Consider the following 57,671-nt stretch of genomic DNA (forward strand, 5'->3'; position numbering starts at 1 on the left):
TCCAGGCGAAAGAGTACAACTGGATGTAACTAAATTGAGAGATAAAGCTTATCAATTTACTGCTATTGATGATTGTACCCGAATGAAAGTGATTACAAACAATCGGGAATAAATGAAATTATACAAGTCGTTCAGGCTGGCAAACCTATTAAGGATGAAAAATATAAATTTATTTCCAGCCATACAGCCAGAAGGTCATTCGCAACAAATCTTTATGAAGCAACAAAAGATTTGGTTTTGGTCTGCCGATATATGGGGCACTCAAATGTCAAACAAACGCAACGGTATTTATGTGCGTCCGGCGATCATTACATCGCTGCAAAAGCATATCTGAATCAATTTAATATATAAACAAGAAGTAATGACAGGTCTTTAAATTAAATATAATTATGGAAAAAGAAAGTACCTTTTCAACACCCCAACAGGTGCTAAAAAACATTGAGTTCGAACTGCAAACTCTGGCAGAATACATGAAAATGTCACAGGGATAGAATAATAATGCTATTTTTCTCTCAAACGTTGGTAATGAACACCTAAACGCCAAATTAGGTAGCAATCTGGGATTAATGGGATTATTGGTTGATAGTATGTCCGATAATGACAACTTCGCAGACCTTATACTTCATTCTGCTATTTATTACATGAGAACCAACCAAAGAATGAAAGATAAGTGTATAATGCTACCGTCAAAATCGCCTATTGGCTCTGAAATTCTAAAAAGCGTACTTGAAATAATTAAAAATAGCACTAAAGACAACAACGATGGATCAGAAGAATGGTAATAAAAATATATTAAAGTCTGAACTAAGGAAAATGGTTAGTTCCGGTAAAACGTTCGGTGAAAACATTTCAGATATAGGCGATTCCCTTTTGCTTATCGGCTGTATCAATGAAGAAAATAATAACGGTACAAAAGATCGTACTCACGCCGAAATTATAATGTGTGGAGAATCGGCAAATATATCACAGGCAATATTTGCAGCAATGATGAAAGAAACAGGAATAGCAAATATTATTCTTACGTCTCTGCATCTGTATGTAGACAGGGCAATTGAAAAAATGGATAGGTACATTCTGGCAAAAGTTATCGCTGCCCTTAAAGGTAATGCCGATCCCGATTTCCAGAAATTTAAAGAACAGGGTAAAAATAAAAACTGGAACTAAATTCTACATATCCTCTTAAATAAACTGTAATAGTAAAGAGGGATTGTTTTTGCAATCCCTCATATAATTACAATAAATTCTTCATCGCTTCATCAATCTGACTATTTTCAAAGCTATCTAAATATATCTGTGTAACTTTTTCTGAACTATGTCCTAATGATTCAGATATAATAGAGGTATTCACTCCACTACGTTTTAATACAGTTGCGTAGGTATGGCGTGCAACATAGGTAGTAAGATTAGTTTCTATTCCTGCTAATTTCTCAATAGCTTTCAAATTCTTGTTTATATGTCCTGTGTATTTGTGGATGCGATTAAATTTCTGTATTGCAGTAATATGTATCTTCTTTTCTAAAATAGGAAATATATAATCATGCTCTGTTTTGGTAGCATCATAATATTTGTCTATGATATTTTTTGCTTCATCCTGTAAGAGAATATTAAACTCTCTTTTCGTTTTTTGACGAATATAATGTAGCCGTGTATCAATAATATCTTTATATTTCAAATTGGCAATATCTGTAAAATTTATCCCACCTTGCAAATAGTTGAACACAAAAATATCTCTGCTTAATTGCATCAGCTTAGATTCTTTGTTAAGTTCAAGATTTATTATTCTCTTTATATCATCTTTTGTAATTGCTCGTTTTATCGTTTTAGTACTGAATTTCGATATTTTAAAAGAATTGAAAGGATAACTATCTTTCCGAACTATATTTTGCTCAATAGCCTTATTAAACGCACTCCTTAATGTTCTAAATAATAGACTTATGGTTGTTGATGCGCAATTCTTATTTAATAACCACTTTTCATATTTAATAAGCCAATCTGTATTTATATCTGCAAATAGAAAATCAAGTTTATGAGTCTTTGTAAATGACTTTAAAGATAGAAGAGAGTCATTATAAATCTTTGCGTTCCCAATGTTATTAGCTAATTTATAATTAGATATCAATTCTGTATAAAATTCTCCTACAGTCTGTATTTTTATCGTTCTCTCTGTATTCTGGATTAAAGTCGTTGCTGTATAATCTTTCGAAACGACATTCATTTCCAATATTTGTTCAGAATATTCAGCTAATTTATCCGCTATGATTTTTTGAATCTGTTCTTTATTCGGACAGTTTTTTCGTGGTTTATTCTTTTCGAAGTCCCAATATTGGGAATTAAGCGAAATACCAAGACTTTTATATTTCTTTTTGTTGTCTTTGCAGACACGAATCATTAAAGGGTGTTCTCCATTTGAAAGTGTTTTTGACTTGAATAACACTACATTAACTGTTGCGTTCATCGGTTTAACTGGTTTAACGCTTGGTTTAACTCAGTACAAAAAAACATTATAAACCGTATGAAAATAGTCTATATAATTAAAACAAAAAAAGCAGCTACTTTATCGTAACTACTTCATTGTGAAAGTGATCCGAGCGGGATTCGAACCCACGACCCACAGCTTAGAAGGCTGTTGCTCTATCCAGCTGAGCTACCGGACCATCCTTTTTGCTTTTTAGCGAGTGCAAAGATAATGTTTTTTGTAAAAATAAAAAGACTTTGTCTCAAAAGTTTTCTATTCCTGCCTGTTTATATTGTTCTCTAAACCATTCAACCCTTTGTACAGGAAGTTATTGAAATCAAGTTCGAAGTTGGTGGTGAAAATATCTTTTGCCAAAGAAGCTTCTATTTCAGAGAGTTTCCAGAAACGGCCATCGGAAAGTTCTTCCTTATTTAGTTCGAAGTCTCCATTATAAATAGTATAGAAACAATAACTCAGTTCCCGCTCATTATCTGTTTCTATTATATACTTTGTTATAAAATGAGGTCGGATATCAGATAAACCAAGCTCTTCCGAGGCTTCACGTAAAGCTGCCTCAACAGCAGACTCATTCATATCGATATGCCCTGCTACGGATGAGTCCCAGCGATTGGGCTGAACATCTTTCAGTGGAGATCGTTTTTGCAGGAACAATTGTCCTTTACTATTAAAAATATGAAGATGGATGACGGGATGCAGCAATTTTGAACCATTGTGGCAAACACTTCGCGGTGCCTGCCCTGTAATGTTGCCATCTTCATCCACTAATGGAAATATTTCTTCTTGCATCTTTTAAATATCTCTGTACAAAAGACTTTCAGAACGACCTTTACGGAAGATCATAGCATCATTTTTGATGCCTTTTCTTAACACCTCTTGTTGTTCCGGGGATAAAGATACTATTTCCTTGCAATGATCGGAGCAACAACTATTCATTTTCGCAGCACATTCATCACATTGAATAAATAAAAGATGACAACCGTCATTCTTGCAATTGACATGTGTGTCACACGATTTTCCGCACTGATGACAATGGGAAATTATATCATCGGTAATGCGTTCCCCCAGCCGGTTGTCGAAAACAAAGTTCTTACCGACAAATTTTGATTGTAATCCTTCGTCTTTGACCTGTCGGGTGTACTCTATTATACCACCTTCGAGTTGATACACATTCTGAAAACCCTGATGCTTAAAATAAGCGCTGGCTTTTTCGCAGCGTATACCTCCGGTACAATACATCAATAGCTTCTTAGTTTCTTTATAGTTTTTCAGTTGTTCATTGATTATAGGTAAAGATTGCCTGAATGTATCCACATCGGGTGTTATAGCCCCCTCGAAATGACCGATCTCGCTTTCGTAGTGATTGCGCATATCTATCACTATTGTATCAGGATCTTCCATCATTCGGTTAAAGTCTCTCGCTTTTAGATGTATGCCGATATCAGTAACATCGAATGTGTCATCATTCAGCCCATCGGCGACAATTTTATCCCTGACTTTTATCTTCAGTTTCAAAAATGACATGTTATCATGTTCCACTGCTATATTCAGCCTTATCCCATTGAGAGAAGGGTAGGAGTAAAGATGCTCTTTAAATATATCGAAATTACTAGCGGGCAGGGATAACTGCGCATTGATCCCTTCGTTCGCCACATAGATACGCCCAAGTACATCCAGCTCGCTCCACCTGATAAACAATTCATCCCTGAACTGTTGCGGATCGGAGATATGAGCATAGGCATAAAATGATAACGTTAATCGTCGTAATCCGGCTTCTTCTATGAGTTTTGCCCTTTCGTCGGCGCTCATCGTATTATATAATTGCATGTTATATAAATTTAGAATGATTATATATAATGCAAAGGTATTATACAAGTTGGTTTCCGTTTATCCTTTTTCTATCGATAATTTTGATGTATGATAGATTGTTAAAAAGTTGAGCTTCTGAACATCTCATTTTCAGAAATATTGTTACTTTGCCATTCTTTAAATAGATGAAATTATAATGGTAGAACAAATTGAATTTTCATTAAATCCTCATGCCAGAGGTTTTCACCTGATAACAGGGGAGATATTGCAGAATCTGCCATCCTTGCCCGAAAAAGGGCTGCTAAACCTGTTTATAAAACATACTTCTGCCGCATTAACAATAAATGAAAACGCCGATCCTGATGTGAGGGAAGATATGGAAGCAATATTCAACCGTTTGGTGAAAGAGCGTGAGCCCTATTATGTTCATACTTTAGAGGGAGATGACGATATGCCTGCCCATGCCAAAGCAACACTCACGGGAGTAAGTATTACTATCCCGATAACAGGTAAAAGACTGAATATGGGTATATGGCAAGGAATTTATTTATGTGAATTTCGTAACTATGGAGGAAGTCGTAAGATAGTGGCAACAATAATAAGTTAATCTACCCACATCATATCACTCATTATGCCGTCGGAAATAAATATACCGTTGCGTGCCAGCTTCAGAACATTGTCCTGATTAGTGGCAAAGCCTTGATCCACGTACTTCTGTACATTTCTTAGTGCATACTCTTTCATGAATGAACCAAACAGTTTTTCGAGTTTCAGTAAATCCACTCCCCACATTGTTCGCATTCCTGTAAGGATAAAGTCGTTGTAACGGGTGTTTTTATCCAGATATTCGATTTCTGTTTTTGGAACAGACATATTAATACCTTCGATGTATTTAGATATGGAAGCGATATTCCATGCGCGGTTCTGTCCATCATAAGAATGGGCGGCAGGCCCCAAACCGAGATACTTTGCATCCAGCCAGTACGAACTGTTATGTCTCGAATACAATCCGTTACGGGCAAAATTAGATATCTCATAATGTTCGAATCCTGCATCGGATAATTTATCTATCATTACCGAAAACATTTCCACACTCAGGTCTTCATTCACAGGCTTTACATTACCGTGTTTAAACAGGCGGTACAGCCGGGTGCCTTGTTCGTATATTAAATGATAGGAAGAAATATGTTGTATGTTGAGGTTGATGGCCTCATGCAGATTCTTTTGCCATATCTCCATTGTTTGATTTGGCAATCCATACATCAGATCGATACTGATATTTTCGAAGCCGTTATCCTGACTGCGTTTTACGGCTTCTTTCGCCTGAATGGCCGAATGCCTGCGTTTCAGGAATTGAAGTTCTTTATCATCAAAGCTTTGGATACCTATGCTTAACCGGTTGAACGGAAGGTTTTTTATACTTTCCAGATAGCGGATATTCAGATCGTCGGGATTAGCTTCCATGGTGATCTCTGCGTCTCCGGCAATCTCGAAATTATTATTGAGCGTATCGAATATACGGAGGAAATTGTCATAAGATAGTTGCGATGGTGTTCCTCCGCCAAAATATATAGTGTTTACGGTTTCTTTTCCGATATAACTATTGCGTAATTCTATTTCTTTGCACAAAGCATTTACATAATCCTCTTTGGGTGATATATCGGTACGGGTATAGAAATCGCAATAGATACACCTCGTTTTACAAAACGGAACGTGAATATAAATACCTGCCATCGAAAGAATTATTCTTTATACATCATATCAATAAGATCCTTGTACTTTTCTGCCACAAACTTACGCTTAATCTTCAGTGTATTGGTTAGTTCTCCACCTTCCATAGAGAATGGTTCGGGCAATATCGTATATTTTTTAATTTTTTCGTACGGCGCAAAATTGGCCTGCAACAATTCGATGCGCCCATCCAGCATCCGCAGGATATTGACATTCTCATACAAATCCTCAATTTTATCGTAGTCTATATGATGTTCATTCGCATAATCAATGAAAGCCTGAGGGTTCGGTATGATAAGGGCACTCACAAATTTGCGTTCATCGGCTATCACAGCTATCATATCTATAAATTTGTCTTCCGCCACTTTCATCTCGATAGCTTGCGGGGCAATATATTTTCCGTTAGCTGTTTTAAAGAGGTCTTTTATGCGCTCTGTAAGATAGAGTACATTCCCTTCGAGTCGACCGGCATCACCTGTGCGGAAAAAGCCGTCTTCGGTGAATACTTTTGAGGTTTCCTCTGGTTTATTATAATATTCCCTCATCACGGTTTTACCCTTTACCAGTATTTCGTTATTATCCGGATCGATCCTCACATATACTTCCGGCATGATTGTGCCTAAAGATCCGATGATGAATCTTTTTCCGGGATAGAAACTCACTGTTGCCGAGGTTTCTGTTAGTCCATATCCCACTATTATAGGTATATTTACAGACTGTAGGAATTCATCTATCGAAGGGGAGAGCGGAGCGCCGGCACATGGAAATATATTCCCTTTTTCAATTCCCACAACCATTTTCAATACACGGAATATAGTGTTATTGTATAAAAAGAATTTGATACGTGTACCCAGCGGGGCTCTTAGCCCGTTGTTCTTAAAGTCCAGATTATATTTTCTTCCGGTCTTCATCGAATCGGTATACAACCACTTCATAAGCCCTTTCGACTCCGATATCTTTTCCGATACTCCGGCGTATACCTTTTCCCAGAAGCGGGGTACACTACACATGATAGTCGGCCTTATCTGTTTGATGGATTTTTGAATTTCTTTGGCATCCTGATTAATGGCTATTGTCATCCCTTTATGCAGGGCGTAGTATGTCCATGCACGTTCAAAGATATGCGCCAGTGGCAGGAAGTTCATAGACAGGTCTTTGTTTGATGTCATAGTCAGGCGCTCGTCATGGATATGAAAAACCTGAATGAAACAAGAGTGGGGGAGGACTACACCTTTTGGCTCTCCGGTAGTTCCCGATGTATAGATAATGCAAGCTATATCGTCGTCCTGCCGTGATTTCATCCTGACACGAACCATTACTTCCGCATTGGAATTCTCACCGGTGGCAATAAAATCATCAAAATAGATAGAAGTCTTATCTTCAGGGTGGAATTTTACATTCGGATCGAAAACTATAATTCTTTTTAGGGGAGACGATGCTTTTTGCTGTACTTTGAAAGCATTGTTATACTGGAATTGTTCGCCTGCGAAAAGTAGTTCCACATTGGCATCATTAACAATATATTCTACCTGTATGGGCGATGATGTGGCATAAATCGGTATGGAAATACACCGGTTTGCGTAAGAACCAAAATCGGTGTACAGGTACTGTGGCATATTCTGGGAATATACGGCTATCTTGTCACCCTCATTCACACCCATCTCAGCCATTGCCCAGGCAGTCTTCATAATATTGTCGGAAAATTTCCGCCACGATATGCTTTTCCACTTCTTTTCGTACGGGTTCCTATACTTCAAGGCTGTTTTTTTTCCGTACCTGATGGCTTGACGATGCACCAGTATTGATAGATGATAATAGTTCATGGGGGCTATTTTTGGTTTTTAGTATCTGCAAAGTTACTGTTTAATATGGAAAAATGATTATAGAAAGCTGTTTTTTATAGTTGCGCAGGCATTAGTTGTCGTGTGAATAAATGGCTGTTTATCTATTTATTACTGGACTTGCAGGCAAAATCTGCATTTTTCTTTAGGAACTTTATCAATGAAGAAATAGTAGTTAGTAGAGATGATTTTTTTTAATGAAGAATATCGAAAATAAAATATGTAAGAAACAACGTTCATCAGAACGTAGAGTAGCTAATTGGCTCCGCTTTACTCTGCCGAACGTTGTTTGTCAGGTTTTGTTACTTGTCATGCCGGAGCGAAGCGGAGCATCTGACAAAGAAAATCTTTCGTCTCTCAGGATGACAGAAGAAAATAAAAAATGAAAATATGCGTCAACTTTGTCAACTTTTAATAAATTCAGGTATATTATTTCTAATGAATAAAGACTCTGCCAAATCGTCATATTTTATTTTTTCTTCTTTAATTTTCTATTTTGGCACAGCATTTGAACAATAAATAGTGTCGCTGAAAGGCGGGAAAATATAGAATTGAAACAATAACAAATAAATATAAATTACAAAATGGGAAAAATCATAGGAATTGACTTAGGTACCACAAACTCTTGTGTGTCGGTACTTGAAGGTAACGAACCGATCGTTATCGCAAACAATGAAGGTAAAAGAACGACTCCTTCTGTAGTTGCTTTTATCGAGGGAAATGAACGCAAGGTGGGTGATCCTGCAAAACGTCAGGCTATTACTAATCCTGAAAAGACAATATATTCCATAAAGAGATTTATGGGAGAAACATGGGATCAGGCGAAACCTGAAGTTCCACGAGTACCTTATAAAGTGGTAAAAGGTGATAATAACACACCTCGTGTAGACATAGACGGACGTCTTTACACTCCGCAGGAAATCTCTGCTATGATACTCCAGAAAATGAAGAAAACAGCAGAAGATTATCTTGGACAGGAAGTTAGCCGTGCAGTGATCACTGTTCCTGCATACTTTAACGACGCACAGCGTCAGGCAACTAAAGAAGCCGGGGAAATTGCTGGTCTGAAAGTAGAGCGTATCGTTAACGAACCTACAGCCGCTGCTCTTGCTTATGGTCTTGATAAAACAAATAAAGACATGAAGATCGCGGTGTTTGACCTTGGTGGTGGTACATTCGATATCTCCATCCTTGAACTTGGTGATGGTGTATTCGAAGTAAAATCAACAAACGGTGACACGCACCTCGGTGGTGACGACTTTGATAACGTGATCATCAACTGGCTGGCCGAAGAATTCTTAAATGATGAAAGAGTTGACCTGCGTAAAGATCCGATGGCTCTTCAACGTCTGAAAGAAGCTGCGGAAAAAGCTAAAATTGAGCTTTCTAGTACAACTTCCACAGAGATCAACCTGCCATACATTATGCCGGTAGATGGTATTCCAAAACACTTGGTAAAAACCTTGACCCGTGCTAAATTTGAACAATTGGCTGACACTCTTATCCGTAAATGTATCGAACCTTGCCGTCAGGCTTTGAGCGATGCCGGATACAGTGCGAAAGATATAGATGAAGTAATTCTTGTGGGTGGATCGACACGTATACCTGCAGTACAGACTGAAGTAGAGAAATTCTTCGGAAAAGCTCCGTCAAAAGGTGTTAACCCGGATGAAGTGGTTGCTGTAGGTGCTGCTATACAAGGTGGTGTATTAACTGGGGAGGTAAAAGATGTATTGTTGCTTGATGTTACTCCGCTTTCACTTGGTATAGAAACGATGGGTGGTGTAATGACTAAACTGATAGAATCGAATACAACTATCCCTACAAAGAAAAGCGAGACATTCTCTACAGCTGCCGACAATCAGCCGTCTGTACAGATCAATGTGCTACAGGGAGAACGTCCGATGGCAAGAGATAACAAGCAGATCGGAGTATTCAACCTCGATGGTATACCAGCTTCTCCTCGTGGAGTGCCTCAGATCGAAGTTACATTCGACATCGATGCTAACGGTATATTGAGCGTATCGGCAAAAGATAAAGCAACCGGTAAGGAACAGTCGATCCGTATCGAAGCATCTTCTGGTCTTAGCGACGCTGAAATCCAGAAGATGAAAGATGAAGCCGCCGCTAACGCCGAAGCAGACCAGAAAGAAAAAGAAAGAATAGATAAACTGAATCAGGCCGACTCTATGATCTTCCAGACTGAAAAACAATTAAGCGAATTGGGAGACAAAGTTCCCGCCGAACAGAAAGCTCCAATTGAAGCAGCTTTGAATAAACTGAAAGATGCACATAAAGCTCAGGATATTGCAGCCATAGATTCTGCTATGGAAGAAATGAACAAATTGCTGCACGAAATGAGCCAGAATATGTATAATCAACAGCAACAGGCGGGTGCAAATCCGAACCAGCAGGCTGGCGGCAATGCAGGAGGTCAGTCAAACGGAGGAGACAATGACGTGACCGATGTAGATTTTGAAGAAGTGAAATAAAAGTCGATTAAAATCGATTAGTAAAAATAATAAAACCGCAGTAAATGAACTACTTACTGCGGTTTTTACTTTGTATAAAGTTTTCAATATTGCTTGTTTTTAATCAATTTTTATCATATATTTGTACCATACTTGTACCGGAACTTATTTAGTGGCGAAGTGGAACTTATGAGCACTTATGACTACTAATGAGTACTTAAATAGTGATGAAGATACCGATGAATAAGATTCAGAAACAATGTGAAGTGTGTGGACAGTCTTTCGTTCCGAAGACGGTCGATTCTGTTTATTGCTCAAAAAAATGTGGTGCAGCAGCATATAGAAAGAAGAAAGAACAGAAGAAAAAGGAAGAAGAACAGCAAGCTGTAATAGAAAAGATTTCTGCTGACCGCCAATATATTTCTGTTCCTGAAGCAATCGCACTTTTTGGAGTTGCTAAAAGCACACTTTATCGCCTTATTCGCCAAAAACGAATTCCGGCGATCAATTTAGGTGCTCGTTTAGTTAGAATTGATCGCGCAGCCATAGAGGAAATGTTTCCGATTAGACAAACACCCCTTAAAGAAGCAAAACCCACAGCAAAATTATATAGTCTTGAACCACAAGATTGCTATACAATTGGTGAAGTATCCAAGAAATTTGGAATCTCAGACAGTTCCGTTTACAAACATATCCGCAAATATTCCATTCCCACACGGCAGATTGGAAAATATGTTTATGTGCCAAAATCGGAAATCGACAACATATATATATAAAATAAGCCCATGAAAGAACTCACGAACACCAAAGTAACCGTTCGGCTTCGCAAAGCAGAAGACCGAAAGGAGTGGTATGTTTATATCGAAAGTTATCCGGTGTTCGTTCCGGGCAAACAAACACCACAACGTATTCGTGAATACCTCAATCGCAGTGTAACCACAGTAGAATGGGATAAAAAACGAACTGCCCGAACCGAGGCAGATGGAACAAGAACCTATAAACCCAAGCGTGACGATAACGGAATTATTATGTGTCGAAGTGAAAAAGATCAGGAAACTATGCTGTATGCCGATGGTGTTCGTAAGCTTCGACAACGTGAGTACGACAATGCCGATTTATACAGCGATACAGAAAACGCTCAAGCCGAGCAAAAAGAACGTTTGCAACAGGATTTTATAACTTATTTCAATAAAGTGGCAGCCAAACGTCATGCAAACAGTTCAACCTCTATTCAAACCAATTGGCAGCGTACCAACGAATTTCTAAAGCAATCTACAGAAGGTTCTTTGCTGTTTTCTCAAATTGACAACCGCTTTGCCGAAGGGTTTAAACGGTTCCTGTTATCTGCTCCATGTGGGGGTAATCGCAGTGGAACGATTTCGCACAATACGGCTGCTACTTATTTCTCTATTTTCAAGGCTGCACTGAAACAAGCTTTTGTGGATGGCTATCTAACGGTAGATTTATCGGCTAAAATCAAAGGTATTCAGGAACAGGAATCCAGAAGAGAATATTTGACCGTTGAAGAACTCAACACCCTTGCCGCTACTCCTTGCGAACGGGATGTATTGAAACGGGCAGCGCTTTTTTCTGCACTTACAGGCTTGCGACATTGTGATATCCAAAAGCTTCGTTGGAAAGAAATTAGCATAGACGGCAAGCAAGCCAAATTGCATTTTACGCAACAGAAGACGAAAGGCGTTGAGTATACTCCTATTTCAGAGCAAGCCTTATTACTATGTGGTGAACCCCGACAACCCGAACAATTGGTATTTGAAGATCTTCCGGATCCGGCATGGATCTCCAAGCCTTTAAAACGTTGGGTAGAAGCAGCCGGAATTACCAAGAAGATCACATTCCATTGCTTTCGGCATACGTATGCTACTCTTCAACTAAGCAGTGGTACAGACATTTATACCGTTAGTAAAATGTTGGGACATACCAATGTGAAAACGACACAGATTTATGCCAAAGTGGTAGATGAGAAGAAGAGTAAAGCGGCACAAGCTATTCGATTAAAAACAATAAATACCACAAAAGAATGAAAAACAACCTTTTGGAACAGATTATTCTCTATGTATTGGTTGCCTGTGTCGCTATGGCAATCGCAACATTGGCGCGGATATCTGCTGTATCGTTAGGAGCTGACAGTTTCACGGCATTTATTGTGTTTGTGGTAGTAATAGGAATTGAGGTGGTGGTATACCTGAGTATTCATGTGATTTTACAAAGTTTAATGCTGCCTTGGATAGAAAAACTGTTATTGAAAATCCCATATTTCAAAAACAAATCTAGACTGAAACCTACTGTTAAATCCTCATCTGAGACAATCACAGAACAACCCTCTCCGCCTACTTTAGACGAAATTCGGAACGAGCAACAGCAAAACAAAGCGAAACAACAGGAAGAAAAATTGAGGGTAGCTTTAGACTATACCCGAAAAGTTTTTGCGCTGTATGTTTCTGATCAGCATGTCGAATTGCTCTGCAACAATGTAAAAGTATATGCCAATAAATTGGATTTGGAAAACCTGCAAGCAATAAAAACCAATCAAGAATTAGCACAAATTGATATTTTGCATTTCGGGTGGAATATTTGGAATCACTTCAGGGTTGGAAAACAAATTGAAGTTGCCCGTTTCCTGAAAATTGTATTTCCTGATATTCTAAAGGAAGCTGAAGTTGATAGTATTAAAAGTCATTTGAAAGATGATGAGTTAAAAGGGGTGATTAAGATACAAGAGAGTTTTACAAAAAAATAGACAAAAAATGGATCAGAAAACTATCAAATTTCAACAGATAAGTGACACTATTTTTGAAGATGACAATGCTGCATTAAAACTAATCTCATTGTTTGAATCTGGGAAAGTTGATTTTAAACTTGCGACAGCTATAGAAAATATTATAATGGATGCAAATATGCTCCGAGAGGATAATGGGGAGTTTTTAGTCCATTTTAACTTGCTTCCAGAATGGGAAGAAAAATTCAGAATGGATTATTTCTTCGAGAAGCCAGCAATACTCGCAACACATGGAGTCAGAATATTAATAAAAAATACAGATGTTACTGCATTTAAACAATCAATTGGAGAAGGTATAAAACAAGCCTCTATAAAAATTAATGCATTTCGAGGAGATTTAGATGATAACAAATGGGAAAATGCCAAACAATCGGCTTTTTATCGGTATGATTGCGATAAATTTGCTGCTTATTCTTGTGGAATACTTTATGATATTACAACGAGTAAGGATCAAGATTCTTCATGGAAAAATTGTGTAAAAATAGAAATTAACAATCGAACAATATTATTTTATCATGTGAGAATCGAAGATAGTCTTGGATACTTTGTATTCAAAACAAATGATCCAATTAATCATGATGATTTTTTACATATTATTAATGCAATAAGAGCCGCATTTTCTCTAATTTCAGGTTTTTATATCGCAGATAGTGCTTATTTCTTTTCTATGCAAAAGGGAAAGAAAGATACATTAACCTATCGTTATGAAAATTTTAATGAAACAATACATACAGAAAGACCTCTATTAGACAATCATTCATATCAAGATATCTCTCAAAAAGAATTACAGTTAACCTCTGATCAATTCGCATATCTTGTAAAGTTGCTATGTGAAAATGAAGAGTTACTTCGCTCCTGCATATTACTCACGCAAGCTAGTAATATAAACGGTTTGTCTAAGGGATGTCTGGCTGCAGTTGCATTAGAAACTATTACTAATGTAATTGTACCTAAAGATAAAATAATCAAACCACTAATAGAAGATAAAGAAATCAATAGTCAACTGAAATATGAATTAAAAAAGTCACTAAAAAAAATCAAAAATAAAGTAGCAAAATCTATATACGATTCATTAGAGAGTAAATTAGGCAAAATAAATGAACAGTCAAACTCTTCAAAGTTAGGCTCTCCATTTGCAGCTCTAAACATTGATTTAGACGACGAAGATCTATACTGTATATCATGTAGAAATCGTTTTCTGCACGGTTCTTTACCTACACCAACGACAGAACTTTTCAAGTCATTAACGAATGATGAATTATTGAAACTTGTCTGCAATCGTTTGATAATGCTATCCACTATGCTTATCTTAAAAAAGATAGGCTATGAACATGATGTTGTTGATTGGGGATATACTGAAATCGGAATAAGAAGAATGATGATAAAGGGAGAATCTGTTAGTGGTATAGGTCGAGCACATAGAACAATTGGTAATTAAAACCTATAAGCAACTTTTATCTTTTTCATGATTCTCATCCACCAATAACTAAAGAATATCAGCAACTTAAGTGTTTTCTTAGTGTTTGTCTAGTGTTGCGGAACACAGGGGAAACACTTTTTTCATTTGCACCATAACCATTAAAAACAATTGTTATGAGTACGAATGAAATTACTTTTGAAAATCTGCCCAAGGCAGTAGCCCGATTGGCTGACGAAATAGCCGAGATCAAATTTTTAGTCGAGAAAGGACAAACGTCTGTTGTCTCAAAAAAACGAATACCGATAGGTATTGATGAAGCATGCCAAATAATTGGTAAAGCAAAACCCACCGTTTACACACTTGTCCGCAAACGACAACTCCCTTGCTACAAAAACGGTAAAAAACTCTACTTCTTTGAAGATGAATTACTGGATTGGATTGCGAAAGGAAAAAAGAAAACCATGCAGGAGATTGAAGCTGAAGTAGAAGCCAATTTCAAAAAACGTTCAAAAGACTTATCAAAATGAACCTGTTTGAACTGTTAGCCAACTTTTGGCGATTGGACGAGCATCACAATTTCAGCGGTAACGAAACCCGTTTATATTTCTTTCTGATTCATTTGGCAAACCGTTCGTTTTGGCCAGAGTGGATTGAGTTTGCAGATAAACGGATGGTTGCCAACGCCAATTTCTCTTTACAGGTATTGAAGTCTGCCCGCGACCGCTTGAAAGCTGCCGAACTGTTGGACTACCTACCCGGAGGAGGCTTTAGGGTTAAAACTAAGTATCAGATTCTGACACCTAAGTCTAACCTTAAACCCGCACCATACTATATAAATACAAAAGACAAAAAATCAAATATAAAATCAAATGGAAAAAAGAAAGGATTTGTCCATACGGGAAGTGATTTCGACTAATCAGCATTTTTATCAGGCATTGCAGAAAGATGCCCAAGAAATTGTTTCCGGTGAAAAAGAAAAAATACAGAAACGTCGTTTGTGTCTGCCGCTCTCCTATTCCGATTTTCGGGAGCTTTTTCTTTCATTCGGAACAGTATGTTTATGCAGCCGAAATCAAAATAGGGAGTTTATTATTGATGAAAACAACGAACCTTTGATAGAACAGCTTTACTATTATGTTACCAACAACACCTCTTTCGCAGGCGATTTAAACAAAGGAATAATGCTGCAAGGAAAATACGGCAGCGGTAAAACTATTATTATGGAAACTTACGCACTGCTTCACAATCATATTATACGAAAATTTTGCTTGAATCAGCCTTTGTATCTTTTCATTAAGTCCGTTGAATTGCAGGAGCAAATCGTAAAACAATCGGCAAGCACATTTGCTCGGCGACCATTAATCATTGACGAATTTGGGCGGGAATCAAAAACGGTACAAGATTTTGGCAATATCAGCCACCCCATATCAGAATTGTTAAGCCTAAGAAGTGATGTTGGAGTGGTTACGCACGGAACGACCAACTTCACTATGAGTACACTTTCGTCCGATGATTTTTATGGCGGAATGATTGGTGACCGCCTCAAAGCGATGTTCAACTTTATGACATTAAAAGGTGAAAGCCGTCGAGTTTAAGCTTCCACATAATGGCTCTCTATTCGCGAGCAATGTAGCAAGAGGGAACTGGACAAGCCCTGTTCTATCCTCTTGCCCTGCGGGATTACTTGCTGTTAATCAGCAAGATATTAAGAATGAGTTTTATAAAAACTCATATAAGCCTAATCAACAAAATCCTGTTGATTAGGTGATTAACAAAATGAATTCTTATAAAAATGTTATAAATATGGAAGGAAATAAGAATAAATCGGTATTGACTACGATTGGAATTGATAAATCAACCAATCGCTTAATTGATAAATTGAGCAATCGATATAACTTGAAAAAAGGAGAGATTGTTAAGCTTGCATTTGAATACATGGATAAAGCCTGTATCAATCCGTCAGAACCTCCTGAATCAGTAAAGACAGAGATGGCGAAAATAAACAAACGACAAGATGACTTGATACGTTTTATTCGCCACTTTGAAGAGGAACAACTAAATCCAATGATTCGGGCGACACATTCAATAGCTATTCGTTTTGATGGGATAGTGAAAGATTTGGAAACACTTGTTCTTTCACAGTTGGAGAATAATCATGAAAAGTATAACACCGTACTTCAAAAAATCAGCGATACCCTTACTCAACATGCTGATGTAATAAACAATCAGGGAAAACAAATCAACTCACTACATCAACTATTGAAGCAGGATAATAAAAAGTTGTTGGAATTAATCGGACTGTATGCCGAACTTACAGCATGCGGAGTCATGGATGGGAAGCGAAAAGAAAACCTAAAAGCTGAAATCTACCAATTAATCAATGCTGAGTGATGAATATCGACTTTCCACCACCCTCTAACGGAGTCTATAATAATGCAGGCAGTAGCCGACAGTTGGCAAACTACCTCGAACATGAAGATATGGAACGAATGCAAAAAGGCATTTACACTGAAGGTTTTTTCAACCTGTCAGAGGACGATTTGTATAAAAGCCAAGTTGTTAAGGATATTGACAGTAATATTGGTCAGCTACTGAAAACGGATGCCAAGTTTTATGCTATCCATGTCAGCCCATCTGAAAAAGAATTGCAGCGAATGGGCAACACCGAGCAGGAACAAGCCGAAGCCATGAAACGGTATATTCGGGAAGTATTTATTCCCGAATACGCCAAAAACTTCAACAAAGGACTATCCGCAGAAGATATCAAGTTCTACGGAAAAATCCATTTCGACCGTGACCGCTCAAATAACAAACTAAATATGCACTGCCATTTGATTGTAAGCCGCAAAGACCAGTCTAATAAAGTAAAGATAAGTCCGCTCACCAATCACCGAAATACTAAGAAAGGAGCTATCAAAGGAGGATTTGACCGTGTAACACTATTTGAGAATGTAGAGAAAGGTTTTGATAAACTATTCGGCTACGATCGACAACTCTCCGAAACTTTTGAGTATTGTAATACAATGAAAAATGGCTCTCTTACAGACAAACTACGGATGCAGGAAAAAGAAATTGCTGGGATGGACATACCACCAAACGTAAAGCTGTTTAGTCAGCAAAACGACCAATTAGCCAACCAATCAAATATCATTCTTGATACCGCTTCAGCATTATTTTCTATTCTGCCATCAGGAGCAGAAAACAATAATATAGAAGAACCATTAATCAGACCAAAGAAAAAAAAGAAGAAACGAAGACCAAGAATATCCTAATATAGTTATTCCTTTTTCATTCCGAAAACAAAGGTATATTCCAAGAATAAAACTTCAACACCAAGCCGCAAGCGGTTTTACTGGAAATCTCCACACCTTCGCTACGCTTCGGGTAGTATTTCCTGTAAAAGTATTGCCTTATTTATTCTTTCCATAGAAAGGGTGTTTACAGATTGAAAAAGGGAAAGAATATGTAAAATTTGGTGGAAAATACGAGGTTCATTTCGTATATTTGCCAAATAATGTCAAGATAAAATTATTCAATATGCTCTTTTCCGAAAAGATAAAACAGCTACGTGAAGAAAGATCCATGCCGCAAAGATTACCGGCTGCTGAGTTGGAAATAGACACCGCAACCTACTGTAAGATTGAGCGTGGCGACAGACGAGCGAAACGCAATCAAGTTACTACTCTATCTAAAATTTTCAAAGTAAATGAGGAAGAGCTTGTTGTATTATGGCTTGCCGACCAAATAATGACATTGGTAGAAAACGACAAACAGGTAGCTGCAAAAGCACTGGAAATTGTAAAACAAAACGTATGAACGAACTATTAACATATCTCAAAGAAGAGAAACAGGCAAAGCGAAAAGGAGGCTTGTATCATAAAACACAAGTAAACCTTGCCTATAATTCAAACCGGATAGAGGGCAGCAAGTTGACTGAAGAGCAAACTCGCTACATTTTTGAAACCCGTACAATAGGTTTTAAAGATCAGGAAGCTGTACCTGTAGATGATATTATAGAGACATCCAATCACTTTGTAGCATTCGATTATCTGCTTGATACAATAGATCAGCCTCTTTCAAACGAAATTATAAAAGAGTTCCACCGAATATTAAAAACAGGAACCTCGGACGCTACCAAAGAATGGTTTCGTGTGGGTGACTGGAAAAAACTACCCAATGAAGTAGGTGGAACAGAAACTACTTTACCTCAGCATGTAGAAGCTGACATGAACAAACTTAACGATTGGTATCATGCTATCTGTGAAATTTCTTTTGAGCATATTGTTGAATACCATTCCCGTTTTGAAAAAATCCATCCATTTCAGGATGGTAACGGTCGAGTGGGTCGCCTGATTATGTTCCGAGAATGCTTGAAAAATAAGATCGTGCCATTTATCATTGACGATAATCACAAGCAATTCTACTACCGTGGCTTAAAAGAGTTTGCACATATAAGAGGCTATTTAGTAGACACCTGCCTTTCGGCGCAAGATACTTACAAAGAGTGGGTGAAGTATTTTTATCCCAATTTGGAAGATTAAGCATTGCAAAAGGAAAAATAAAAGACAATGACCAGTAAAGAAATAGAAAGCAATGTAAGGCAAATCTTTGAAAATTTCACAAAAGAGGAATTTATCTTTGATCTTTTGATTGCCTATGGTATCTCCAAAACATCTGTTACAAGAATAAAAAATGGAGACTTCAACCTTTCAAAAGTTGAGGGAGAGGTTCTTTATAAAAAGAAAGTTTTTTTTAAAGAAGGAGAATCGGATAAGCTACTTAGTACAATCGAAATACTTTCAAGAGAGGAGCGAATACTTAAGCACAATCCTCGATTTATCATTGTTACCGACTACAAAACGTTAGCCGCAAAAGATTTAAAGACAAAAAAGAATCTGGATGTTGCATTGGATGAATTACCAAAGTATTTCGATTTCTTTCTGCCTTTGGCCGGAAGCGAAGTATACATTACCAAAAATAACAACAAAGCAGACAGAGAAGCGGCATATAAAATGGCCGAACTATATGATAAGCTGATTGAAGGTAATCAGGATACATATAACTCGAAAGAGAGTGTACATGAGCTGAATATATTTTTATCGCGGTTGCTGTTTTGTTTTTTTGCTGAGGATACCGAAATTTTCGAGGAAGAAGGGATGTTCACAAGCACCCTCGTACAGCATACGTTAGAGAATGGAAGCGATACACATCTTTTTTTAAACGATCTATTCAACCGCTTAAACACACAAGACGGAAGCTTGCTACCCTCGTATTTGGCTAAATTTCCTTATGTGAATGGAGGGCTTTTTAGAGACAGTATAAATTCACCTGTATTTACACCTAAAGCCAGAAGAATTTTAATTGAGCTGGGCGAGCTGAACTGGCAGGAAATCAATCCTGATATATTCGGATCGATGATTCAAGCCGTTGTTTTACCCGAATACCGAAGCGATTTGGGTATGCACTATACATCGGTAGAAAATATACTAAAGCTTATAAAGCCGTTATTTTTAGACGAGCTGTACGAAGAGTACGAAAAGTGTACTACCGAGAGTCAGCTAAGAAAGTTGATTCTCAGAATATCGAAAATAAAATTTTTCGACCCTGCCTGCGGAAGTGGTAATTTTCTGATTATCACATATAAAGAGATTAGACTTTTAGAAATACTGATTCTTCAAAAAATAATAGAGTTAAATCCAAATCCCCGTTTTGAATATACGCAAATCAGCCTTTCTCAATTTTACGGTATTGAGATTGATGACTTTGCCCACGAAATGGCTATTCTCTCACTTTGGCTGGCCGAACACCAAATGAACCTCATTTTTGAAGAACGACTTTACGGTTATGGCAAATCAAAACCTATTTTGCCTTTGAAAGAAGCAGGCAAAGTAACACAAGGAAATGCTACCCGTATTGATTGGAAAGCAGTCTGCCCTGTGTCGAAAGATGATGAGGTGTATATTATCGGAAACCCCCCATATTTAGGTGCTAGGCTTCAGGATGATGAGCAGAAAAAAGATATGCGTATTGTTTTTCATGGAGTAAATGGCTATAACAACATGGATTATATTTCATGTTGGGTTTATAAATCAAAAGATTATATATCGGGCAATAACGCTGAGGCTGCTTTTGTTACAACAAACTCTATATGTCAGGGAGAACAGGTTGCTTTACTGTGGCCTCATATACTAAATGGTCAAATAGAAATTGGGTTTGCATACCATTCTTTTAAATGGACAAATAATGCAAAAGGAACAGCCGGAGTTACAGTTATTATTTTAGGGCTACGAAATGTTTCCAATAAAGCAAAATACCTGTTTGACGAAAATATAAAAAGACTGGCAAAAAATATTAACCCCTATCTGCTCGATTCGAATAATATAGTTATTCAAGGAAAAAGTAAACCGATTTCAAAACTCCCGGAAATTAGTTTTGGAAATATGGCTAATGATGATGGGAATTTACTTTTATCAAAAACTGAAAAAGAAGATCTATTGCGAAATGAACCTGAATCTTCTTTATTTATTAAAAACCTTGTAGGAGCATTAGAGTTTATTAGGGGAATTGAGAAATATTGCCTTTGGATAGATGACGAAAATGCTGAATTCGCTTTTTCTTTACCTAAAGTTGCTGAAAGAATTGAAAGGACAAGATTGGCAAGGCAAAATAGTAAAAGAAAGTCAACACAAGAATTGAGTTCAATTCCCTATAAATTTGCAGAAATTAGATATTTACCTACAGAGGTAATAATCATACCAAGTGTATCATCGGAAAAAAGAGAATATATTCCTATAGGTTTTTTAAATTCCAATAGCATTGTCGTAGCTCCTAATTTTGCAGTCTATAACGCCCAGCCGTGGATTTTTGCTGTAATTACTTCACGCATGCACATGGTGTGGGTAAGAGCTGTTGGTGGCAGACTAAAGACTGATTATAGATATTCAGCTAAGCTATGCTACAATACTTTCCCTTTTCCCGATATTAATGTAAAACAAAAGGAGAATTTGAATCTTTACGTTTTTGCTATACTGGAAGAAAGAGAAAAGCACCCCGAAAAAACAATGGCATGGCTATACAACCCCGATACCATGCCGACAGGACTTAGAAAAGCCCACAAGGAGCTGGATGAGGCGGTTGAAAAATGCTATCGCCTCCAGCCTTTCACTACCGATACCGAACGTCTGGAGTACCTGTTTAGGCTATATGAGGAAATGACCCAAAAAGACACCTTGTTTGCCAAACAAAAGAGTAAAAGAAACCCAAAGAGTAAAAAGTAAGCTATGCAAAATTTAGTACAAGTAGAATATAGCCAAACAGGGCAAAGTAAAAAGACGAACGAGCTGGGTATGCGCGAAATGCAGCAGAAAGCCTATGCAGCCAACACAGCACAGTACCTGTTAATAAAAGCGCCTCCAGCTTCGGGCAAATCAAGGGCACTTATGTTTATTGCTTTGGCAAAGCTGCAACATCAAGGAATAAAAAAAGTAATTGTAGCCGTTCCCGAACGAACGATAGGTGCTTCATTTGCACCCACTGAATTAAAAAAACACGGTTTTTTTGCTGACTGGAATCCCAACGACCGATACAATCTTTGTACGCCCGGTTCCGAAAAAAGCAAAGTATCGGCATTTCTCAATTTCCTCGATAGTGATGAGCAGATTTTAATCTGCACACATGCCACATTGCGCTTTGCTTTGGATGGACTGGATGAAAAAAGGTTGAACAACGCACTGATAGCTATTGATGAGTTTCATCATGTTTCGGCTGATGGCGATAATCGGCTGGGAGAAGTAATGAGAAACATCATGGCAAAATCGACTGCGCATATCGTTGCCATGACTGGATCATACTTCAGGGGCGATAATGTACCCGTTTTATTACCCGAGGATGAAGCAAAATTCACCCGTGTAACGTATAACTACTACGAGCAGCTGAACGGATATGAGTACCTGAAATCGTTGGGCATCGGTTATCACTTCTATCAAGGTCGGTATTTCAAAAAGCAACCCGATAAGGAAATGTCGGCCTTAGAAGAAATTTTAGACGAAAACAAAAAGACAATCATACATATCCCGAGTGTCAACTCGGCCGAATCATCTAAAGAAAAATATGAAGAGGTAAGCCATATCATCGATGTACTGGGCGATTTAGAATATCAGGATGAGAAAACGGGTGTATTATTTGTAAAGAGTAAACGAACGGGTAAAACTCTTAAGGTTGCCGATTTGGTAAATGACGACCCTCGCGCAAGAGAAAAAATAACAACTTACTTACGTGAAATAAAATCGCCCGATGATATTGACATTATTATTGCATTAGGCATGGCTAAAGAGGGATTTGACTGGCCTTACTGCGAGCATGCCTTAACCATAGGTTATCGTGGCTCGTTAACAGAGATTATCCAAATCATAGGACGTGCAACCCGGGATAGTAATAATAAAACACATGCCCAATTTACTAACTTGGTTGCTGAACCGGATGCAGAAAATGAAGAAGTAAGAGTTGCCGTAAATAATATGCTTAAAGCAATTACAGCCTCTCTACTGATGGAGCAAGTACTAGCACCCAACTTCAAATTCAAAGCTAAGAAATCGGATGATGACGATGATGATGAATCGGATGAAAACACAATTAAAATACATGGGTTTAAGCTTCCAACTTCGCAAAGAGCAAAAGACATTATCGAAAGCGATTTGAATGATTTGAAAGCTCGCATTTTACAAGATGATCAGATGCTAAAAGCAATGCCCGGAAATATTGAGGCTGAAGTGATAAACACAGTTTTAATTCCCAAAATAATACGGGAAGTTTACCCTGATTTAAGCGAAGAGGAAGTTGAAGCCGTACGTCAGCATTTGGTTGTTGATTCTGTGATTAAGAATAGTACGATAGAAGAGCAAGGAGGTAGAAAATTTATCCGTATGGCAGGTAGCTTTGTGAATATTGACGATATTCACATTGACTTGATTGACCAAATTAATCCATTCCAAAAGGCTTTTGAGATACTTTCCAAATCGGTTACTACCCAAGTCTTGAAATTGATTGACGACCATATTCAAGCTGTTAAAATAGATATGACTGAGGAAGAAGCGATTCTTTTGTGGCCTAAAATAAAAGAGTGGAGAGAAAAAACAGGCGAAGCTCCTAATATCCACTCCTATGACCCTAAAGAAAAGCGAATGGCAGAAGCCTTGGTATTTTTAAGAGAATTGAAAAGACAAAGAGCATTATCAAATGAGTAAGAAAATAACCATAGATGAGATATTTAATGATGATGACTTTGGGTTGTTAGACTCAAAGGCAAAGTCTACTTCCATAAAATCAGCTGATGACAGACTTATTGATTCTTTTGAAGAAATAAATCAGTTTATCGACAATAATAATCGGGAACCAAATAGTACGAGTATGTCTGAGTATAGTTTGATGGCCAGATTAAAGACATTCAGACAAGACGATGTTAAGAAAAAAATATTAAAGCCATTTGATAGGCATAATTTGCTTGGATTTGTTGAAATGGAAAGCCCTTCAATTGACGATATATTATCTGACGATGATTTTGGCTTGTTAGATACAGACAAAGACTTATCCATTTTCAGATACAAAAATATTCCAAAACAGGAAGAGAGAGCCGAAGCCGATTTTATAGCTCAAAGAAAATCGATGAAAGAAGATGAATTTGAACCTTATGAAAAAATGTTTCAACAGGTTCACAAGGAAATCAAAGAAGGAAAGCGAAAGATCAAGCCATTTCAAAATATTGAAAAAAACCTTCATGTTGGCAACTTTTACATAATAGATGGAATCCTTTTATTTCTTGAGTCAGCAGAAATAGAACAAACAAAAAGGTCATTGAAATCGGGTGATAGAGTAAGGAAAGATGGTAGAACTAAAACAATATTTGAAAACGGGACATATAGCAATATGCTTTATAGATCATTAGGAAAACAAATTCAGAAAGATGGAAAACTTATAACCAACACGTATGAGACCATCGAAAATGGATTGTTTGTAAATGCCAACATTGTAAAAGAGGAAGACATTCAAACAGGTTGGGTTTACATATTAAAATCGAAATCCACCAACCCTCAAATATCTGCAATTAAGGATTTGTATAAAATTGGATTTTCTACTACACCTATAGAGGAACGAATCAAGAATGCAAAGAATGAAGCCACTTATTTGTTTGCAGATGTTCAAATAGTTATTTCATATAAATGCTATAATCGGAATGCAGATAAGTTAGAGCAACTATTGCATAGGTTTTTCGCTTCTACCTGCTTGAATGTTGATTTGTTTAATGAAAGAGGACTTAGAATTACACCGCGAGAATGGTTTGTTGTACCATTAAACATAATTGAAGAAGCTATCCAGCTGATTTTGAATGAAAGTATCGTAAACTATAAATACAATGTAGAGACTCAAATAATAGAACTGAAATAACATAGAAATCAATAGGAGTCTGCCAGCATAGTATACACAGAACAGACAATGAAAAATAACATTCGCTTTCAAGATATAGATAATTTACTTTTTTGTGGCGATATCCACGGAGAGTTTGAGACCATTGTCTTTAAGCTTAATCAATACAATAATGCTGTTCTGATTGTTTGTGGTGATATTGGGATGGGATTTTATAAGGATGAATACTATTATACGCTGTTTAAAAAGCTGAATAGCAAGCTGTCAAAACAAAACAATCATTTACTTCTTTTTAGGGGCAATCATGATGATCCGACCTTTTTCAGCGGCTCGTTTAAAAAATATCCACACATACATCTGATACCAGATTACGGCGTGATTTCGGTTAATCAAACCAACGTTTTATGTGTGGGTGGAGCAACTTCCATAGACCGAAAGTATCGAATAGAAACAGAGTGGAGAACCGGGAAGAAATCTTACTGGGGAGAAGCAGAGCTGCCTTACTACGATAGCGAAAAATTGGATATGATTCATCAGCAATTTGCTAATGCGATTCACTTGGTAGCATCTCATACAGCTCCATCATTTGCTTATCCCACTTCAAAAGCAAATATTGCAACTTGGATAGCAGCTGATGAGGGATTAAATGACCTTTTGGATAAAGAAAGAGCGATCATGGATCAACTCTTTGCCAACTTACAAAAGTTGCAACCTAACATAACCGATTGGTACTACGGCCATTTTCATGAACATAAATTGGAGCAACATTACAGCATCGATTTTCATTTGTGTGATTGTTGCGAAATAAATGAGTTTAGAAAGTTTGACAAAATGAATTGAGAAAGGAATTGTATTATGAAAAAAATGAATAATAAAATACAGTTATTTGAAGAACGGAAAGTCCGATCTATATGGGACGAAGAAACCGAGGAATGGTATTTTTCAATTGTAGATGTAGTTGGAGTACTAACAGATAGTCCAAATCCGAATAATTATTGGAAAGTACTGAAAAACAGACTAAAGAAAGAGGGAAGTCAGTTGGTTACAAATTGTAACCAACTGAAAATGCAATCTTCTGATGGCAAATATTACAAAACAGATGTTGCTGATACAGAACAACTTTTTCGATTAATACAATCTATCCCCTCACCCAAGGCTGAACCATTCAAACTATGGTTAGCCGAAGTAGCCAAACAAAGGCTTGACCAACTACAAGACCCTGAACTCTCCATAGAACAGGCAATGACTGACTACAAACGTCTGGGGTATTCCGACAATTGGATAAACCAACGTTTGAAGAGTATTGAGATTCGCAAAGAATTAACCGATGAATGGAAACGACTTGGATTGGAAGAAGGGATCGAATTTGCTGTACTCACTGATATTATTTACCAGACATGGGCAGGTAAAAACGCCAAGGAATACAAGAAGTTTAAGGGCTTGAAGAAAGAGAATCTTCGCGACAATATGACTAATAAAGAATTGGTGTTGAATATGCTTGCCGAATTGTCTACCAAAGAAATTTCAGAAACAACGAATCCTGAATCATTTCCTGAACACGAAGATGTGGCACGTCGTGGAGGGAATATTGCGAAAGAAGCTCGCTTAAAACTGGAAGCAGAAACAGGAAAGAAAGTGGTAAGCCCGCTCAATGCAAAAAGCATTCACTCTATTGAACAAAAAAAAGAAGAAAATGAATGACTTGTTATCCAATATTGACAAAATACATACAACAGAATTAGGCATAGTACGGATAAAGAGAAATCTTTCGATAGAAACCGATGATGTTGTAAGTTGGTGTAAGCAGCAAATTCAGCAAGCAGACAGTATCATCAGAAGAGGTAAGAATTGGTATGCATCTATCAATAATGCGATAATAACTGTAAACGCATACAGCTATACTATAATAACCGCCCACAAAAAACAGAAAGTCAAGCGATAATGTTACCGATGTTACGCATATTATCTGTATCTTATTTGTACCATGGAATTATAACCAATTGATTTACACATATCATTTCTTTTGAAGAAGTGAAGTAATTACTATTTAAATATAAGTAGAAGCCGGTGAATTTCTCATCGGCTTTTTTGTGAACAAAAGTTAAATTATAGAGAGGGTTGCAACTTAACATATGATCTTTCGCATCAAATATTATGAAGGCCGGAATACACATAAACAATTAACACACAGTTCTACACAATATTAACTTAAACCACAAACGTTATGAAGAAATTTTTATTAATGCTGGTATTAGGAGCATTCTTTTATTCGTGTAATGATGATGAAACCAGAATAAACTGGGATGAACCGGACCCCAATTACCATGCTAAGGAATTTTTGCAGGATACAAAAGAATCCCTGAAACAGGAACATAAGATCAATACAGCCGATCTGCCTGTGACCATTACTCTGAAAGAAGGTGTGAAGATTACGATTCCTCAAAATGCATTCACTAAAAACGGGCAGCCAATTACAGGTGAGTTTACCGTTGAGGCATACGAAATGCTCAAGCCAAGCAGCATGATCTTTTCGGGAACGAATACAAACTACTACAATGGCTCATACTTCGAGTCGGATGGTTTCATCTTCATCGATGTAAAACAGAATGGAGTAAGCGTTGATCAGCAGTTGAATGCTCCGGTTACTATCAGCATCCCTACAGATAAAGAAGACGGCACATTTACTCAACTCTGGAAAGGAAATGAAGAAAGCGGAGACAATGACGATCAGTTTGCCTGGGAAGATCCGGAAAAAGATGACTTTGTAGAAGTTGGCCAGGAAGAGAGAGGGGTATTCTCCAATAACAAGCAATTCGAATTCCTTATTGGTAAACTTGGCTGGATCAACTGCGATATATCCTGGAATAGTACCAATGGTATGACAACTATCCGGATCAATTTGTATGGCCAATTTGATAAACTGGCTTCTTATCTAGGTTACGAAGGCGATACATTCGTATTCTTCCGTGCAAAAGGAGTATTGGTTCTGGTGCAGATCTATACTGCTGATGGTACTAATACAGTGAAGAGCTACGACAACGGAATGCCGATTGGTGCTGAAGGTAAGCTTGTAGCTTACTCTGTCAAAGAGGGTAAATTCTCATACGACGAAAAAGAGATTACAATAACAGCTGATATGTCTATTGATCTCGATCTGAAAGATATCAGCAAAGATGATCTGGAGAAGAATATAAAAGCACTGGATACATATGAATAACTAAACAATCACTAGATGAAAAAGGCAGGCCTGTGCTCAGGCCTGCCTTTTTCGTCTATATAAGATATTCTATTTCACTTCCAATTCTTCTATCAACCGCGGGCATTTCATCACCTTGTCGATGATATAAAGGACATAGCGGATATCTACATTGATACACCGTTGCAACTCCGGCTCGAACACAATGTCGCCGCTCAGGGCTTCCCAGTTGCCATCGAAAGCCAGTCCGATCAACTCTGCTTTACCATTGAATACAGGGCTGCCCGAGTTTCCGCCGGTTATGTCATTGTTAGACAAGAAGTTTACATGCATCTTGCCATCCGGAGCGGCATATCTGCCGAAATCACCCTTAGCCAGATCATCGAGGATATACTGCTGCACACCGAATTCAGGATCGCCCGGTTTCTGTTTGTCCAGTACACCCTGAGATGTGGTGTAATAGTCATAGTACACGGCATCGGCCGGTTTATATCCACCGACAGAACCATAACTCAAACGTTGGGTAAAGTTGGCGTCCGGATAGAAAGCCTTTTTTGGTTCCATTTCCATCAATCCTGCCATGAATAAACGGCTTCCTTTGCTGAGGCTTGCGCTATATGGTGCAACTCCTTTTTTCAGCAACTCGAGACAGGGCTCTAATGATTTGGAAAGCTCTATAGCCGGATCGCTCATCATAGCCTCTTTATCGCCTGATGAAGCAAGGGCAATAGCGCCGTCCAGTGACGTGAGCTTGGTATTGTTGTAGAACCATTCAGCATATTTATCGTAATCTCCCCCGAATTCGTTTTCTATCTTACCATAAACAGAAGGAAGATATTCGGCAGGGACACGTTCTGCATATAGTTTTAGCAGAACTGGCATCACTTTACGATCAAGAGATGGCTCGTAGTCTTTATAGATATTTGTCATCCGGCCTTTCAGTTCTTCTGCAACACCTCCTTTATCCATTTTGGTTGCAAACAAAACTGTATTGGCAAAGCGAACGATCTCTATACCATTGTAGAATGTTTCGAACAGGTAGGTCTGTATCTTCGCAGTCTCCATAGTCGCAGTATATCCTTCTTTCAGTGAAGGCAATACATTTCCGTATTGAGCTTCTTTACCGGATGATGTTACCCACAGAGAGAACTTATCTTCCAATTTTTCCTTATCCTTGATAACGCCCAGTTTGGCAATAGCTTCGTTCATACCCATTGCGTTTTTCCAGTAATTGGAACTACCTGCATATTTTGAAGCATATTTGATACGCACAGCATCGCTCGCATTCATAGCCGCACGCCATATATCCTGTTTTGCGCCACGCACTTCGATGCGGGGTTTATGTTCAGATTCTACCATCTGGGTAATTCCCCACGAGGACATATAGCGCTCGGTACTGCCCGGATAGCCGATAGTCATCGCATAATCCTTTTCCTTGAAACCTTTGATAGAAACGGGAACCGAATATTTAGGACGGTAAGGCACATTGTCGGGGCTGTAATTTGCTGCCTGATTGTCTTTATTGGCATATACACGGAAAACGGAGAAGTCTCCCGTATGGCGTGGCCACATCCAGTTGTCGGTCTCACCACCGAATTTACCCACAGATGATGGCGGTGTAAATACAAGCCTTACATCTCTGAATACTTCATATATTACCACATAGTATTTGTTTTCCGCATAAAAAGGGATTACCTGTGCACGGATAAACTCATTTCCTTTATATTGTTTCAGATATTCGTTTGATAATGAATCTATCTTTTGATCACGAACATCTTCCGTATCGTTTGCAGACAGACCTGAGGTCACATATTCTGTTATATCTTCAGTCTTTTGCAGGAATGATACGATCAGTCCCTCTGCAGGCAGTTCTTCGGCAAAAGTCTGGCTGACGAAGCCATCTTTCAGGTAATCGTGCTCTACCGAACTAAGCTTTTGTATATCGCCATATCCGCAATGGTGATTGGTGAATATAAGTCCCTGTTGCGACACAGCCACGCCGGTACATCCCCGGCCAAAGATAACGACAGCATCTTTCAGCGAAGGATTATTTTCATTATACAGGTTATCGATAGGAAACGTAAAGCCCAGTTCTTTCATGCGGGCGGCACTTATCCTGTTCAGCTCTTTCAGGAGCCACATTCCTTCGTCGGCTTTGACCATCAGCACGGAAAGGAACAGCGCAAATAATGTGAATATTTTTCTCATATTTATTTAATTATATTGATAATTTATGTTTATGTCTTCAGTATTTCATTTTAACTAAAAAGTTACAAAGCTGACAGATTTTTAGCTATTAGCTATCAGCCGATAGCTAATAGCTTTTTAACTAAAACCTGACAAACCTTACAGATTTTACTGTTTTTTCAAAGAACTCCTTATCATTGGTATATCGGCATATTAACCTATTAGCATATTAGCATCTTATAGATAAACTTTCTCGATTCCGATCACTACTTCTTCTTAAAGTATCTATTGACAAAAGGTATCTGCGATAACGGCATATCTTTCTTTACAATGATTGCTGCAAAGGCAACAAGGAAAATAGTCCTGTATGCCAGACGCAACACATCGTTCTCTATTTCGGGATACATAGCCACAAGATAGAACGCGATAGCCAGAACGAAATACACGAATATATTTTTCAGATCGTATCTAATAGGGAAATATTTCTGTCCGATGAAGTAAGATATAATAACCAGTATAAGGTTACAGATAAGTGTAGCCCAAGCACTGGCCATATAGCCGTATATAGGTACAAATATTATATTTATAGCCAATTGCAATACACACCCGAATACGGAAAAATAAGCCCCGTATTTAGTTTTGTCTGTCAACTTGTACCAAACCGACAGATTGAAATACACACCGAAAAGTATCTCCCCCATCATGGCTATCGGGATAATTTTCAGTCCCCCGACGTAATTTTTCCCAATCAGCTGCATAATGTATTTTATAATATCTATATAGAATACCACAGCAAGGAATACCAGCAGGGCGAATATGATATAATATTTCATCGCATTGGCATAGGGCTTTGTGTTTCCTTTTTCATTGCTTTTGCCAAAGAAAAACGGCTCATATGCATAACGGAATGCCTGAGTGAACATAGTGATAATAACAGCTATTTTGAGGCTGGCGCTATATACCCCCAACTGATAATCTGCATCTGCCCGTTCATCGAAAAGGAATGGATACAGGACTTGAGCCACCGTTTGGTTTATTACTCCCGCCAAACCTAATATCAATAACGGAAAAGAATACATGAGCATCCTGCGCAACAATTCTTTATCGAACCGGAACTTTACATCCTTCATTGTCGACGGAATCAGTAATAGCAATGTGGACAATGTGGCGATAAGGTTAGCTAAAAACACATATCCGATTCCCATACCAGGATGATAGAACTTAATCAGAGGAAAGTCTGGATGATTATCGTATAACCATGGACACAGAAGCAGGAAAATCAGATTGAAAAGTATATTGATGCCTATAAACGTAAGCCTCAGTGTCATAAATTTGAAGGGTCTTTTCTTGTATCTGAGATAAGCAAACGGAATAGCCATAAAGGCATCGGCCGCTACCACAAAAGCCATTATCATAATGTGTTCTTTATTCGGGTAGCGCATCAATTCCGAAATAGGATTAATGAAACAGATGCAGAGCAAAACAAAGAGAAGAGAAGTTACTCCTAACGAAATGAGTGATGTAGAGTATACATTGCCGGCATCTTCTTCTTTTTTATTCATGAAACGGAAAAAACCAGTCTCCATTCCGTAAGTCAGCAGGACAAAAAGAATTGCTACTATTCCGTAAATATTGCTGATTCTGCCATATTCTTCCGGGTTTGAGAATACATACATATGCAGCGGAACAAGGCAATAGTTAAGTATACGGCCTAATATACTGCTGGTTCCGTAGATCGCAGTATCTTTTGCCAAACTTTTCATTCCGCTTCCAGCCATATATTTCTTCAATTTGGGTACAAAAATAGCAAAATTAGTCATCAGTAGCGAGATATATCAGATAAGATTTTGCACAAATTGTTACATAACAGTAAGTGGAATCATGTAAATAAAGTGGAATAATCGGAGAGGGAATACAGGAAATGAGAACATTAAGCGTTTTAGATTTGTTAAAGGCATAAATAGGTTTTTAATTACACAATATGATTATTCGTCCGCCTACTGTAGATCAGGTATCAAATGAATACGAAAATTCCCTGCAGGATTATATTTTACCTCTCGAAAAAGATGACTCATTTAAAGTACATTACTTAACCGGAGATAAAGAGTTCATGATGGGGATACCTGGCGAAAACAGTATTGTTTTTATAATGAAAGGTAAGATATTGATTCAAAAAGATGATTCGGATTATATGATGTTCAGTACCAACAATATGTTCTTTATATCTAAAGCTTTTGGCCCTTACAAAAGCATTACGAAAGAGAGTTCTATATATATTGAACTGAAATCAGATAATCTTTTACCTTTTATCGATCAGGTATTGCTCAACCGGATTGTATCGCTGTATGCTCCTGATGCAATAGAACTGAACAAACTGCAAATAAAGAAAACATTGCGCTATTTTTTATCAGGGATTATCTATTACAGGCGCAATAAGATATTTTCAAAGTATGTGTATGACATTAAGAAAAAAGAATTTGTCTTCCTGATGAGAACCCTTTACGACAAACAGACCCTGGCCGGTTTCTTTTCTCCGGTATTACTCAGCCAGAACCATTTCAGAATGGATGTGCTGGCCAATTATACTCACGATAGTACTGTAAAAAGTTTATCGAAAAAATGTTTTATGACTACCAAGACTTTTACCCGGAAGTTCAAGGCTGAATTTGGAATGACTCCCCATAAATGGATTGTAAATCAGAAGGTAAAGAGTCTGGAATACTATCTGGTACATAAAACAGTGTCCGTAGATAATATCCTTACCGAATTTCATTTTTCCAGCATGACCGAATTTCTTCATTTTTGCGACAAGTATAATTTAAAGGCTAAATTGTTAGGTAAATAAGCTGGGATTATTTTGTCCCTTTTAAGACTTATTTTGTCCCTTTTTTCTGTTATGGAATATTACAATTCATCTTACTTTTGCGGCGTAAATAAGCATGTGTGATTTTTGTCGGCAAACATCATTATTCTCTTTATAGATATTGACAGGAGAATATTTCCAGACCTGTTTTTACAAGAGAAAAGACAAGGGAGAATCGGGATTCTTCTGTAGGAAACGATTGTCTTATCTGAATTAAAAAGAAAAATGAAATTATAATTTATTAATCTGGTCAAAATGAAATCAAAAAGTATGTTTTTAAGTGCAATTATAATTGCATTTTGTGCTGTGTCGTGCGATAATTCGGAGGAAACTGTAATACCTGAACCCACCGTTATAGAAGGAGAAAAGGCTACTCTAAGCTTACAAATTTCGGGAACACCACAAACCAAAGCCCAGGGTAACCCGGAACAGGAGGATAAGGTGCTGAAACTGGATGCATTTGTTTTTAATATGGATGGAACTATAGAATCTCAAAAAAGCGCAACCAGCCAAAATAACACTATTACCAAGGTAGATAATATTGCTGTGACAAGCGGAACGAAGAAAATATTTGTATTGGCTAACTATACCGGAGATGTATCGTCGGTAAAAACTTATTCGGAACTGCAACAGGTGGTGTCAGACCTGAAGAATGAAAAGGATAACGGACGGTTGACCATGTCTACCGAAGTGGTTGATGTTATAATCATTCCTGGTAAGAACTATTTAGGATACACAACCAACCCTACGGATGGTGTCTCTATAGAGCCTCATACATTCACCCTTACCAGACTGGTTGCAAGAGTGAAAATAGAAGACATGCAATGGCAGGGTGGGGAGTATACATTTGAAGATCCTACTGCTTTCATCTTGAATGCGGCAAAGAGTTCAAATATTGTGAAACTGGCGGCAGCCTCTTTGCCAACCGGTTATTACCAGGGGTTATCGGGAACAGGAGACTTGTATCCTTCATCCAGTACAGTATTGTCGGGAGCCGATAACTTCCTTACATCACCGGCTTCTAACAACAGTACATACTTCTATATCTATGAAAACCAGCCTGTGGAAGATAATATATTTCCTACGATAATTGTGTTGAGAGCAAAAGTCAAACAAAACGGGATATATATAAATAACATTCCCGGTCGTGTAGATACTAACGGATATACTTACTTCCCTGTTATTATAAACAAGGAAAGCGCTAACTCGACTATTTCGGGAGCATCAGACAATCATAAATATGTAAAACGAAACAATACATATAATATAAAAACTGTTGTAAAAGGCTTGGGAACCAGCAATCCTTTCAGCTCCGAGGCTCCTTCATCCTTGAATGTACAGATTTCGGTAGCCCCCTGGGCTTTGAATATTTCTCAGACAGTAGTTTTTGAATAGTCTATCTGTCCTGTATGGATACTTGCTTGATGCAATATTGTGTCAGGCAGGTATTCTTTTTTTTATCTGAAATTGTTTTTTTTTTAGGGAATGAGACCGATTGAGAGTCGATCTTGTATCTGTAAATCCAAAAAATGCCCTTCTGTTAATTTTATATCTATTATAGATGCTCGTATTTTTTTGATACTGTAAATAGAAAATATCAGGGGCGATAATACACTCAAAATAGCTATTTATATTATAAAGTTAGCTATAGTTTTACATTTATAAAAAGAATGTCTTTTTACTGAAGAGATATAAGGAATTCTGTCTGTTTATAATATTGAGATAATAAAAAGAATCTCTTTTCTCCATTTTTTTAATCATTCTTATTTGTCAGGTCTAGTAAACAAAGGGAATTAACATATAATCAATAATTAAGAAATGAGAACAAATGTACATGAAGATCTAATAGAAACAATAAAGACATCATTAAGCGAAAAAGATATAACGTTAACTAAAATAGAAAAAGACAAAATAGTTTCCATACTGGCCGATATTCTTTGCTTGGGCAAAGAGGCAATCTACAGGCGTCTCAGGGGCGAAGTCCGTTTTACATTCGAAGAAGTGGCTAAAATTTCTCTTTCTTTAGGCTTCTCGATAGATAATATAATAGGAGTTAAAAGTAATGAGAGGGCGATCTTTGACCTCAATCTGGTGGAAACAGATGATATTAACCGGAACTATGTGAGGCGGCTCGAAGAATATATTAATCTTTTTAAAAGAGCAAACAGAAGGTCTGGGGCAAAACTAAAGTGTGCTTTCAATAGCCTTCCTTATTTCTTTTATCTGCGATATGAGAACCTGGCGAAGTTTAAACTTTTCAAATGGGCATATCAGGTAAAGAAACTATATTCATTGCCTTTCAGGGAAATGGAAATTTCGAAAGAAGCGGTCGCCGCCCAAAGAACATTTGTACAGGAAGCCCGTAATATCAAGAGTGCCAGTATAATACTGAATCAGGATATTTTCTCATCTTTTATCAGAGAAATAAATTATTTTCATACTCTCAACCTCATAGATGAAGATGATATACAAAATATAAAGAGTGAATTGAATCAGCTATTGACAGAGATGGAATTGCTTACCATATCGGGAACATATAATACCGGAGCAGATATATTGCTGTATCTGTCTAATATCAATATCGATGCTTCATATATATTGCTGAATTATGATGTACATTCTTATGCGCACCTGAATCTGTATGGAATCAGTGGGATAGATTCCCAGAGTAATAAGGTATGCCAGACTCATAATGAATGGATAGACTCGCTGAAGAGATACTCGATACTGATAACGCACGGAGGCGAAATGCAGCGGTATAAATTCTTTCAGGAACAGAGAATGGAGATAAATTCATTGTGCAGCTTTATAAGTGCGTAAGAATTGCATAAAAGCTTTTTTCATCTGTCTGGCAATCTGTGAAGCATAAAAGGAGGAACATATTGTATTCAGATTCGATTTAAGAGTGTAATGTTTCACCGGATGGTAAAAATAGAAAGGGGGCAACAGTCAAATAGACAATATCTGTACCGAAAGCCGATAGTAGTTTTAATAGGTTTGCATCGGAAATAAATAATAATTCCTGATGCAGATTTAATAGAACTATTAAAGTGAAAATGAAAAGGTTTAACATATTACAAAATTGTACAGTAATTTTTTTTGTTGTCTTTGCTTATTTGCCTCTGTGTGCGCAGGTAACTATCGGTTCTGGGATAGAACCGGATATTGATGCAATCCTCGACCTAAAGGAGCAGGAGAGCGGAAGATCGACCAAAGGGCTGTTGTTGCCCAGGGTTTCCCTTAATTCAGTTGCGGGTAGCTACCCGTTAACAAAACATGTGGCCGGGATGATCGTATATAATAAAAATTCTAATACAGAAGTCACTCCCGGCCTATATTTCAATGACGGGTCAAAGTGGGTAAGGATGGATTTGCCTGACGGGACACCGGGACAGGTTCTCTCTTTGTCTGAGAATTTGCAGCCTAAATGGGTAACATTGAATGTTCCCGATATAAAAGATGATAACTTTATCCTGATGAATTCGAGTATATACATATATGAAGGAGGGGCAGACTTCAGCACAAATAATGGTATATCAACAACAACTATCGATTATCCTTTAAATAGTAAATGGGTTAAACTGGGCCCGTCATTTTCCATAACTCCCAAATATAAGAAGAACCGGCTGTTTATAACGGTACAAACCACAGTGCAAAAAAGCGGTACAGCGAACGGGTGGGTGTCGTATGCCGGAGGAATATTTGTAAACAATTTGCTGAAGTCGGTCAATATGGGGCAATTATCTTATTCTAACACGGGATCCAATACTTTCGAAACCATCTTGTTGCATATGGTTGTTGAAAACCTGTCTGCAAATAAACAAGAGATAAGTGTGGCGGTGACAAGGGTTAACAGCAGTGCTGGCCAAACTTATATAAGTATAGGCAAACCTTCGGCTAACGTTACAAACCTGAATAATTTTATGGCGAGACCATCAATATATTACCAATACTACGAAGATCCCACATCCGAAATATTTTAATTACTATAATGACTTTGATAAATTATAAATTAATGGGGCTCATCCTTTCGCTGAGTTTGGCTACCTGTGCGAAAGCTCAGGTAACAATCGGTTCACCGGACGAACCCGACGAGAATGCCCTGCTCGATCTGAAAGAATCGGGAAACTTAGCATCAAAAGGATTATTGTTGCCAAGAGTAGAGTTGAAATCTGTAACCGACCCCCATCCTTTGACGATGCATATAGAGGGCGCTATTGTGTATAATACCGTAACAAATGGGCTGATTCCGACCGGATTATACAGGAATGACGGGAGTAAATGGGCGTTGGTGCAGGTTCCCGAAGGTGGATCGGAAGGACAATTTCTGATGCTGGACAAACAAACGCTGGTGCCAAAATGGACGACCGTTTTTATTCCTGAGGTGCAAACAGAAGAATTTTCATTGATAGAAGTGGGGGCGTACAGCCAGAATACCGGAGCCGAGTTTACTACTAATTCGGGCGCCGGAATGTATACAGAAAACAGCATTATGACAAGCTCATGGAAGACAATTGCCGATCCGTTTCAAATTACGGTAAAGAAGGCGAATAACAGGACCATTCTATTTGTCCAGACCACTATATTACAGTCAGTATACAGTGCTTCGGGCTGGACGTCGTATGCCGGGGGAGTGTTCATAAATAAACTGTTGAAAGGTGTACGTGTGGGCACATTGAGATCATCGGGAAATAATAACGAGTTATCCAAGTCTGAGACATTGTTCTTCATTATCGAGAACCTTCCGATAGGGGTGAATACTATTCAGATCGCTTTTATCCGTCGCAACAGCAATACTACTGTCCCGTCTTTATATATAGGCAAATCTTTGAGCGCAAGCATGCCCGGATCAACATCCTTATCCTATCAGTATTATGAAAAATAAAGGATTTACTATTGTGTTAGGAGTCTTTACCCTGTTTTCAGTGGCCATAAGAGGGCAGGTCACTATAGGTTCGGGATTGGAGCCTGTAGCAGATGCATTACTGGATATGAAAGAATTTGTAGACGGCACTTCTGCAAGAGGTCTGTTGTTACCCAGAATGAGCCTTCCGTCATATACATTGGCCACTCCTTTATCGCGGCATGTAGAAGCTATGCTGGTATACAATCATACAAACGGAGGGGAGACCTGTATCAATAACGGAGTGAGATGGACAAGCCTGACAGTTCCGCAAGGAGATGTTAACGGACAATTTCTGGTGCTGAACGCAGAACTGAAACCCGTGTGGACAGTAATAACCATTCCGTTGGCTATGGAAAACAAGTATTCGCTGATAGAGTCTAGGTCTATACCTATAAACAGTGGTATAGCCTTTTCTTCCGATAATACAGGTTGGATTCAATTGGGCGATTTCTTTAATATAACTCCCGCTCATGTAAAGAACAGGATTGTTATTACTGTCCAAACTATCGCACTGAAAGAATACAGGAACAACTATACTTCGGGCTGGATATCCTATTCAGGAGCTGTCTTTGCCAATGGCCTGATTATGGATTCCCGTATAGGGAGGCTTGTTTATGAAAGTTATAACAATACCGAGGTGTTTCAGGTCGAAACATTACATTTTGTGCTGGAGAATATGCCCCTGTCGGAACAAAAAATACACATTGCCTATAAGCGTCGCAACAGTATGAATTCGGGTGGGCAGGCTCTCTATATCGGAGCTCGCGGAACAAATAACACCCTGAATAATTTTGTTACACGGTCGATAATTTCATATCAGTACTATGAAGACAGGACGTCCCCGGGAGAGTAGTGTTTAATTATTATATTTTTAAAGGAATGACCTCTTGTGAAAATATTTTGCAAGGGGTTTTTCTTATTTTTTCTGTTGAGAATAATATTTTCACCATATAGAGGCCTGTCAGCCACATCTTCTATCATCCATCCCCAATAATTATCGGCTGTTATTTGTTTTTCAACTATCTTTGCAGGATTAAGAGTCTGTTTAAATTTTATAGCAAATCTTTTTTATAGCAACATTTAGATGGATTTTTTATATTTTACTCGCTGGTTTAGCGGGCTAAACCAGCGAGTAAAATATAAAAAAGACGCTAAAAGAGCAGAAAAAAGTTACTAAGAATTCGAAGAATCGACGGAGTCAATTATTTGTATGGACCTATAATAAAAATTTCGCTAAAATTTAAACAGGCTCTAAGATTAATATTATTTATAACTGATAAGCTAAACATTTATCTACACCGTACGTTTAAACTTAAAGCATGAAAAAAATTGTGATCGCGATCGACGGCTTTTCGTCAAATGGTAAGAGTACTATGGCTAAAAGCCTTGCTAAAAAGATAGGTTATATTTATATAGACAGTGGAGCCATGTACAGGGCTGTTACTTTATATTGTATTCAGAATAATTTATTTGAAGGCGGTAAATTGGATAAAGAACGATTACAAAATGAAATAAACGGTATAAAGGTAGAATTTCGTATAAATAAAGAGACAGGATTGCCTGATACCTATTTAAACGGAACGATCGTAGAATCTGCCATTCGTACTATGGAAGTATCGTCGAGAGTGAGCGAAGTAAGCGCTATCCCTTTTGTGCGTCATGCCATGGTCGCCTTACAGCAGGAAATGGGCAAAGCCAAAGGGATAGTAATGGACGGTCGCGATATTGGTACGGTAGTATTTCCCCATGCAGAAATGAAAATATTCGTTACGGCCGATCCCGAAATAAGAGCCAAACGGAGGTTTGACGAATTACGTTCGAAAGGCGATGATAAAACCACTTTCGAAGAAGTACTTGAAAATATAAAGAACAGGGATCATCAGGATCAGACGCGGAAGGAAAGCCCGTTGAAACAGGCCGGTGATGCAATCCTGTTGGACAACACATATATGACCATTGACGAACAACTGAAATGGTTGATAGATAAGTTCAAACAAATAACTACAAACTAATGAGTAATATAGAGATAGACGAAAAGTCAGGCTTCTGTTTCGGAGTCGTAAATGCCATAAAGAAGGCCGAGGAAGAACTGGCCAAGGGAGGAACTCTCTACTGTCTGGGCGATATTGTACACAACAATCTGGAGGTAGACAGGCTGGAAAAGCTGGGATTGAAAACCATCAATCACGAAGAATTCGCCAAACTGAAGAATGCCCGGGTTTTGTTGCGGGCACATGGTGAGCCGCCATCCACATACCAGACAGCAAAGGAAAACAATATCGAGATCATCGATGCCTCGTGTCCGGTGGTACTCCGTCTGCAAAAAAAGATACACAACAAATATAACGACGAAAAGAACAATAATACACAAATTGTAATTTACGGGAAAAACGGCCATGCCGAAGTAAACGGATTGCTGGGACAAACCGATTCGAGTGCTACAGTCATAGAAAAGAAAGAAGACCTCGATAAACTTGATTTTACAAAAAATATCTGCCTGTTCTCTCAGACAACCAAACCCCTTGACGGATTCCAGGAGATAATAGATATTATACAGAGCCGTATGCAGGGCGACGCTAAGTTTGAGTTTTTCGATACCATTTGCCGCCAGGTTTCAAACCGTATTCCTAATATCAAAGAATTTGCATTGAAAAATGATATAATTTTCTTTGTGGCAGGAGAAAAAAGCTCGAACGGAAAAGTTCTTTATGCCGAGTGTAAAAAGTATAATCCGAATTCATATTTTATAACCACCCCGTCCGACATAAACCCCGAAGTAGTAAGTAAAACAGCATCTATTGGTATTTGCGGTGCTACTTCTACACCAAAGTGGCAAATGGAAGAAGTAGAAGCTAAAATAAATGAAATCCGATTAGGGTTAAATTAACCAAAATGCTTTTAAAATTTAACTTTATCAATTATTTTATTCTTACTTTTGCACTGGATTTCACAAAAGGCATAGTTATAGAATAAAATTAGGTAAGTTATGGCTAATATTAAGTGTATTGGAGTTTTAACATCCGGAGGTGATGCCCCGGGGATGAATGCCGCTATCCGTGCTGTTACCCGCGCCGCTATTTTCAACGGAATCGAGGTAAAAGGTATTATGCGCGGTTACAAAGGTCTGATCTTCGATGAGATCGTCCCTTTCAAGACGAATAGCGTCAGCAACATCATCCATCAGGGTGGAACTGTCCTGAAAACAGCGCGCAGTAAAGAATTTCAGACTCCCGAAGGACGGCAGATAGCTTACGAAGCCTTGCAAAGAGAAGGTATAGATGCAATGGTTGTTATCGGAGGGGACGGATCGCTTACTGGTGCGCGTATATTTGCGCAGGAATTCAATTTTCCGATTGTAGGATTGCCGGGTACTATCGATAATGACCTTTTGGGTACCGATCTTACCATTGGTTACGATACAGCACTAAATACGATAATGCAGGCTGTGGATAAAATCCGTGATACTGCCAGTTCCCATGAGCGTCTGTTCTTTATCGAGGTAATGGGACGTGAATGTGGTTTTCTCGCTCTTAACGGAGCTATAGCTTCCGGAGCAGAAGCCGCCATTATCCCTGAAATGATGATGCAGCAGGACCAGTTGGCCGACCTTATATCGAACGGGTTCCGCAAAAGTAAAAATAGTAGCCTTGTGCTAGTTACCGAAGGCGATATAACGGGTGGTGCTATGGCAATGGCCGAGCGTGTGAAGACGGAGTATCCTCAGTACGACGTGCGAGTGACTATTCTCGGGCATGTTCAGCGTGGAGGCTCTCCGACAGCCAACGACCGCATTCTGGCAAGCCGGATGGGTGCTGCGGCAATAGATGCCCTGCTCGACGGCCAGCGCAATGTGATGATTGGTATCCAGAACGATGAAATCGTATATGTGCCATTCTCTAAAGCGATTAAAAAGAACAAGCCTATCCAGCAGAATCTTGTGGATACTTTGAGGATATTGTCGATATAACAGATAAAATAGAATATCGGAAAGGGAAGCCTATATAAGCTTCCCTTTTTTTATTGGAAGAGTATTTTATTATTATCTTTGGAATATCAATTATCGTATAATGCTATGAAAAAACTAATTACCTTATTTTTAATTTTGCCGTTATTGTTAAGTTGTAGTAATGATGATGAAGATCAGGAAGAACCTGTGGAAGATCATGCTATTGTTGGCGTTTGGAAATCATTAAACGGTATGCCTTATTGTATTAGATTTACCAGGGGAGGAAAGGCTTATGCATGCAACGAATATGGGATTGAAGAGAAAGTGTATTATGCTGAGTATACTTTGGAAGGATCAGTATATACTGTAAAGGATGATCGTGTCCATATTGTAAGGACTGTCCGGTTTAAAGAATCAGGTCTGATAGATGATATTTCGCTAGAAAGCAAATATGAAATATTAAACCATCATCCAGATGATGCGTATATAGAAGGGGCATTTCTCATAACAGAATATAATTTAAAAGATGACAAAAAAGAAACCTGTTATTACCAAAAGGTAGAATAATATAAAGATGAACCTGTTTATAAATAAAGAGAGGCTGAATCTGTAAAATTCAGCCTCTCTTTTTATGTGATATGTAACTTATTTTGTTAAATATTATCCATATTCCGTTTGATGAACTTATTCAAAGCCTCACCTTTCAGCATACCATTTGCCAGTAATGCGAGGTCTACCAGCTGGCGAATGTCCTTACTTTCTCCGGCATAGGCAGCCACCGCTTCTTTGTCTTTGCCGTCAACATCAGTCATAATCTTCTTGATCAATGGATGCTCCACATTCAATACAAGATTATAATTGTCCGGCATTTCACCGTAGAATGCCATTCCTGCCTGCATGGCCGACATTTCTTTCATCCGGCGCATGAATTCATTCTGGGTGATCTGTATAGGCTGTGCATTTTCATCCAGAGCTTTATAATCGACAGTAAATTCAGTCTTATCTATTTTAGGTATTTGAGAAGTAAATGCTTCGTTCAGTTCTTCTTTCTGCTTGTCGGTCAGTTTTACTTCTTTCGAGTCTTCTTTTTGTATCAGGTTCTCTACTGTATCACTGTCGACACGGATAAAGCGGCTCTTCTCAAATTTCTGCTCCAGGAAACTGGCCATATGTACATCGAGTTGTCCGTCAAAAAGTAAGACATCATAACCTTTATCCTTAGCTGTGCCAATGTATGAGTACTGCTCGTCTTTATTGTTGGCATACAAATATATAAGGTTGCCATCTTTGTCTGTCTGATCCGGAGATATGAGCGTTTTGTATTCCTCGAAAGTGAAAGCCTTACCATCAGTGTTTTTCAGCAGGCAGAATTTCTGGGCACGCTCATAGAATTTATCATCAGTCAGCATACCGTATTCGATGAATACTTTCAGGCTGTCCCACTTATCTTCAAACTGGCCACGGTCGTTTTTAAATATCTCTTCCAGCCTGTCAGCCACCTTTTTAGTGATGTGGTTCGATATCTTCTTCACATTCTGGTCACTTTGCAGATAAGAGCGCGATACGTTCAGCGGAATATCCGGGGAATCGAGTACACCGTGCATCAATGTTAAAAATTCAGGTACGATTCCTTCCACCGAATCGGTAACGAAAACCTGGTTGCTGTAAAGCTGTATTTTGTTGCGGTTGAGGTCTATATTACTTTTTATCTTAGGGAAGTAAAGTACCCCTGTCAGTTTGAACGGATAATCCACATTCAGGTGTATCCAGAACATAGGCTCGTCTGAAAGCGGATAAAGCTCCTGATAAAATTTCTTATAGTCTTCATCATTCAGATCAGCGGGCTTGCGTGTCCAGAGGGGAGTAGTATCGTTTATTACATTATCTTCGTCGGTGTCGACCGATTTTCCGTCCTTCCATTCGGTCTTTTTCCCGAATACAACAGGGGTAGGGAGGAAGCGGCAATATTTCTTCAGCAGGCGGTCTATCTCTCCTTTTTCGAGGAAATTTTTATTCTCGTCGTCTATATATAATATAATATCGGTTCCTCTGTCTTCTTTTTCTACCGGTTCTATTGTATATTCCGGCGAACCGTCGCAACTCCATTTCACAGCTTCGGCTCCTTCTTTATAAGACTTGGTCACGATTTCTACTTTCTTGGAAACCATAAATGAAGAGTAGAATCCAAGTCCGAAGTGTCCGATTATTGCGTTAGCGTCATTCTTGTATTTATCGAGAAATTCGTTTGCCGACGAAAAGGCGATCTGATTGATATATTTGTCTATCTCCTCGCTTGTCATACCTATCCCTCTGTCAGATATGGTGAGAGTACCCTTGTCCTTATCCAGTGTTACCCTGACAGCGAGGTCACCCAATTCTCCTTTAAAATCGCCCAGCGATGAAAATGTTTTTAGTTTCTGTGTTGCATCTACTGCATTAGATACCAATTCGCGGAGAAATATTTCATGGTCACTATATAAAAATTTCTTGATAATAGGGAAAATATTCTCCGTTGTTACACCAATTTTTCCTTTTTGTTCCATATTTTATTTGTTCTTTTAATATTTATTTGTTTCTTTGTAATACAGGAAGACAAATTGAGTGCCAAATGAACTGTTCATGCCAAATTGACCGACCCAAAGAAGTATAATTAATATACTTTCTCTTCTGATAGAAAATATTTATTAAGCATAAAGCTTTTTTTTGTAAGTGTAATAGTTTGATTACTAATGCTTTAATTCCGATAAATGCTTATTTTAACATCCTTATTTTTTTATAAGATATTTTTTTGTTTTGGAACTGGAAAAAGTATATAACTTTGATCTGTCAAGCAACAAAGACATATAAATAAAGCGTTATTTAAAAACTTGTTGTACTAATTTGAGCCATATGCACTAATTTAAAAACTATAAAGAAATGGCAGCACTAGATAACAACACCAAAGGATTTGAAGACAAGTTGATAGACTTGCAGAATAATATGATGAATTTTGCTCTTACCCTTACCTCAAATAGGGAAGAGGCAAAAGATTTGATACAGGAAACTACCCTCAGAGCTCTTGATAATAAAGAAAAATATTATGAAAATGTTAATTTCAAGGGGTGGGTGTTTACTATCATGCACAATATTTTTGTGAACAATTATCGCCGTGTGGTTCGTAGCCAGACAATGATAGACCAGACAGAAAATCTCTATCATCTGAATATGCCACAGGATTCGGGTTTCGATACACCTGAGGGCGCATACACTGTAGCCGAAATAATGAAGGTAATGAATAGTTTCACTGACGAGTACAAAGTACCATTCAGTATGCATGTGTCCGGCTACAAATATGAAGAAATAGCACAACGCCTTAGTTTGCCTATAGGCACAGTTAAGAGCCGTATATTCTTTGCCCGCAAACGCCTTCAGCAAATGCTTGCCGATTACAAATATCAGGACAGGGTATAGAATTGATTTATTAGAGCGGAAATAATATGAAAAGGCCTGCATGTATTTGCAGGCCTTTTTTGTATATCGATAGAGTTTTTTTATAATTGAATAGACGCTGTGAATTAAATTTATTATATTTGTATGGATAAATTATAGATAAAAATAATAAGGAAAATTATATGCATAATTGGTTTGAATGCAAGGTTAGTTACGAAAAAACACTAGAGAACGGAATGCAAAAAAAAGTAACAGAACCTTATCTTGTAGATGCTTTGTCTTTTACCGAAGCCGAAGCCCGTATAACAGAAGAAATCAGGCCTTATATATCAGGAGAATTTACAATAGCTGACATTAAACGCGCCAAACTATCGGAATTATTCTTCAACGATAACGGAGACCGCTTCTTTAAAGCAAAAGTAATGTTCATCACGCTGGATGAAAAGAGCGGCACAGAAAAGAAAACAGCCGCACAAATGCTGGCTCAGGCTTCAGATATTAAAGAAGCGCTGAAAGTCGTGGAAAAAGGCATGGAAGGAACGCTTGCCGACTATGCTATAGCCTCATTGACAGAAAGCCCGATTATGGACGTGTTCCCATATTCGGAAGATGAAAAGAAAAAAGTCATTCTTACATAAACATATATTAAGGAGGTCATAATTTACTAGTGAGTATTGCTGATAATTTAAATGCTATTAAAAAGAACCTGCCCGACGGTGTGAAACTGGTTGCCGTTTCTAAGTTTCATAGAAATGAAGCTATTCTGGAAGCCTATAACGTAGGTCAACGCATATTCGGAGAAAGCAGGATGCAGGAGATAGACCAAAAGCATGTCATACTACCCGGTGATATCGAATGGCATTTTATAGGGCATTTGCAGACAAATAAGGTGAAAACGATAGTGCCGTATGTACACACTATACATAGTGTAGATAGTATCAGGCTATTGTCGGAAATAGAAAAACAATCTTCTGCGATAAACAAGACAGTGCGTTGTCTTTTAGAGATTCACATTGCACAGGAAGATGAAAAGTATGGGTTTTCGTTCGACGCTTGCCGGCAGTTTTTATCCAGTGGCCAGTGGAAAGATTATAAATATGCCAGGATAACAGGCCTGATGGGCATGGCCACTTTTACAGACGATCAGGAACAGGTAAGAAAAGAATTCAGGAACCTGAAATACTTTTTTGATGAAATGAGAAATACTTATTTCTCCGATGATCACAATTTTCATGAACTATCGATGGGTATGTCAGATGATTATCTGATAGCCATAGAAGAAGGTTCCACAATGATACGCGTAGGATCTTCCATATTCGGAAACAGAGAATATTAACACTAAATATTAAAGGTATGAATATACAACAGTTGGAATATATTATAGCAGTGGACAATCACCGTCACTTTGCTAAAGCGGCTGAGGCGTCATTCGTAACCCAGCCTACTTTGAGTATGATGATCCAAAAGTTGGAAGATGAACTGGGTGTGAAAATATTCGACCGGAGCCAACTACCCGTGCAACCAACAGTTATCGGAACGCAAATTATCAATCAGGCCAGGGTTATAGTATCGCAGGTAAAGCAGATAAAGGAAATTATCCAGGAAGAAAAAGGCATTGTACAGGGTGTCTTCAAGCTGGGGATTATACCTACTATCGCTCCTTACCTCTTGCCGAAACTGATGAAGGCCCATGACGAAAACGGATACGACATCGTGCTGGTGATAGAAGAAACTACAACAGCGCAAATAGTGGAGAAATTGATGAATGGCGCTCTTGATGGTGCGATACTGGCAACTCCCCTGAAAAATGAGAAGATAACGGAGCATCCGATCTATTACGAGCGTTTCTATGCGTATGTATCGCCTCGTGAAACTTCTTTATATGCCAAAAAAGAACTGGAAGAAGACGATCTGAATATAAACCGCTTGTGGTTGCTCGAAGAAGTACACTGTTTCCGGGGACAGATATTAAGGATCTGTAATATGCGGAAACGGAAAAGTTCACACTCGCTGTTCTCTTACGAAGCTGGTAGTATTAACACATTGATAAACATCGTTGACAATAACAGCGGCCTGACCATTATTCCCGAAATGGCGATAGAAGAACTGACCGAAAAACAAAAACGTAATATCCGTCCGTTGAAAGGTATTTCACCAGTCAGGGAGATCAGTCTGGTTACCCGCCGAGAATTTTTGCGGGAAAGAGTTCTTGATATTATTATGTCAGAGGTGAAACAATCTGTACCACAGGCGTTATTAAATCCCGAACTGAAAAAATTTATAATAGATATTTAAGTAAATACGGTTATATATCTAAAAAAGCTCTTCATTGTGAAGAGCTTTTTTGTGCTTGTATTGAAAATGAAACGTATCAGTTAGTTATTCCAAGCTTTGTTTTCAGCTGGGGATTGGCATCGAATGTGTCAGAGCCGGCATGCAATATTGCTCCCGAATTGAAAATAAAAGAATATCCGTTCTCATCACCGACCTCCTTTATTGCTTTCATTAGTTTTTCTTCGAGAGGAGCCAGTAATGTCCTGCGTTCTTTTTCCATCTCCTGCTGGCTGTTTTGCACAAACAGGCGGTATCTGTTTTGTAGATCCAGAAGTTCTTTTTGTTTGTCGGCGGCAATGGCTTCAGTCATTCCCTCTTTCGACATTTTTTCGTATTCATTGCTCTTTGTTTCATATTCGGCCTCCATCGTGTCTATATTTTTCTTTACAGATTCACTTTTTACGGCAATCTTGGACTCCACATCTTTCAGTTCCGGCATTTTCGAAAACACCTCTTCCACATTTACATAAGCCAGTTTGTTTTGTGCGACAACAAATGTAGGCAGTACAAATAATAATAAAAGTAAAGTTCTCATAAGTTTCGTTTTAGGTAAATAATTAGTAATAATAAATGTATATTGTTCATGTTTTAATAGTTTGCTTTAATCGTTCTATTATACTAGCGCGCCTATCGGCTTGTTTTCTCAACTTTTTTCTTGATAAAAAAGTTGCAAAAAATCAAGGCTACAGTCCTCGCAGACCCACCATCTGCTCAGCAGCTAAACGGGCTGAACTCGCCTACGGCTCAGACAGCACCCCGTTTCACGCTGCTTTCACAGGGTGGGTACCCCTTCTGCGGACATGATGCCGGAATCGCAATGCGCAGACAAGAATTACTCTGCCTTGTCGTGGCTTTGCCCGGTGGCATTAGTCCGAAGTGCGGGGCACCCGTCAGACGAAAGGGGCGTGAAATGGAAAGCGTCCGCAGGACAATCTTTCCATTTAGCCCGTAAGTCTGTAACGGGTCGCACGCAGGATGAGCCACCAAAGCATTTTTGCATTCTTTTGGGGCTTTGGCCAAAAGAATGACAAGCAATCTTTGATTGCGCGTAGTAAAAAATAATAGAACGATTATTCATTACAATCATAATGATCCCAATTACTGATTTGCACTAAATATACAATTCTTTCTAAAATGTTAAATACAATACTTATCTGTTCTCCCGATATTTATGTATAATTAATATCAGAGAGGCATTTATGTGATTTTTCAATAAAATTCAGATTTGTTTAGACTTTGTTGTTCTAATTTTATTTGGATAGAACGTTTCATGCGAATATCTTTACATTCTTAATTATTGAAGATATATGGAAATCATTATTGTAGTTGCCCTTATCTTATTGAATGGCATCTTTGCCATGTCGGAAATAGCCGTCATATCGGCACGGAAATCAAGCCTTACTACTGAAGCTAAACATGGAAACAAACTTGCGCGGGCGGCATTGAGCCTGTCTGATCAACCCGACCGTTTTCTCTCTACTGTTCAGGTGGGGATCACCCTGATAGGGATACTTACAGGTCTTTATTCGGGAAGTGTACTGGCTGATGATTTTTCGGTATTTTTGTTGAAACTTGGAGTTCCTGAAGCATATACTTTTCGTGTATCTCAGGCTACCATCGTTATTCTGGTAACGTATTTCACAATCATCTTCGGAGAGCTTGTGCCAAAACGTATTGGGATGAGTGCCGCCGAAAAAGTTGCGAAAATAATAGCCCGTCCTATGCACTGGTTATCTATCATAGCATCCCCTTTTGTCTGGATTTTGTCGAAAAGTTCGGCTCTGATATTCCGTCTGCTAGGTATCAAGGGAAATGGTTCGAAGGTAACCGAAGAGGAAATAAAGTCGATGGTAAAAGAAGGTGCCGAAGGTGGTGAGGTGCAGGCTGTAGAGCAAGCTATCGTAGAGCGTGTATTTACTCTTGGCGACAGAGATCTGGAATCGATAATGACAAACCGCAGCGAATTGATATGGATAGATACGGATATGTCTGCTGAAGAAATAATGGAGATTGTGAGGAATAACCCGTTTGATAAGTATCCGGTAGGAACTAAAAGCCTTGACAATATAGAAGGTGTTGTTCATCTGAAAGACCTGTTCGGACGGTTGATGCAGCCTGACTTTGATATACGAAAATATGTGCGCCCTGTTCATTTCTTTTACGAAAACATGGAGGTGTACAGCGCTTTGGAAGAAATGAAGTCGAAGCATCTGCAATATGCGCTTGTGTGCGACGAATTCGGTACGGTCAGAGGACTTGTTTCACTTAAAGATATTCTGGAAGGACTGGTGGGAACTATTCTCGATCCGCACGAAGAGCCTGAGATCGTACAGCGTCAGGATGGAAGTTGCCTTGTGGACGGACAAATATCTTTTTATAATTTCCTCACCTACTTTAAAAAAGGAGATTTGTATAATAAATACGAATATAACACCATTAGCGGCCTCGTTCTCGACGTATTGGAGCATATTCCCAAGGCCGGCGAACAAATAGAGTGGAACGGTTTCTCTATTGAAATAGTGGATATGGACGGTACACGCATCGATAAATTGCTCGTCAAACTACTTTAAAACTTATAAGTAACCATAAGGCGTCCTTCGGATGTTTTGGAAAAAATATCATCGTGATATTTGTAATTGGTATCCCGGGTATAATTATAGCCTATTCCTGTCAGGTACCAATGCTTCTTCAGTTTCACATCTATGCGCAGCGAAATGGCATGAAGTATTGCCTGCGACCTGTCGCCTTGCGCATCCAGGGTGCGTTCGTCTATTGTGTTCCAGTCTATATCTTTGTCATAGCCTTTCCATGTAAAAATGCGATATCCATCGTAACTACTTGAGACACTTACCTTATCTTTATATGAAATGCTAGCTCCAAGCTTCCATCCGAATCCGCTTCCAAGGTTGTAATTACGGTTTTTGAGGCGGTAGTGGTCACTCTGTGCTGTTCCTAAAATTATGGCATTAAAATGAGCGGAAGAATTGAAATCCCAGTTCGAAAAACGCTTGCTTTTATGTATCAGTCCTATACCTGCAGATGCAGGAGTGCTGAACTTGTATGGTATTTTATTGGATACATCCGAAATTGTGTCCGAATCATAAAAATCGTAATGCTGATATACCCCGATACTGAGAAAATCTGTTGAATTATCAACTAATTCGGCGGAGTAGAGGCGCCCCATGATATTCATCTGACTTAATATCGGTTGTGATCCTTGCCCATTGATATTAGCTCTGAATGTAAAATAGTCAAACGGTTTGTTTGTCTCAGCCTCAAAGCGGTCACCATATTCAACACTTATCGTAGTGGCAAAACCAACCCCCTGGTCGAATATTCCGTCTTTCAGTTCAAGAGCTCTTATCCCCATTGAAATGTCTACACTGACGTCGGGCACACCGAATTGTTTTCCCGATGTGGGTCTTTTGCGCCAGGCATCGCCGTTTACAATGCGGGTAAGTCCGCGCATAGGCGAAATCAGGAATCCCGAAAGTTCCTGCCCAAAGCGTGACCAGCCCGTCCGGCGGTCATCCAACACAAGGTCTGATGTGCGATACAAGACCTCGCCCAGAGCCATTCCTCCGATCGGAGTGGCAATGATATCATTCGTCGAAGGATATTCCGATTCCATAAACAGTTCCCACATAGCGCTACCGCCCAGTGCAACCAGTCCCGATTCCCAGTAATTGAGCCCGTTAGCCCGCCCCGAATTAAAATACAGGTTACCATGATAAGGATGCAGGAACATATTCACGGCCATATTGTCATTGTCCCATATAAAGCCTTTCCTGAAGTTTGCTCTTATTGTGCCCCCATCGATGTAGGCATAATGGGCTTTTTGTATATAACGGTCGAAAGCCCATACTCCCATGTTTACAGTGAAGGCCGTAATTCCTGCCTGAAACCATTTTTTCTTTGAATAATAAGCTATATCAATGGAGTCGGCAGGCTGTGGGGTTCTTACCTGATTCCTTATTGCAATTTGTGAAAAGACAGGAATTATACCTGGTATCATAAATATAGCAATAAGTATATTTTTTTTTATCATCGAATATATAATTTTCTAATACCTGTACAGGCAAAAATAAAGGAACCCCCGGGCTTTATGCAAACATTCGGTACACCTCTGCAATTACTTATTTTAAATTAACAAAATTTTACTAAAAGTATACTGTTTCAATGTGATACAAACTTCAATCCGATGACTGATATTATCAATGTCGAAATAAAGAATATACGCATTGCACTTGCTGGCTCTTTAAATACAAGTATTCCCAATATTGCTGTTCCTGTGGCTCCGATTCCTGTCCACACGGCATAAGCGGTTCCCATTGGGATCGTCTGAGTGGCTTTGATTAGTAATACCATACTGGTAATAATGCATACCCCAAAACCGATATACCAGTAGTAAGACTGTGGTGCGGCAACCTCTTTGGCTTTCGATAATGAAAATGTAAACCCGACCTCAAATACACTAGCCAGTAATAAGAATACCCAATTCATAATAGTCTGATCTTTATTTATTGAACAATTGTTCAATGTAATTTTAAAAAAATATTCGTTTATCTTAATAGTTCAATGTAATGGAGCAATGCATTCTCCAGACTTTTTATAGCAATTTTTCCATCCGTGCTGAACTGGCTTTGAAACCAGATTCCATCGGTGAGGGTGAAAAGCTGTTGTGCCGATTTGGTAATGTCAATATCTTTCCGGAGTTCACCTTTGCTTATGCTGTTTCTCAGGGCATATTTCCAACTGATAAGCTCTTTCTCGATTGTGTTCTTATATTTGTCGCGAAACACACTATCCCGCTGCATTACCTGATAGAACAGAAAATGATAGTTAAGTAGCGAGCTCTTTGCGGAGCCGTCTAGCTCAGACACTATATCACTTATCGATTTTATTGCTTTTCTGAAACGTTTGCATATATAATCGGTAAATTCATAGACGGTATATTTATCAGTCTTACTGACATTATAATCGAATATCCGGATAAAGTATTTCTCCGTCACCTCTATAAACAATTCTTCCTTATTTTTGAAATAATGATACAAAAGGCCACGCGACAAACCTGTTCCTTTCTGTATATCGGAAATAGAAACAGCATCAAAGCCCTTAGCCAACAATAGGTTTAATGTCTTTTTTAGTATTATTTCCTTTGTATCCATATTGAACAATTGTTCAACAAAAATACGATGTTTATTTAAATCACGCAACTATACGATATTAAAAATTGATATATTTTGATAAAAGCGGGCCTTTGCTCCCAGGATGGATGCTGATGTTTTTTGTGTTTTGGGGAAAGTAATAACAGGATTTCGCCTCATGTAAATAAAAAAGCCGTTGAACTTATCAACGGCTTTCCTCTTTTCCGGGTGAAAGACGGGGTTCGAACCCGCGACCTTCGGAACCACAATCCGACGCTCTAACCAACTGAGCTACGATCACCATATTTTGCAATTGCGGTGCAAATATATGCAATTTTATTATAATAACAAGCGGTGGTGCGAAAAAATGATCGAGAATTTTATACCCGTTGGGATCTGTTTATATTTTATCCTTTTTTCATTCAATTAGATAATGGAATTTCACAAAGTTCGCTATTTTTGCTACTCTAATACAATCTGAACTGCGAATATGAATGTTCTAAAAAATTATGCGTTTACCTTACTTTTGCTTTTGGGTATACTGACAGGAGGAGTCTGTGGTATTATATTCGGTGAAGATGCGTCAATTGTAAAGCCTGTGGGCGATGTATTTCTCAACATGATGTTTGTGCTCATCGTACCGTTGGTGTTTTTCAGTGTATCGTCTTCCATCTGCAACATGAAGCAGTCGGGCATGGTCGGACGTGTGATAGGCAGCATTCTGTTTGTATTCCTGCTTATGGCTGTTGTGGCTGCTGTTGTCGCTTATATATTTACCTTATTGTATAACCCGCTGGGTGGTATCGATCAGGCGGAAGTGTTGAAAGACCTGCCTGCGCAACAAGTTAAAGGCTTATCTACAGGTGAAATCTTTGTCAATACTTTTACTGTATCCGATTTTCAATTACTGTTTACTAAATCGAATTTGTTACCCCTTATCATATTCTCTATTTTTCTGGGGCTGGCCACTTCCCTTATCGGAGAAAAGGGTAAACCTGTGTCAGACCTGCTGAATGCTGCGACCAATGTGATTCTGAAGATGATGAACATCATTATGCTGGCTGCCCCAATAGGTCTGGGTTGTTACTTTGCCGATACGGTGGGCAAGCTTGGGGGACAGATACTCAGTGGATATATGCATGTGTTTTTGCTTTACCTGATGCTTACGGTTTTTAGCTTTTTTGTGCTGAATTCATTATATGTATTTATTGCAGGCGGTAAGAGTGGTTTTGTTATTTTTTGGAAAAATATAATAACACCTTCACTGATGGCAATAGCCACGTCGTCGAGTGCAGCCTGCATTCCTGTGAATATCGAAGCTTCGAAACGAATGGGGGTTTCGTCCGGTATTGCTGAGACGGTTATCCCTTTGGGGACGAATATCCATAAAGACGGTTCTGTAATGGCCGGAGTACTGAAAGTCGTTTTCCTGTTCACTATATTCGGGCACGAACTGACCGATTCGTCCAATATGTTTGCTATTATAGGTATGGCTTTGCTTGTAGGGGCTGTGATGGGCGCAGTGCCAAGCGGAGGGATGACAGGCGAACTGCTTATTTGTTCGGTCTTTGGCTTTTCGCCTCAACTGGCAGGAACATTGCTTATTATCAGTGCTATTGTGGATATTCCCGCTACATTACTCAATTCTACAGGCAATGTGGTGGGAGCTGTGTTAGTAGCACGACTGACAGAAGGAAAAGAATGGGTGAAAAAGAAGTTACCGTAAATATCATGGAGTTTTTGATTATCTTTGCATGAAATTATTTCCTGGTATCACTCATATTAGAATGGAATACAGATTAAACAAATATATCAGCAGCTCCGGATTTTGTTCCCGGCGCGAAGCCGACCGCTTTATCGAAGAGGGACGTGTAACTATCAATGGCAAACGTGCACAGGTGGGGATGCGGGTTTTGCCCGGACAAAAGGTGAGAGTAAACGGCGAACTTATCATAAACAAAATAGAACCGGTATACATCGCTTTTAACAAGCCTGTGGGGGTTGTGAGCACTACCGACCCGCAGGAAAAAGATAACATCGTCAATTTTATACGGCACGAACAACGGATATTTCCCATCGGACGATTAGATAAGGATTCTCAGGGCCTGATCCTTTTGACCAACGACGGAGATATTGTAAATAAGATACTACGTGCCGGAAACAATCATAAAAAAGATTACCTGGTAAAGGTAGATCGTCCTATCACAAGCGATTTCCTTACACGGATGGCGCAAGGGGTTCCCATATTGGACAGGGTAACCCGCCGGTGCGAGATAGTGGAAATAAATCCGTACATGTTCCGTATATCACTCATACAGGGGCTCAACAGGCAGATCAGGCGCATGTGTGAGTATTTTGGATATGAAGTGGTCAAACTGGAACGTATTCAGATAATGAATATCAAGCTTGGTGACCTGGGGCAGGGTAACTGGCGCGACCTGACACATGCCGAACTGGAAGGTCTGTTCGATATGCTGGAAAACTCAGAAAAAACGGAAATCAAAAAAGCTCCGAGCAACAAGGCTTTTAATAAAGCACTTGAAGAATATGATATAAAAACGAATTACAGAAAAGCCGGTATCGCTGCCAAATACGGAAAGACAGAGAAAACTGAAAAATCAGATAATCCGAAGAAGACATCAAATGCTTCTGTTGATTACACCGATGAAGGAGAAAAGAAAGCAAAGCCTAAAAGAAAAGGTAAACAAGCTACCGGATTGCGTGTGGGTAAACAGAAAGTAGCTGCGAACAAGCCAAAAGCCAGTTCAAAACCGAGACCAAAGGCTAAAAGCCAATCGAAAAAGAAACCTCTGAACTAGGAACGAAAAGTCATTTCCTCAGTGTAAACCAGAATTCCAATCCGCCTCCTGCATGATTTTTCACTTGCACTTCGCCTTTGTGGAACAAAATGGCGTTTTTCACTATGGATAACCCCAGTCCCGAACCTCCCGTATCACGGGTGCGTCCTTCATTTACTCGATAGAAACGTTCGAACAAGCGTGGCAGGAATTGTTCTTCTACGCCAATTCCTGTGTCATAATAAGAGAAATAAATGAACTCAGCATCTTCCAGATAATTGTTGATATGTATCTCTATGTGATTCCCGGCATAGCTGATCGTATTATCCACCAGATTGCGGAAAACAGAATAGAGTAGGGTATAATTCCCGTTTATTATCAGATTATTTTTTATCTGGGTATGAAACTTAATGTCGTTTTCTTCCAGTTTTTCGGTCAGGTCTATTCTTACATCCTCCACCAGTTGCGACAGGTTCACTTTTTCCATCTTAAATTTCGATGGCGCTTCCTCTATTTTGCTTATCAGGCTAACGTCGTCTATCAGCATCGACAATCTTACTGACTGTTGATACGCGCGGTCGATGAACTGTGCTTGTTTACTGGCAGGTAGAGTTTGCTCGTTGAGTGTTTCCAAATAACCTCTCAGACTGGTAACCGGTGTGCGTAGCTCGTGGGCTATATTGTTGGTCATCTCTTGTTTCAGCAGACGGGTTTTTTCCAGTTTGGTTATGTCTTTTATTGTGATTTCGAAACTTTCGTCCTCAAAGACAATTGTTTGGATAGAGAAAGTCTTACCGTTTTTATTCAGTTGGTAAGTATGATGATTTTCATCTTTCTTACGGTTGTTTATAAATTCGATAGCCGGATCGAATATAGCTTCCTTTATAATGGCTTCGAGATTGAAAACCGGCTGATCGGCAATGAAATTGAAATACTGGAAAAAGTTGGTATTGGCATAAATTTTCTTTATGTCTTTGTCGAATATGCAAATACCTTCCTGTGAATAATGGAAATGCTGGATCAGTTTCTCACGTTCAGCCTCTAATTCTCTTTTTCCATGCTCTCTTTGTTTTAGCATGGTAACCAACTGATTACCTATCTCTCCAAGTTCGTCGTCGGGGAAAGTTATTTTTTCGGACAAGGGCTTGTTATCTTTTATCTTCACAGCCAGATTCTGCAATTGGGATATGGACTCGCCGAATCTTCCGGCTACGTAGTTGAGCAGGAGTAATACAAGGATAAACATGCCGATGACAATGTATATAAACATATTGTCAGCCTTTAGCATGCCTTTCGTTTGTATATTGTATGGCAAGGCCACACGTACATAATAATCTTTGTAGTGCTTAGCATAATAAAGATATTCGTGTTGTGTAGAGGCGGACATACGTATATTCGAACCTGTTCCCTGATACGAAGCATTGCGTATCTCGGGACGGTCGAGGTGGTTTTCCAGTTTGCTCAGGTTCTCCACATCCTTGTCGAAAGAAACGTTCCCGTCGTTATCTATTATTGTAATCCGGATGTCCATCGGCATAGCCATAGCCAGTGTATGTATCTGACTCATATTGCTGTCCGATAAGTGATTGAGGTTCATGTAGGTATGGATCATTTCTGCATAGCTGTCGAGACGGTCTTGCAGATTTTCGGTACGCTGGGCTTTTTCTTCTCTTTGCTCTACCAATACTATCAGGACAGTAAACAAGGCAAAGATAATGAGGAAATAAGTGAATATCCGTTGTTTGTAGGTTAGTTTCATAATTTTTAAAAGTAGACAGTAGACAGTAGCTAGTAGTAGGTAGGCAGCAGTATTTTTTCTGCAGGCTACCGATTACCGGCCACTATCTACTATTATGAGTAAATGTATATCCGTATCCTGTACGATTGATTATAGAGTCACC

Annotated in this window: 56 protein-coding genes and 2 tRNA genes (1 of these 58 running past the window's edge); 42 read left to right on the plus strand and 16 right to left on the minus strand. The window is 38.6% G+C overall.

Annotation, left to right across the window (positions count from 1 at the left end; all coding sequences use genetic code 11):
- The first annotated feature begins 72 nt into the window (after positions 1–72).
- The 3 genes from GGR21_RS16195 (at position 73) to GGR21_RS16205 (ending at position 1,164) form a co-directional block, all read left to right on the plus strand.
- On the plus strand, positions 73–351 hold the full coding sequence (locus GGR21_RS16195; RefSeq protein ID WP_183308282.1) for a tyrosine-type recombinase/integrase: 279 nt from the start codon (positions 73–75) through the stop codon (positions 349–351).
- Between the two features lie 215 nt (positions 352–566).
- Positions 567–782: a hypothetical protein gene (locus tag GGR21_RS16200; protein ID WP_183308283.1), complete on the plus strand. Its 216-nt coding sequence runs from the start codon at positions 567–569 to the stop codon at positions 780–782.
- The gene (locus tag GGR21_RS16205; protein ID WP_183308284.1) at positions 763–1,164 is read left to right on the plus strand and encodes a hypothetical protein; all 402 of its coding nucleotides are present in this window, start codon (positions 763–765) and stop codon (positions 1,162–1,164) included. Before GGR21_RS16200 ends, GGR21_RS16205 begins: the two co-directional genes overlap by 20 nt.
- A 67-nt stretch (positions 1,165–1,231) precedes the next feature.
- Here GGR21_RS16205 and GGR21_RS16210 read toward each other — a convergent pair whose 3' ends face one another.
- The 4 genes from GGR21_RS16210 to trhO all read right to left on the minus strand — a co-directional run bounded on the left by GGR21_RS16210 (position 1,232) and on the right by trhO (position 4,300).
- The gene (locus GGR21_RS16210; protein ID WP_183308285.1) at positions 1,232–2,455 is read right to left on the minus strand and encodes a site-specific integrase; all 1,224 of its coding nucleotides are present in this window, start codon (positions 2,453–2,455) and stop codon (positions 1,232–1,234) included.
- A gap of 125 nt (positions 2,456–2,580) precedes the next feature.
- Positions 2,581–2,654 (minus strand) — tRNA-Arg (locus tag GGR21_RS16215).
- A 74-nt stretch (positions 2,655–2,728) separates the two neighbouring features.
- Positions 2,729–3,262 (minus strand): NUDIX hydrolase, encoded by a 534-nt coding sequence (locus GGR21_RS16220; protein ID WP_183308286.1) that lies wholly within the window; start codon positions 3,260–3,262, stop codon positions 2,729–2,731.
- A 3-nt stretch (positions 3,263–3,265) separates the two neighbouring features.
- On the minus strand, positions 3,266–4,300 hold the full coding sequence (gene trhO, locus GGR21_RS16225; protein WP_183308287.1) for an oxygen-dependent tRNA uridine(34) hydroxylase TrhO: 1,035 nt from the start codon (positions 4,298–4,300) through the stop codon (positions 3,266–3,268).
- A 178-nt stretch (positions 4,301–4,478) separates the two neighbouring features.
- Between trhO and GGR21_RS16230 the strand changes: the two genes are divergently transcribed.
- Entirely contained in the window at positions 4,479–4,889 is a 411-nt protein-coding gene (locus GGR21_RS16230; RefSeq protein WP_183308288.1) for a secondary thiamine-phosphate synthase enzyme YjbQ, read from the plus strand.
- On the opposite strand, the gene hemW is transcribed toward GGR21_RS16230, so the two are convergent.
- A complete protein-coding gene (gene hemW / locus GGR21_RS16235; protein WP_183308289.1) occupies positions 4,886–6,016 on the minus strand; it encodes a radical SAM family heme chaperone HemW in 1,131 nt (376 codons plus the stop codon). The genes GGR21_RS16230 and hemW overlap by 4 nt on opposite strands.
- An 8-nt stretch (positions 6,017–6,024) precedes the next feature.
- Positions 6,025–7,836, minus strand: coding sequence for an AMP-dependent synthetase/ligase (locus tag GGR21_RS16240; protein ID WP_183308290.1), 1,812 nt, complete (start codon positions 7,834–7,836; stop codon positions 6,025–6,027).
- A gap of 215 nt (positions 7,837–8,051) precedes the next feature.
- On the opposite strand from GGR21_RS16240, the gene GGR21_RS16245 reads away from it, so the two are divergent.
- The 20 genes from GGR21_RS16245 (at position 8,052) to GGR21_RS16340 (ending at position 28,181) form a co-directional block, all read left to right on the plus strand.
- The gene (locus GGR21_RS16245; protein ID WP_183308291.1) at positions 8,052–8,240 is read left to right on the plus strand and encodes a hypothetical protein; all 189 of its coding nucleotides are present in this window, start codon (positions 8,052–8,054) and stop codon (positions 8,238–8,240) included.
- Positions 8,241–8,438: 198 nt separating this feature from the next.
- Positions 8,439–10,346: a molecular chaperone DnaK gene (gene dnaK / locus GGR21_RS16250; protein WP_183308292.1), complete on the plus strand. Its 1,908-nt coding sequence runs from the start codon at positions 8,439–8,441 to the stop codon at positions 10,344–10,346.
- A gap of 218 nt (positions 10,347–10,564) precedes the next feature.
- Positions 10,565–11,101: a helix-turn-helix domain-containing protein gene (locus GGR21_RS16255; RefSeq protein ID WP_246348097.1), complete on the plus strand. Its 537-nt coding sequence runs from the start codon at positions 10,565–10,567 to the stop codon at positions 11,099–11,101.
- 9 nt (positions 11,102–11,110) lie between these two features.
- Positions 11,111–12,370 (plus strand): site-specific integrase, encoded by a 1,260-nt coding sequence (locus GGR21_RS16260; RefSeq protein WP_183308293.1) that lies wholly within the window; start codon positions 11,111–11,113, stop codon positions 12,368–12,370.
- Positions 12,367–13,086, plus strand: a complete 720-nt coding sequence (locus tag GGR21_RS16265) for a mobilization protein (protein WP_183308294.1) — start codon at positions 12,367–12,369, stop codon at positions 13,084–13,086. The genes GGR21_RS16260 and GGR21_RS16265 overlap by 4 nt, the downstream gene beginning before the upstream one ends.
- A 7-nt stretch (positions 13,087–13,093) precedes the next feature.
- Complete coding sequence (locus GGR21_RS16270; RefSeq protein WP_183308295.1) at positions 13,094–14,563, plus strand: hypothetical protein; 1,470 nt, start codon at positions 13,094–13,096, stop codon at positions 14,561–14,563.
- A gap of 155 nt (positions 14,564–14,718) precedes the next feature.
- Positions 14,719–15,072, plus strand: a complete 354-nt coding sequence (locus GGR21_RS16275; protein ID WP_183308296.1) for a helix-turn-helix domain-containing protein — start codon at positions 14,719–14,721, stop codon at positions 15,070–15,072.
- Positions 15,069–15,461, plus strand: a complete 393-nt coding sequence (locus GGR21_RS16280) for a hypothetical protein (protein WP_183308297.1) — start codon at positions 15,069–15,071, stop codon at positions 15,459–15,461. Before GGR21_RS16275 ends, GGR21_RS16280 begins: the two co-directional genes overlap by 4 nt.
- Positions 15,415–16,140: a hypothetical protein gene (locus GGR21_RS16285; RefSeq protein ID WP_183308298.1), complete on the plus strand. Its 726-nt coding sequence runs from the start codon at positions 15,415–15,417 to the stop codon at positions 16,138–16,140. The genes GGR21_RS16280 and GGR21_RS16285 overlap by 47 nt, the downstream gene beginning before the upstream one ends.
- Positions 16,141–16,348: 208 nt before the next feature.
- Complete coding sequence (locus tag GGR21_RS16290; RefSeq protein WP_183308299.1) at positions 16,349–16,936, plus strand: BfmA/BtgA family mobilization protein; 588 nt, start codon at positions 16,349–16,351, stop codon at positions 16,934–16,936.
- A complete protein-coding gene (locus GGR21_RS16295) occupies positions 16,936–17,817 on the plus strand; it encodes a DUF5712 family protein (protein ID WP_183308300.1) in 882 nt (293 codons plus the stop codon). Before GGR21_RS16290 ends, GGR21_RS16295 begins: the two co-directional genes overlap by 1 nt.
- A 265-nt stretch (positions 17,818–18,082) precedes the next feature.
- On the plus strand, positions 18,083–18,361 hold the full coding sequence (locus tag GGR21_RS16300) for a helix-turn-helix domain-containing protein (RefSeq protein WP_183308301.1): 279 nt from the start codon (positions 18,083–18,085) through the stop codon (positions 18,359–18,361).
- Positions 18,358–19,086 carry a Fic family protein gene (locus tag GGR21_RS16305; protein ID WP_183308302.1) on the plus strand — a complete coding sequence of 243 codons (729 nt, stop codon included), beginning with the start codon at positions 18,358–18,360 and terminating at the stop codon, positions 19,084–19,086. The genes GGR21_RS16300 and GGR21_RS16305 overlap by 4 nt, the downstream gene beginning before the upstream one ends.
- Positions 19,087–19,113: 27 nt before the next feature.
- Complete coding sequence (locus GGR21_RS16310; protein ID WP_183308303.1) at positions 19,114–21,822, plus strand: class I SAM-dependent DNA methyltransferase; 2,709 nt, start codon at positions 19,114–19,116, stop codon at positions 21,820–21,822.
- Positions 21,823–21,825: 3 nt separating this feature from the next.
- Entirely contained in the window at positions 21,826–23,787 is a 1,962-nt protein-coding gene (locus GGR21_RS16315; RefSeq protein WP_183308304.1) for a DEAD/DEAH box helicase, read from the plus strand.
- Positions 23,780–24,985 carry a GIY-YIG nuclease family protein gene (locus tag GGR21_RS16320; RefSeq protein WP_183308305.1) on the plus strand — a complete coding sequence of 402 codons (1,206 nt, stop codon included), beginning with the start codon at positions 23,780–23,782 and terminating at the stop codon, positions 24,983–24,985. The genes GGR21_RS16315 and GGR21_RS16320 overlap by 8 nt, the downstream gene beginning before the upstream one ends.
- Before the next feature lie 48 nt (positions 24,986–25,033).
- Entirely contained in the window at positions 25,034–25,804 is a 771-nt protein-coding gene (locus tag GGR21_RS16325; RefSeq protein ID WP_183308306.1) for a metallophosphoesterase, read from the plus strand.
- A 24-nt stretch (positions 25,805–25,828) separates the two neighbouring features.
- Positions 25,829–26,665 carry a BRO-N domain-containing protein gene (locus GGR21_RS16330; protein ID WP_183308307.1) on the plus strand — a complete coding sequence of 279 codons (837 nt, stop codon included), beginning with the start codon at positions 25,829–25,831 and terminating at the stop codon, positions 26,663–26,665.
- A complete protein-coding gene (locus GGR21_RS16335; protein ID WP_183308308.1) occupies positions 26,658–26,906 on the plus strand; it encodes a DUF3781 domain-containing protein in 249 nt (82 codons plus the stop codon). Before GGR21_RS16330 ends, GGR21_RS16335 begins: the two co-directional genes overlap by 8 nt.
- A 282-nt stretch (positions 26,907–27,188) precedes the next feature.
- Positions 27,189–28,181 carry a hypothetical protein gene (locus GGR21_RS16340; protein WP_183308309.1) on the plus strand — a complete coding sequence of 331 codons (993 nt, stop codon included), beginning with the start codon at positions 27,189–27,191 and terminating at the stop codon, positions 28,179–28,181.
- Between the two features lie 69 nt (positions 28,182–28,250).
- Here the strand turns inward: GGR21_RS16340 and GGR21_RS16345 are convergent, their stop codons facing one another.
- Both GGR21_RS16345 and GGR21_RS16350 read right to left on the minus strand, forming a co-directional pair.
- Entirely contained in the window at positions 28,251–30,368 is a 2,118-nt protein-coding gene (locus GGR21_RS16345; RefSeq protein WP_183308310.1) for a S46 family peptidase, read from the minus strand.
- Between the two features lie 245 nt (positions 30,369–30,613).
- The gene (locus GGR21_RS16350) at positions 30,614–32,125 is read right to left on the minus strand and encodes an oligosaccharide flippase family protein (protein ID WP_183308394.1); all 1,512 of its coding nucleotides are present in this window, start codon (positions 32,123–32,125) and stop codon (positions 30,614–30,616) included.
- Between the two features lie 203 nt (positions 32,126–32,328).
- On the opposite strand from GGR21_RS16350, the gene GGR21_RS16355 reads away from it, so the two are divergent.
- From GGR21_RS16355 to GGR21_RS16400, 10 genes are all read left to right on the plus strand, one after another.
- A complete protein-coding gene (locus tag GGR21_RS16355) occupies positions 32,329–33,192 on the plus strand; it encodes a helix-turn-helix domain-containing protein (protein WP_183308311.1) in 864 nt (287 codons plus the stop codon).
- Positions 33,193–33,465: 273 nt separating this feature from the next.
- Complete coding sequence (locus tag GGR21_RS16360; RefSeq protein WP_183308312.1) at positions 33,466–34,605, plus strand: fimbrial protein; 1,140 nt, start codon at positions 33,466–33,468, stop codon at positions 34,603–34,605.
- A 423-nt stretch (positions 34,606–35,028) separates the two neighbouring features.
- On the plus strand, positions 35,029–36,030 hold the full coding sequence (locus GGR21_RS16365; protein ID WP_183308313.1) for a hypothetical protein: 1,002 nt from the start codon (positions 35,029–35,031) through the stop codon (positions 36,028–36,030).
- A gap of 236 nt (positions 36,031–36,266) precedes the next feature.
- Entirely contained in the window at positions 36,267–37,193 is a 927-nt protein-coding gene (locus GGR21_RS16370) for a hypothetical protein (protein WP_183308314.1), read from the plus strand.
- An 8-nt stretch (positions 37,194–37,201) separates the two neighbouring features.
- Positions 37,202–38,095, plus strand: a complete 894-nt coding sequence (locus GGR21_RS16375; RefSeq protein ID WP_221233027.1) for a hypothetical protein — start codon at positions 37,202–37,204, stop codon at positions 38,093–38,095.
- Positions 38,085–38,969 (plus strand): hypothetical protein, encoded by an 885-nt coding sequence (locus GGR21_RS16380; protein WP_183308316.1) that lies wholly within the window; start codon positions 38,085–38,087, stop codon positions 38,967–38,969. Before GGR21_RS16375 ends, GGR21_RS16380 begins: the two co-directional genes overlap by 11 nt.
- A 466-nt stretch (positions 38,970–39,435) precedes the next feature.
- Positions 39,436–40,128: a (d)CMP kinase gene (gene cmk, locus GGR21_RS16385; RefSeq protein WP_183308317.1), complete on the plus strand. Its 693-nt coding sequence runs from the start codon at positions 39,436–39,438 to the stop codon at positions 40,126–40,128.
- A complete protein-coding gene (locus GGR21_RS16390; RefSeq protein ID WP_183308318.1) occupies positions 40,128–41,003 on the plus strand; it encodes a 4-hydroxy-3-methylbut-2-enyl diphosphate reductase in 876 nt (291 codons plus the stop codon). The genes cmk and GGR21_RS16390 overlap by 1 nt, the downstream gene beginning before the upstream one ends.
- 99 nt (positions 41,004–41,102) lie before the next feature.
- Complete coding sequence (gene pfkA, locus GGR21_RS16395; RefSeq protein WP_183308319.1) at positions 41,103–42,083, plus strand: 6-phosphofructokinase; 981 nt, start codon at positions 41,103–41,105, stop codon at positions 42,081–42,083.
- 105 nt (positions 42,084–42,188) lie between these two features.
- A complete protein-coding gene (locus GGR21_RS16400; protein WP_183308320.1) occupies positions 42,189–42,629 on the plus strand; it encodes a hypothetical protein in 441 nt (146 codons plus the stop codon).
- Between the two features lie 86 nt (positions 42,630–42,715).
- Here GGR21_RS16400 and htpG read toward each other — a convergent pair whose 3' ends face one another.
- Entirely contained in the window at positions 42,716–44,605 is a 1,890-nt protein-coding gene (htpG, locus tag GGR21_RS16405) for a molecular chaperone HtpG (RefSeq protein WP_183308321.1), read from the minus strand.
- A 373-nt stretch (positions 44,606–44,978) separates the two neighbouring features.
- Here htpG and GGR21_RS16410 point away from each other — a divergent pair, with 373 nt between their 5' ends.
- The 4 genes from GGR21_RS16410 to GGR21_RS16425 all read left to right on the plus strand — a co-directional run bounded on the left by GGR21_RS16410 (position 44,979) and on the right by GGR21_RS16425 (position 47,786).
- On the plus strand, positions 44,979–45,512 hold the full coding sequence (locus GGR21_RS16410; protein WP_183308322.1) for an RNA polymerase sigma factor: 534 nt from the start codon (positions 44,979–44,981) through the stop codon (positions 45,510–45,512).
- Positions 45,513–45,673: 161 nt separating this feature from the next.
- Positions 45,674–46,129, plus strand: a complete 456-nt coding sequence (locus GGR21_RS16415) for a DUF4494 domain-containing protein (protein ID WP_183308323.1) — start codon at positions 45,674–45,676, stop codon at positions 46,127–46,129.
- 29 nt (positions 46,130–46,158) lie between these two features.
- On the plus strand, positions 46,159–46,827 hold the full coding sequence (locus GGR21_RS16420) for a YggS family pyridoxal phosphate-dependent enzyme (protein WP_183308324.1): 669 nt from the start codon (positions 46,159–46,161) through the stop codon (positions 46,825–46,827).
- 17 nt (positions 46,828–46,844) lie between these two features.
- A complete protein-coding gene (locus GGR21_RS16425; protein ID WP_183308325.1) occupies positions 46,845–47,786 on the plus strand; it encodes a hydrogen peroxide-inducible genes activator in 942 nt (313 codons plus the stop codon).
- A 76-nt stretch (positions 47,787–47,862) separates the two neighbouring features.
- On the opposite strand, the gene GGR21_RS16430 is transcribed toward GGR21_RS16425, so the two are convergent.
- Positions 47,863–48,360, minus strand: coding sequence for an OmpH family outer membrane protein (locus GGR21_RS16430; protein ID WP_183308326.1), 498 nt, complete (start codon positions 48,358–48,360; stop codon positions 47,863–47,865).
- 244 nt (positions 48,361–48,604) lie between these two features.
- On the opposite strand from GGR21_RS16430, the gene GGR21_RS16435 reads away from it, so the two are divergent.
- Together GGR21_RS16435 and GGR21_RS16440 are read left to right on the plus strand one after the other, a co-directional pair.
- Positions 48,605–48,853 carry a hypothetical protein gene (locus GGR21_RS16435; protein WP_183308327.1) on the plus strand — a complete coding sequence of 83 codons (249 nt, stop codon included), beginning with the start codon at positions 48,605–48,607 and terminating at the stop codon, positions 48,851–48,853.
- Positions 48,854–49,132: 279 nt separating this feature from the next.
- Positions 49,133–50,395: a hemolysin family protein gene (locus tag GGR21_RS16440; RefSeq protein WP_183308328.1), complete on the plus strand. Its 1,263-nt coding sequence runs from the start codon at positions 49,133–49,135 to the stop codon at positions 50,393–50,395.
- Here the strand turns inward: GGR21_RS16440 and GGR21_RS16445 are convergent.
- The 4 genes from GGR21_RS16445 to GGR21_RS16460 all read right to left on the minus strand — a co-directional run bounded on the left by GGR21_RS16445 (position 50,392) and on the right by GGR21_RS16460 (position 53,274).
- Complete coding sequence (locus GGR21_RS16445; RefSeq protein ID WP_246348098.1) at positions 50,392–51,873, minus strand: DUF3943 domain-containing protein; 1,482 nt, start codon at positions 51,871–51,873, stop codon at positions 50,392–50,394. The two genes, GGR21_RS16440 and GGR21_RS16445, sit on opposite strands and share 4 nt — an antisense overlap.
- A 128-nt stretch (positions 51,874–52,001) precedes the next feature.
- Positions 52,002–52,328, minus strand: coding sequence for a DMT family transporter (locus GGR21_RS16450; protein ID WP_183308329.1), 327 nt, complete (start codon positions 52,326–52,328; stop codon positions 52,002–52,004).
- 59 nt (positions 52,329–52,387) lie between these two features.
- The gene (locus tag GGR21_RS16455) at positions 52,388–52,993 is read right to left on the minus strand and encodes a TetR/AcrR family transcriptional regulator (RefSeq protein WP_183308330.1); all 606 of its coding nucleotides are present in this window, start codon (positions 52,991–52,993) and stop codon (positions 52,388–52,390) included.
- Between the two features lie 205 nt (positions 52,994–53,198).
- Positions 53,199–53,274 (minus strand) — tRNA-His (locus GGR21_RS16460).
- Positions 53,275–53,462: 188 nt separating this feature from the next.
- Between GGR21_RS16460 and GGR21_RS16465 the strand changes: the two genes are divergently transcribed.
- Both GGR21_RS16465 and rluF read left to right on the plus strand, forming a co-directional pair.
- Complete coding sequence (locus GGR21_RS16465; protein WP_183308331.1) at positions 53,463–54,698, plus strand: dicarboxylate/amino acid:cation symporter; 1,236 nt, start codon at positions 53,463–53,465, stop codon at positions 54,696–54,698.
- Positions 54,699–54,759: 61 nt separating this feature from the next.
- Positions 54,760–55,791, plus strand: a complete 1,032-nt coding sequence (gene rluF / locus GGR21_RS16470) for a 23S rRNA pseudouridine(2604) synthase RluF (protein WP_183308332.1) — start codon at positions 54,760–54,762, stop codon at positions 55,789–55,791.
- Positions 55,792–55,801: 10 nt separating this feature from the next.
- Here rluF and GGR21_RS16475 read toward each other — a convergent pair whose 3' ends face one another.
- Both GGR21_RS16475 and GGR21_RS16480 read right to left on the minus strand, forming a co-directional pair.
- The gene (locus GGR21_RS16475) at positions 55,802–57,529 is read right to left on the minus strand and encodes a sensor histidine kinase (protein ID WP_183308333.1); all 1,728 of its coding nucleotides are present in this window, start codon (positions 57,527–57,529) and stop codon (positions 55,802–55,804) included.
- Between the two features lie 82 nt (positions 57,530–57,611).
- A protein-coding gene (locus GGR21_RS16480; protein WP_183308334.1) for a response regulator transcription factor crosses the window boundary here: on the minus strand, positions 57,612–57,671 show its 3' end. Its footprint extends 642 nt past the window's final position; the window shows 60 of its 702 coding nt (coding positions 643–702); the start codon falls outside the window, past its right edge — the gene reads right to left on this strand; it ends in the stop codon at positions 57,612–57,614.

The sequence above is a fragment of the Dysgonomonas hofstadii genome, assembly GCF_014196915.1.
GTDB classification, from domain to species: Bacteria; Bacteroidota; Bacteroidia; order Bacteroidales; family Dysgonomonadaceae; genus Dysgonomonas; species Dysgonomonas hofstadii.

Coding starts and splice junctions, on each gene's coding strand:
- GGR21_RS16200 (WP_183308283.1), top strand. CDS start 567: ATGGGATTATTGGTTGATAGTATGTCCGATAATGACAACTTCGCAGAC.
- GGR21_RS16205 (WP_183308284.1), top strand. CDS start 763: ATGGATCAGAAGAATGGTAATAAAAATATATTAAAGTCTGAACTAAGG.
- GGR21_RS16210 (WP_183308285.1), bottom strand. CDS start 2,455: ATGAACGCAACAGTTAATGTAGTGTTATTCAAGTCAAAAACACTTTCA.
- GGR21_RS16220 (WP_183308286.1), bottom strand. CDS start 3,262: ATGCAAGAAGAAATATTTCCATTAGTGGATGAAGATGGCAACATTACA.
- trhO (WP_183308287.1), bottom strand. CDS start 4,300: ATGCAATTATATAATACGATGAGCGCCGACGAAAGGGCAAAACTCATA.
- GGR21_RS16230 (WP_183308288.1), top strand. CDS start 4,479: ATGGTAGAACAAATTGAATTTTCATTAAATCCTCATGCCAGAGGTTTT.
- hemW (WP_183308289.1), bottom strand. CDS start 6,016: ATGGCAGGTATTTATATTCACGTTCCGTTTTGTAAAACGAGGTGTATC.
- GGR21_RS16240 (WP_183308290.1), bottom strand. CDS start 7,836: ATGAACTATTATCATCTATCAATACTGGTGCATCGTCAAGCCATCAGG.
- GGR21_RS16245 (WP_183308291.1), top strand. CDS start 8,052: ATGAAGAATATCGAAAATAAAATATGTAAGAAACAACGTTCATCAGAA.
- dnaK (WP_183308292.1), top strand. CDS start 8,439: ATGGGAAAAATCATAGGAATTGACTTAGGTACCACAAACTCTTGTGTG.
- GGR21_RS16255 (WP_246348097.1), top strand. CDS start 10,565: ATGAATAAGATTCAGAAACAATGTGAAGTGTGTGGACAGTCTTTCGTT.
- GGR21_RS16260 (WP_183308293.1), top strand. CDS start 11,111: ATGAAAGAACTCACGAACACCAAAGTAACCGTTCGGCTTCGCAAAGCA.
- GGR21_RS16265 (WP_183308294.1), top strand. CDS start 12,367: ATGAAAAACAACCTTTTGGAACAGATTATTCTCTATGTATTGGTTGCC.
- GGR21_RS16270 (WP_183308295.1), top strand. CDS start 13,094: ATGGATCAGAAAACTATCAAATTTCAACAGATAAGTGACACTATTTTT.
- GGR21_RS16275 (WP_183308296.1), top strand. CDS start 14,719: ATGAGTACGAATGAAATTACTTTTGAAAATCTGCCCAAGGCAGTAGCC.
- GGR21_RS16280 (WP_183308297.1), top strand. CDS start 15,069: ATGAACCTGTTTGAACTGTTAGCCAACTTTTGGCGATTGGACGAGCAT.
- GGR21_RS16285 (WP_183308298.1), top strand. CDS start 15,415: ATGGAAAAAAGAAAGGATTTGTCCATACGGGAAGTGATTTCGACTAAT.
- GGR21_RS16290 (WP_183308299.1), top strand. CDS start 16,349: ATGGAAGGAAATAAGAATAAATCGGTATTGACTACGATTGGAATTGAT.
- GGR21_RS16295 (WP_183308300.1), top strand. CDS start 16,936: ATGAATATCGACTTTCCACCACCCTCTAACGGAGTCTATAATAATGCA.
- GGR21_RS16300 (WP_183308301.1), top strand. CDS start 18,083: ATGCTCTTTTCCGAAAAGATAAAACAGCTACGTGAAGAAAGATCCATG.
- GGR21_RS16305 (WP_183308302.1), top strand. CDS start 18,358: ATGAACGAACTATTAACATATCTCAAAGAAGAGAAACAGGCAAAGCGA.
- GGR21_RS16310 (WP_183308303.1), top strand. CDS start 19,114: ATGACCAGTAAAGAAATAGAAAGCAATGTAAGGCAAATCTTTGAAAAT.
- GGR21_RS16315 (WP_183308304.1), top strand. CDS start 21,826: ATGCAAAATTTAGTACAAGTAGAATATAGCCAAACAGGGCAAAGTAAA.
- GGR21_RS16320 (WP_183308305.1), top strand. CDS start 23,780: ATGAGTAAGAAAATAACCATAGATGAGATATTTAATGATGATGACTTT.
- GGR21_RS16325 (WP_183308306.1), top strand. CDS start 25,034: ATGAAAAATAACATTCGCTTTCAAGATATAGATAATTTACTTTTTTGT.
- GGR21_RS16330 (WP_183308307.1), top strand. CDS start 25,829: ATGAATAATAAAATACAGTTATTTGAAGAACGGAAAGTCCGATCTATA.
- GGR21_RS16335 (WP_183308308.1), top strand. CDS start 26,658: ATGAATGACTTGTTATCCAATATTGACAAAATACATACAACAGAATTA.
- GGR21_RS16340 (WP_183308309.1), top strand. CDS start 27,189: ATGAAGAAATTTTTATTAATGCTGGTATTAGGAGCATTCTTTTATTCG.
- GGR21_RS16345 (WP_183308310.1), bottom strand. CDS start 30,368: ATGAGAAAAATATTCACATTATTTGCGCTGTTCCTTTCCGTGCTGATG.
- GGR21_RS16350 (WP_183308394.1), bottom strand. CDS start 32,125: ATGGCTGGAAGCGGAATGAAAAGTTTGGCAAAAGATACTGCGATCTAC.
- GGR21_RS16355 (WP_183308311.1), top strand. CDS start 32,329: ATGATTATTCGTCCGCCTACTGTAGATCAGGTATCAAATGAATACGAA.
- GGR21_RS16360 (WP_183308312.1), top strand. CDS start 33,466: ATGAAATCAAAAAGTATGTTTTTAAGTGCAATTATAATTGCATTTTGT.
- GGR21_RS16365 (WP_183308313.1), top strand. CDS start 35,029: ATGAGAACAAATGTACATGAAGATCTAATAGAAACAATAAAGACATCA.
- GGR21_RS16370 (WP_183308314.1), top strand. CDS start 36,267: ATGAAAAGGTTTAACATATTACAAAATTGTACAGTAATTTTTTTTGTT.
- GGR21_RS16375 (WP_221233027.1), top strand. CDS start 37,202: ATGACTTTGATAAATTATAAATTAATGGGGCTCATCCTTTCGCTGAGT.
- GGR21_RS16380 (WP_183308316.1), top strand. CDS start 38,085: ATGAAAAATAAAGGATTTACTATTGTGTTAGGAGTCTTTACCCTGTTT.
- cmk (WP_183308317.1), top strand. CDS start 39,436: ATGAAAAAAATTGTGATCGCGATCGACGGCTTTTCGTCAAATGGTAAG.
- GGR21_RS16390 (WP_183308318.1), top strand. CDS start 40,128: ATGAGTAATATAGAGATAGACGAAAAGTCAGGCTTCTGTTTCGGAGTC.
- pfkA (WP_183308319.1), top strand. CDS start 41,103: ATGGCTAATATTAAGTGTATTGGAGTTTTAACATCCGGAGGTGATGCC.
- GGR21_RS16400 (WP_183308320.1), top strand. CDS start 42,189: ATGAAAAAACTAATTACCTTATTTTTAATTTTGCCGTTATTGTTAAGT.
- htpG (WP_183308321.1), bottom strand. CDS start 44,605: ATGGAACAAAAAGGAAAAATTGGTGTAACAACGGAGAATATTTTCCCT.
- GGR21_RS16410 (WP_183308322.1), top strand. CDS start 44,979: ATGGCAGCACTAGATAACAACACCAAAGGATTTGAAGACAAGTTGATA.
- GGR21_RS16415 (WP_183308323.1), top strand. CDS start 45,674: ATGCATAATTGGTTTGAATGCAAGGTTAGTTACGAAAAAACACTAGAG.
- GGR21_RS16425 (WP_183308325.1), top strand. CDS start 46,845: ATGAATATACAACAGTTGGAATATATTATAGCAGTGGACAATCACCGT.
- GGR21_RS16430 (WP_183308326.1), bottom strand. CDS start 48,360: ATGAGAACTTTACTTTTATTATTATTTGTACTGCCTACATTTGTTGTC.
- GGR21_RS16440 (WP_183308328.1), top strand. CDS start 49,133: ATGGAAATCATTATTGTAGTTGCCCTTATCTTATTGAATGGCATCTTT.
- GGR21_RS16445 (WP_246348098.1), bottom strand. CDS start 51,873: ATGATAAAAAAAAATATACTTATTGCTATATTTATGATACCAGGTATA.
- GGR21_RS16450 (WP_183308329.1), bottom strand. CDS start 52,328: ATGAATTGGGTATTCTTATTACTGGCTAGTGTATTTGAGGTCGGGTTT.
- GGR21_RS16455 (WP_183308330.1), bottom strand. CDS start 52,993: ATGGATACAAAGGAAATAATACTAAAAAAGACATTAAACCTATTGTTG.
- GGR21_RS16465 (WP_183308331.1), top strand. CDS start 53,463: ATGAATGTTCTAAAAAATTATGCGTTTACCTTACTTTTGCTTTTGGGT.
- rluF (WP_183308332.1), top strand. CDS start 54,760: ATGGAATACAGATTAAACAAATATATCAGCAGCTCCGGATTTTGTTCC.
- GGR21_RS16475 (WP_183308333.1), bottom strand. CDS start 57,529: ATGAAACTAACCTACAAACAACGGATATTCACTTATTTCCTCATTATC.